Origin of the sequence: Streptomyces sp. NBC_00057 (genome assembly GCF_045041165.1) — a bacterium.
GTDB lineage: Bacteria > Actinomycetota > Actinomycetes > Streptomycetales > Streptomycetaceae > Streptomyces.
Genome location: NZ_CP108256.1, coordinates 2,927,868 through 2,985,538, shown reverse-complemented (window position 1 = coordinate 2,985,538; position 57,671 = coordinate 2,927,868). Strand labels below are relative to the sequence as shown.

Genomic DNA, 57,671 nt, shown 5'->3' with positions numbered 1-57,671 from the left:
GCAGTCGTCCGGCGACTGCGCGGGCATGGAGGGCTGGTGGACCCGGACCAGTAGATGGAGCAGCCCGGTCCGGGTGCGAGCGCCGACGGGATCGGTGTCCACCGGCAGTATCTCGGTCGCCGACACCAGCGAGAACGCGGTGATCGGCCGGCCCTTGCCCGCGAACCACCGCTGCCGGGGCAGCCATTCGTGCAACAGGGGGGCGAGAGACGGGAGCAGGGCTGTGCTGTCAGCCAGGGCGACCCGAGTGGATGCAGCCTCCGACATGGCATCGCGTCCTTTCCCCGGGCACACCACAGGATGCGAAGAGTGTCCCGGATTGCGGCAATAGCTGTCCGGCTGTGCGGGACGTGTCGGGTCAGGATGGTCCGTACGGACTCGACTCGAAGGGATCGAAACGCCAGAGGGGACCCGGAAGGGACCGGAAGTGTTCGATGCGGGGGAGAGTGCCCCGTGCGGGGCGGCGGAAACCGCCCCGCGGTTGGTGGTGCGAAGCGACGCCGGGTCAGCTCGGCGGTGCGTCCTTCCGCAGCCGGAACCAGTAGAACCCGTGTCCCGCGAGAGTCAGCAGATAGGGCCACTGACCGATGGCGGGGAAGCGCACCCCGCCGATCAACTCCACCGGATGACGCCCGTCGAACGACCGCAGATCGATCTCCGTCGGCTGCGCGAACCGCGAGAAGTTGTGCACGCAGAGCACGAGATCGTCCTTGTACTCACGGGTGAAGGCGAGCACTGCGGGGTTCGAGGACGGCAGTTCGTTGTACGACCCGAGACCGAAGGCCCGATTCTGCTTGCGGATCTCGATCATCCGTCGCGTCCAGTGCAGCAGCGACGACGGGGAGGCCATCGCCGCCTCGACATTGGTGACTTGGTAGCCGTAGACCGGGTCCATGATCGTGGGGAGGTAGAGCCGCCCGGGATCACTGGAGGAGAACCCTGCGTTCCGGTCGGGAGTCCACTGCATCGGAGTGCGTACGGCATCCCGGTCGCCCAGCCAGATGTTGTCGCCCATCCCGATCTCGTCCCCGTAGTAGAGGATCGGGGAGCCGGGCAGGGACAGCAGCAGCGCCGTGAACAGCTCGATCTGGTTGCGGTCGTTGTCCAGCAGGGGTGCCAGCCGCCGCCGGATACCGATGTTGGCCCGCATCCGGGGATCCTTGGCGTACTCCGCGTACATGTAGTCGCGTTCTTCGTCCGTGACCATTTCGAGGGTGAGCTCGTCATGGTTGCGCAGGAAGATTCCCCACTGACAGTTCTTCGGGATCGCCGGTGTCTTCGCCAGGATTTCGGAGACCGGGTAGCGGCTCTCGCGCCGGACGGCCATGAAGATCCGTGGCATCACAGGGAAGTGGAACGCCATGTGGCACTCGTCGCCGCCGGCCTGGAACTCGCCGAAGTAGTCGACGACGTCCTCCGGCCACTGATTGGCCTCGGCGAGCAGCACGGTGTCCGGATAGTTCGCGTCGATCTCCTTGCGGACCCGCTTCAGGAAGTCGTGCGTCTCCGGAAGGTTCTCGCAGTTGGTGCCCTCCCGTTGGTAGAGATACGGCACGGCGTCCACGCGGAATCCGTCGATGCCGAGGTCCAGCCAGAAGCGCAGCGCGGAGATGATCTCCTCCTGCACCGCCGGGTTCTCGTAGTTGAGATCGGGCTGGTGGGAGAAGAACCGGTGCCAGTAGTACTGCTTGCGCACCGGGTCGAAGGTCCAGTTGGACGTCTCCGTGTCGACGAAGATGATCCGGGCGTCCGGGAACTGCTTGTCGTCGTCGGCCCAGACGTAGTAGTCGCCGTAGGGCCCTTCCGGGTCGGTGCGCGACTGTTGGAACCACTCGTGCTGATCGCTCGTGTGGTTCATGACGAAGTCGATGATCACGCGCATCCCGCGCTGGTGCGCGGCGTCGACGAACTCCACGAAGTCGGCCAGATCGCCGAACTCCGGCAGCACGGCGGTGTAGTCGGACACGTCGTAGCCGCCGTCGCGCAGCGGCGACTTGAAGAACGGCGGCAGCCAGAGACAGTCGACGCCCAGCCACTGCAGATAGTCCAGCTTGGCGGTGATGCCCTTGAGGTCGCCGATGCCGTCTCCGTTGGAGTCCTGGAAGGACCGGACGAGGACCTCGTAGAAAACGGCGCGCTTGAACCAGTCGGGATCGCGGTCCTTGGCCGGGGTGTCCTCGAACAGGTCGTGGACGGGCTCATTGACGATCATGGTGTGGGTGACCCTCCGGTCGGCGGGGACGGTCGCAGGACGACGATGTGCGCGGGCGTGACGCCCGGCTCCAGACGCACATAGAAGGTCCTGCCCCAGTGATAGGTATCGCCGGTGAGCTCGTCGCGCACCGGCACGCTCTCGTGCCAGTCGAGGCCGAGTTGCGGCATGTCCAACGAGACCGTGGCCTCCTGGGTGTGGTGCGGGTCGAGGTTGACGACCACCAGAACGATGTTCGAACCCGAACGCTTGCTGTACGCGATCAACGCGTCGTTGTCCGCGGAGTGGAAGTGCACATCGCGCAGCTGCTGCAACGCCGGGTGGCGGCGCCTGATGCGGTTGAGTGAAGTGATGAGCGGAACCAGCGAACGGCCCTCGCGCTCGGCCGACTCCCAGTCCCTGGGCCGGATTTCGTACTTCTCCGAGTCGATGTACTCCTCGCTGCCGGGCCGGATCGGGGTGTTCTCGCACAGCTCGTACCCCGCGTACACGCCCCAGGTCGGGGAGAGCGTCGCGGCGAGAACGGCCCGCGCCTCGAAGGCCGGACGGCCCCCGTCCTGGAGGTAACCCGGCAGGATGTCCGGGGTGTTCACGAAGAAGTTGGGCCGCATGCAGGAGGCGGATTCGCCCGACAGCTCCGTGACGTACTCGGTGATTTCCTGCCGGGTGTTGCGCCAGGTGAAATACGTGTACGACTGCTGGAAGCCGATGGCGGCGAGCGTCTTCATCATTGCGGGCCGGGTGAATGCCTCGGCCAGGAAGATCACATCCGGGTCGGTCCGGTTGATACCGGTGATCACCTTCTCCCAGAAGATCACCGGTTTGGTGTGCGGATTGTCGACGCGGAAGATCCGTACCCCGTGATCCATCCAGAAGCGCAGAATGCGCAACGTCTCCGTGACCAGGCCGGGAAGATCCTTGTCGAAGGCGATCGGATAGATGTCCTGGTATTTCTTCGGCGGATTCTCGGCGTAGGCGATGGTGCCGTCGGCGCGATGGTGGAACCACTCGGGGTGTTTCTCCACCCAGGGATGGTCGGGAGAACACTGGAGTGCGAAATCCAGCGCGATCTCCATGCGCAGGGTGCGGGCGGTCTCGACGAAGTGATCGAAGTCGTCGAGGGTGCCCAGCTCGGGATGGACCGCGTCGTGACCGCCCTCGGCCGAGCCGATCGCCCAGGGCACGCCCACGTCGTGGGGAGCGGGGGACAGCGAGTTGTTGGGGCCCTTGCGGTGGGTGGTTCCGATGGGGTGGACGGGCGGGAGATAGACGACGTCGAAACCCATGGCGGCGACCGCGGGAAGCCGCTCGGCAGCCGTACGGAAGGTGCCGCTGATGATTCTCACCGGCTGTTCCGCCGCCCTTCCCGGCTTCCCCGCCCTGCCCTTCTTCTTCGCCCCGGCCGGTTCGGCCGGTTCGACCCTGGCGCCCTCCGAGCGGGGGAACAGCTCGTACCAGGAGCCGAACAGGGCCCGCCGGCGCTCGACCAGCAGAGGAAGCGGGCGGGATGCGGTGACCAGTTCGCGCAGCGGGTGACGGGCGAGCGCGGCCTGCGCCTCGGGGACCAGCGCCGCGGCGAGCCGGGCGGCGGCCGGGCGGGACCCGTCGCGCAGTGCGTCGGCCGCGTCCAGCACCGCCTCGCGCCCATCCCGCTTGGGTACGCCCGCGGCGGCCCGCTCGTACAGCTCGGCGCCCTCCGCCAGGACGAGAGCGGTGTCGATCCCCGCCGGGATCTTGATCAGGGCGTGCCGGCGCCAGGTGGTGACCGGGTCGCTCCAGGCCTCGACCGTATACGTCCAGCGGCCCTCGGAGACCGGGGTGACATCGGCGCCCCAGCGGTCGGTGCCAGGGGCGAGCTCGCGCATCGGCGTCCAGGGACCGGGGCGCCCGCTCGAATCCAGCAGGACCACATTGGCGGCGACGGCGTCATGGCCCTCGCGGAAGACGGTCGCGGTGACCTGGAAGGTCTCTTGGGCAACGGCCTTGGCGGGCCTTCTGCCGCAGTCGACGAGGGGACGGACGTCGAGGACGGGAATGCGACCGATCATGGAATCACCTGGGGACTGGACGGGGTGAACGGGGCGCGATGCGGCCGCGGAGGGCGAAATACGCGCACCGCGACCGATGGGGTCCGTCCTTTCTAGCTGCTCCGTTGACGGCTGATGGGGTGTGGGCATGGCCGCTCCTGTCCGCATTCACTCGAATGGCACTCGAACTGCTGGGGCGCGGATGTGTTGCGCGGATGTAAACCGGATGAAAACCGGTCCCGCAGGTGCCTCGCATTCGTGCTGCATTCGGGCGGCATTCGCGTGGTCCCGGGATGGACTCGGGCTGTGTACCGGAGAAGCCTTCCCATGCTTCTCGGGGGGCCAATCCGGTGGTGTGTCAACTACTCGGGCGTATCTGTGACGACCTGAATGCGCCGAGCGCCGCCCCGCGTGCTCGGGGCTCGCCGGCGCCCCTTCGGACGCCACTGGGCAGCTTTCCCCTCGGTGCGAAGTGCCACAAGACCGAACGAGGGGACGGAATCGGCCATTACCTATGTGGCGGATGTGCCTGGACCGGCCGTTCGGGGCCCCGGATGCGGATGCGGATGTGATGGGGGCGGGCGGGGAGGAGGTCGCCACGGGGCGGAGAAGGGGCGGGCGACCGGCCGATGGCACGCGCTGTGAGCCGGTCGCGCGCCGTGGCTGCGGCGAACGGCCCACCGTTGACGTCGAGGGTGACGGAGAGGCGCACACCGTGGTGCGTCCCCTCGGATCCGTACGTCCCCTGTAAAGGTGGAATACGTGAAGGCCATTCGTCGATTCACCGTGCGTCCCGTCCTCCCCGATCCCCTTCAACCACTCAGTGACCTCGCCCGCAATCTGCGCTGGTCCTGGCACACCGAGACCCGTGAGCTCTTCCAGGCCGTCGACCCGGAGATCCGGCGGACGGCGGAATGCGACCCCGTGCGGCTGCTCGGTGCCGTATCCGCCGGGCGACTTGCCGAGCTGGCCCTGGACCAGCAGTTCCTGCACCGGCTGACCCAGGTGTCCGCAGACCTCCGGGACTACCTGGACGGTCCCAGGTGGTACCAGGAGCAGCTGGCCCAGGGAGCAGAGCTGCCGGCCGCCGTTGCCTACTTCTCACCCGAGTTCGGCGTGACCGCCGCACTGCCCCAGTACTCCGGCGGGCTCGGCATCCTCGCCGGCGACCATCTCAAGGCCTCCAGCGATCTGGGCGTCCCCCTCATCGCGGTCGGCCTGCTCTACCGGCACGGCTACTTCCGCCAGAGCCTGTCCCGCGACGGCTGGCAGCAGGAGCACTATCCCGTACTCGATCCGAACGAGTTGCCGCTCACCCTGATCCGCGAAGCCGACGGAACCCCGAGCCGGGTGGTCCTCGCCCTTCCCGGTGGCCGTTCGCTGCACGCCCACATCTGGCAGGCCCAGGTGGGACGCGTGCCGCTGCTGATGCTCGACTCCGACGTGGAGGAGAACGCGCCGGGCGAACGCGAGGTGACCGACCGGCTGTACGGCGGCGGCAGCGAGCACCGGCTGCTGCAGGAGATGCTCCTCGGTATCGGCGGCGTACGGGCCGTGCGGACGTACTGCCGCCTCACAGGGCATCCGGCGCCCGAGGTGTTCCACACCAACGAGGGGCACGCCGGCTTCCTCGGACTCGAACGGATTCGTGAACTCTCCGGCACCGGGCTGGACTTCGACTCCGCGGTGGAGTCCGTGCGGGCCGGCACGGTCTTCACCACTCACACGCCCGTGCCCGCCGGGATCGACCGGTTCGACCGCGAACTCGTCGCCCGGCACTTCGGGGACGACGGCGAACTTCCGGGAGTGGGCGTCGAACGCATCCTGCAACTGGGCGTGGAGACCCACCCCGGCGGTGAGCCCGAGCTCTTCAACATGGCGGTGATGGGGCTGCGGCTCGCCCAGCGGGCCAACGGGGTCTCCACGCTCCACGGGTCGGTCAGCCGCGAGATGTTCGCCGGGCTGTGGCCGGGCTTCGACGCCGCGGAGGTGCCGATCACCTCGGTGACCAACGGGGTCCACGCACCCACCTGGGTCGCGCCCGAGATCCTCCGGCTGCGCAAGGGGTACGGCGGCACTCCCGGACGCTGGGACTCCGCCGCCGACGTCCCGGACCGGGAACTCTGGGACCTGCGGCGGGCCCTGCGCGGACAACTGGTCACCGAGGTGCGCGAGCGGCTCTACGCCTCATGGCGCACCCGGGGCGCGGAAGCGGCCGAACTCGGCTGGATCGACAGCGTGCTGGACCCGGACGTGCTGACGATCGGCTTCGCCAGGCGAGTGCCCTCGTACAAGCGGCTGACGCTGATGCTGCGCGACCGTGACCGGCTGAGGGAACTGCTGCTCCACCCGACCCGCCCGATCCAGATCGTCGTCGCCGGCAAGGCCCACCCCGCCGATGACAGCGGAAAGCGGCTGGTGCGGGAGCTGGTGCGGTTCTCCGACGATCCCCGGGTGCGCCATCGCATCGTGTTCCTGCCGGACTACGGGATGGCCATGGCGCAGAAGCTCTACCCGGGCTGCGACGTCTGGCTCAACAACCCGCTGCGCCCCCTGGAGGCCTGTGGTACGAGCGGCATGAAGGCCGCGCTCAACGGTTGCCTCAATCTCTCGGTCCTCGACGGCTGGTGGGACGAGTGGTTCGAGCCGGACTTCGGATGGGCGATCCCGACGGCCGACGGTCTGGTCATGGACGAGGACCGCCGTGACGATCTGGAGGCGGGCGCCCTCTACGAGCTGATCGAGGACCGGGTCGCGCCGCGCTTCTACGACCGGGGCGGCGAAGGGCTCCCCGAGCGCTGGATCGAGATGGTCCGCCGCACGCTGGGCACCCTCGGGCCCAAAGTTCTGGCAGGTCGCATGGTGTCCGAGTATGTGGAGCGGCTGTACGCGCCCGCCGCGATCGCCCAGCGTGCGCTGGATCCCGGCACGGCCCGGCAGCTCGCCGACTGGAAGGCCAGGGTCCGCGCCGCCTGGCCGCGCGTCGGCGTCGACCATGTGGAGGCCATGGCGCCCAATACGGCGGGCGGCTCGGCCGAGCTGGGGTCGACGCTGGTGCTGCGGGTCCGGATCGCCCTCGGGGTGCTGGAGCCGGCCGATGTGGAGGTCCAAGCGGTGGCCGGCCGGGTGGACGCCGCCGACGGGATCTCGGACGCCCAGGTCTTCCCGCTGAAGCCCGCCGGGGGCCAGGACCTGGAGGGCCGCTGGCTTTACGACGGTCCGCTGGCCCTCGATCGCACCGGGCCGTACGGCTACACGGTCCGGGTGCTTCCCGCCCATCCGCTGCTGGCGACCAGCGCGGAACTCGGCCTGGTGGCACTGCCCACGGATTCGATGGGTGACGGCGCGGGTCTGCTGATGCGCTGACGCACCGTCCGCCCGGCCCCGGTACCCGCCGCGGACGTGAAACCGCCCGGGAGGAAGCGAGAGCTCCTCCCGGGCGGTTCGTATCGCAGCCGGACCCGGCTCCGGGTTCAGAAGGCCGACGGGTTCGGAACGTCAGCTGGTTTCAGGACCCGCCGGCCGGTTCGGACGCCGATCCGGTTCAGACACCGACCCGGTTCAGAAGGTCAGCTTGAAGCTGTTGATCTTGCCGGTGTCGCCCGAGTAGACGTCCTGGACCTTCAGCTTCCAGGTGCCGTTGGCCACCTCGGACGACGCGTCGACCGTGTAGGTCGTCTGGACGTTGTCCGCCGAGTCGAAGCCCGAGTTCTTCAGCCGGTAGGCCGTGCCGTCCGGGGCGACGAGGTCGATGACCAGGTCACCGCGGTAGGTGTGGGTGATGTCCACGCCGACCTTGAGGGTGCTGGGCGCGTTGCCGGTGATACCGGTGACGTTGACCGAGCTGTAGACGGCCGCACCGCGGTCCGGGATGGCGACCGTGGTCTTGTTCTCGAAGACCTTGCCGCCCGGGTCCGGGTTGCCGCCGTCACGGGTGCCGACGTTGATGGCCGCCCAGGCGTCGCCGACCGCCTTGTACTCGGCGCTGGTCGTGCCGTACAGCTCACCGGCCACGGCGAGGGTGCCGGTGCGGGCCGCCGCGTAGTTCGTCGTGGAGGTGAACTTGGTGGTGAGCGCCTTGAACCAGATCTGCTCGGCCTTGGCGCGGCCGATGCCGGTCACCGGCAGGCCGTCGGAGGTCGGGGAGTCGTAGGAGACCCCGTTGACGACCTTGGCGCCGCTGCCCTCGGAGAGCAGGTAGAAGAAGTGGTTCGCCGGGCCCGAGGAGTAGTGGACGTCGATGTTGCCGATGCCCGAGTACCACGCGTCCTTGGACGCGCCGTCCTTGCTCGGCTTGTCCATGTAGCGCAGCGGAGTGCCGTCGCCGTTGATGTCGATCTTCTCGCCGACGAGGTAGTCGCCCGGGTCCGCGGTGGTGTTGGAGTAGAACTCCACGCCCGCGGCGAAGATGTCGCTGGTCGCCTCGTTCAGGCCACCGGACTCGCCGCTGTAGACCAGGTTGGCGGTGGCGGCGGTGACACCGTGCGACATCTCGTGCGCGGCCACGTCGAGCGAGGTCAGCGGCTTGACGTTGCCCTCGCCGTCGCCGTACGTCATGCAGAAGCAGCTGTCCTGCCAGAAGGCGTTGACGTAGGCGTTGCCGTAGTGGACGCGGGAGTACGCGCCGACACCGTCACCGCGGATACCGGTGCGGCCGTGCACGTTCTTGTAGTAGTCCCAGGTCTCGGCCGCGCCGTAGTGGGCGTCCGCGGCGGCGGTCTCGGCGTTCGACGGGTTGCCGTTGCCCCACACGTCCGTGGAGTTGGTGAACAGCGTCCCGGTGCCGGACGACCCGTGGTTCAGGTTGTAGGTCTTGTGGTTGCCGCGGCCCGTGTCGGTCAGCGTGTACGACGGGGCGGTGCCGAGGGTGACCTGGCCGTTGTACTGGGTGTTGCCGGTGCCGTTCTCGACACCCTGCCACTCGTACAGCTTCGCCCCGGTGGCCGCGTCCGTGATGACGTGCAGCTCGTTGGGGGTGCCGTCCTGCTGGAGGCCGCCGACGACGGTCTCGTAGGCGAGCTGCGGCTTGCCCTGCGCCATCCAGACCACCTTGCGGGGCGCCCGGTCGGCCTCGGTCCTCTTCGAACCGTCGGCCTTGGCGAGGCCGAGCGCCTGCTTCTCGGCCTTGGCGGGCGCGACGTCCGCCTTGAGGTCCACGGCCTTCAGCTGACCACTGGTCACCTTGGAGGCCTTGGTGACGCCCTGGGTCGCCCCGGACTTGGACTCCTGGACGATCAGGTCGCCGCCGAGCACCGGAAGTCCGGCGAAGGTGCGCTCGTAACGCGTGTGCGTGGTGCCGTCGTTGTCCTGGACGACATCCCGGACGACGAGCTTCTCCTGGGAGCCGAGACCGAGCTCCTTGGCCGTGGCCGCCTTGGTCGCGTCGGCCTCGCGGATCAGCTCGGCGCGCTTGGACGGGGTGAGCTGCTTGGCCAGGGCACCGTGGTCGGCGCCGGCGGCCGCCGGTACCGCTGCGGTGGCGCTGCCGGGAGTGGCAGTGGCCGTACCGGTCTGGACTCCGACGGCGAGGAGGGCTGCTGCGGCTATCAGAGCGCCGGTCGCGGTGGCGCGACGGCTGGGCGTGGATCTCACGCGGACTCCTTCTGCGAGGGGGGTACCGGCGGCAGGGTGAGCCGACGGGAAGAACGAGAAGTGCGCGGAACGGGGTGAAGAGTGTCAGCCGGAAGATGGTCCTGTCAGGACCGCGTCAACAAGTTGGCCGGAACTCGTTCGTTGCCGGAAAGGTCATGTTCGTTAAGCGGACGTTTCGCCGATCACCATCGCGATGCCGTAAGAGGTCCGCGCGGCCGGAATTCGGGGAGAGGGGCGGGGCAGGCCCGAATCGGCCGTATGTGAACAGCGGGTCCGGTGGCGGGTGGTTGCCGCTGGCCGAGATGGTGATGGGATGTGGCTGATTTCTCTCCCTGTGCTCGGGGTTGGACGGCTCGGCCCGGTGCCTTGTACCGCTCGGGGTTCGGTGCCGGGGGTTGTTGCGGTGCGCGTACGGCCCTTGGACGCGCGCGAGTGGTGCGTACGGGGCGCCGCGGGTGGTGCCTGTACACGACCGGAGTCACCGGACGGTGACTTCAGGCCCCACGTCCTGTGCCCGTCGGTCGCGGGGTGCGGTCATCCGGTGCGGTCCTCCGGCGCTACGGACGGAAGCAAGCAGAAAGCCCCGCTCCTCGACACACGTCGGGGGACGGGGCTTTCGCGGACGTGGCGGGTGTCAGCCCTGTGTCGCGTACGGGAGAAAGCTCTGCCAGGCGCCGGGGTTCACGGTGAGTTGGGGGCTCTGGCGCAGTGTGGAGTCCCGTACGTGGACGGTCGCGGTCGGCTCCGAGGCAGGCCCGGACATCGCCACCTCGACGCAGTCATCGCCTTGCGAGCCGCTGTAACTGCTTTTGAACCAGGTCAGTTCGGAGTGCACCCGTACGGATCCGGCCCACCCCCGCCCGTCCGGCGCCGAAGTACTACCAGACCCGCGCATACGCCCGCCGAACCCGGCCCGAGACGGATTGACGGGCCCGCCCAGGCCAGCTCCTTCTCGGGCGGGCTCGATGGTCGAGGCCCATCCCGCAGTCCCGGCCTCAGGCCCCTCGGGCGTTCCCCTCGTCGAGATGCGGAGCCTCGGCTCCCGCTCGTCCTCGTGTCACTGCGACCGGTGCGGACCGCCGTGTCGGGCGGGGAAATGGTGGCCGTGCACGTGATCGCCCGTCCCCGCCGACCGTTCGCGGCGGGGACGGGCATCCATGTCACGGGTCGACGAAGCGCCCTCATCGCTCAGCACGAGTGAGGTCGGGCCGCGTCACCAGCTGCGGCCGATGCCACTTTCGGTCCGTCCGGGCTCTCCGGGTACACCGCCTGCAGGAGGCCGCGGACGAAGCGGTCGGGGTTGTCCAGGCCGGCGGCGGCCAGGGTGTCGGAGCCGTCGGCCAGCAGGTGTGGGATGGCGGCGTGCATGGCGAGGGTGACGATGGCTGCCCGCTGCGGAGTGACGGGCAGTCCGGCGGCCCGCTGAGCCAGCTCGAAATCCTCGAAGTCGGAGGCCGCGATGGGATCGAGGATGGCTGACAACCAGGGCTTGCGGGCCGCCTCGACCTGCAGCTCCAGGTAGGCGAGCAGGCGGGGGCGACCGGGCCCTGCGACGTTCTCCACGAGCGCCCGGAACATGGCCACCAGGCCCTCGCGGTCAGGGGATCCCGGTCCAGCGGCGGCCATGTGTGCCGTGGTCTCGCGGTACCGCTCCAGGCAGCGCTCGGCCACTGCGCGCAGCAGGGCGTCCCTGGTCGGGAAGTAGTTCTTGGTGGTGCCGGGCGGCACCTCTGCGGTCGTGTCGACGGCGCGGTGCGTCAGGCCGCGTCCGCCCGCTTCGGCCAGCACCTCGACGGCCGCGTCGCGCAGCCGGTCTCGTCGATCCGGATTCACCGTCAGCTCTCCTTCGTCCGGGCCCCTTGCCCACGCTACCCCAGCCGTGGTACCACAGGTGTGGTGATCGGTCGAAGGGTCGGGCGGCGAGCCGGGGAGGGTGGCATGACGGGAATGGCGGTTGTCGTTGGGGCGGGAGTCGGTGGGCTGGCGACGGCGATCGGGCTGCGCCGCGCGGGTTGGGCGGTGTCGATCCTGGAGCGGCGGACGGAGCTGGAGCGGTACGGCACCGCGTTCGGCATTCACCCCACCGCGCAGGCCGCGCTCGACCGTCTCGGGGTGGGCGAGGCGTTCCGCGGCCGGGCGGTTCCCTACCGGGGCGCGCGTATCCGCACTCCAGAGGGGAAGGTGATGGCGAGCCTCCCGCTGGAGCGGATCGAGCGGAAGGCCGGCCGCCCCGAACTGCTGATCTCCCGGCCCTACCTGATCGATGCCCTCATGGCCGAGTTGGACGCCTTCGGGGATGTACCTCTCAAGTTCGGGGAGAACGTCTCCGAGGTGGATGCGCTGGTGGCCGGGCACGACCTGGTGGTCGGTGCCGACGGAATCCGCAGCGCCGTGCGCGCCGTGCGGTTCGACGAGCGCAGCGGCCCGCGGCATGTCGGAACCGTCGCCTGGATCGGCATCGCCGACTTCGAGAGCGGCGTCTACGGCGAGACCTGGGGCAAGGGCCGGTTCTTCGGGATGACCCCGGTCGAGCCGGGCCGCACCAACTGGTACGCCACCGTGCCCGAGGCCACCACGGCCGAGGAGCTGCGCGGGTACTTTGAGGACTGGCACGACCCCATCCCGCGTGTCCTCGCCGAGACCGACCCGTCCACCTGGATCCGTTACGAGATGCGACACCTGTTCCCCGCTCTGCCGACCTTTGTCAACGGCGGGAGGGTCGCGCTGGTCGGCGATGCGGCGCACGCCATGACGCCCAACCTGGGCCAGGGTGCGTGCACGGCGATCCTCGACGCGGAGGCCCTGACCCGGGCCGTCGCCGAGCACGGCCCGGTCGGCCTGCCCGCCGCCCTGCGCGCCTACGACTCGGAACGCCGTCGCAGCGCCCAGCGGGTCGCCTTCGGCTCCCGGAACCTGCACCGCTTCATGACCGCCGAGCGCACCCGCCTGCGCAACTCGATGTTTCGCATGATGCCGAGCTGATGGAGACTCACGACAGGGACGGGTGGCTTTCGCGGTCCAGCCGTGCCATTCCCGCGACTTGGCGATGACAGTCCGGAGTCGTTGCGCATCGAATCCCGGATGTGCGCGTCCACTGCGCTTGAGCGCCGACATTGTGCATCAAGCCTCGGACCCTGCAACCCGCCCCCGTCACGCCAGGCTCTCCCGCCACGCCCGGTGGAGTCCGGCGAAGCGGCCCGTGCCGCCGATGAGTTCGGACGGGGCACCGTCCTCCACGATGCGCCCGCGGGCAGCGGAGCCCGTACCGAGGAGAAACGACGGCCGCGGTGAAGACCGGAGCTCCTGTGCGGAGCCGCGTGCGTCAGCGGGTGGTGAGCACCATCCGGAAGCGGGCGGCACCGGACATCATCTTCCGGTACGCCTCGGTGGCCCCGTCCAGCGGCACGGTCTCCGTCATCGGGCGGATTCCTTGCAGGGCGCTGAACGCCAGGGTGTCCTGTACGTCCTGCGCGGTGCCTGACGGGTGGCCCCGGACGACCTTGCCGCTCATGAGCAACTGGGTCGGGCTGATTCCCAGCGGCTCGGGGTCCGCGCCGATGACCACCAGCTCACCGCGGGGGGCGAGCCCTTCCACGGTCGCCGTGATGGCCCCGGAGTTGGCGGCGGTGGCCAGGACGACCCTGGCGCCGCCGAGGGCCTGCAGCGCGTCCGCGACGGAGGTGTCCGCCGTGCTGTCGATGTAGTGGTGCGCGCCGAGCTCCTTGGCGAAGTCGGCCTTGGCGGCTCCGCGGGCGATGGCCACGGTCTCGAAGCCCATCGCGGCCGCGTACTGCACCCCCAGGTGGCCGAGCCCGCCGATGCCCAGCACGGCGACCAGGTCACCCGGCCGGGCGGAGCTGCGCCGCAGCCCGTTGTACGTGGTCACTCCCGCGCAGGCCATGGGCGCCGCATCGGTCGCCGCCAGTGCGTCGGGGATCCGGGCCAGGGCGTCCACCGGTGCGATCACCGTCTCGGCGTAGCCCCCGTCGTACGCCCATCCGGGGACCTTCAGGTTCCGGCACACGACGAAGTCGCCCTGCCTGCAGGGTGTGCAGTGGCCACAGCTGCCGCCGAACCAGCCCACCGCCACGCGGTCGCCCACCTGCCAGGCGTTCTGCGTTCCCTCACCCAGCTCCTCGATCCGCCCGGCGATCTCATGCCCGGGGACCAGCGGAAACCGTACGCCCGGAAGCGCGGCGTTCACGAAAAGGGCGTCGCTGTGGCAGATCCCGCAGGCATCCACGGCCACCCGTGCGTGGCAGGGGCCCGGCTGCGGCACCTCGCGCTCGACGATCTCGAACGGACCGGCGGCGGTGGTGACCTGCGCGGCTCGATAGACGCTCATCTGGATCTCTCCGGAATGCGGGTGGACGGCCCCCGGGATCAGGAGACCAGCTCCGGCCCGATCGCGCGCGCCGAGTGGAGCAGACGAGGGGCGGGCCCGGGTCATACCTGCCGGAATCGAGGCCCCACACCCTCCCCGTCACACCCTTGCGGGTTCCTCGTGATCGTTGGCACTGAGTCCTGCGGATGGGGCGCGCGGATGCCGTTTCGGCGGGCGTCGTGGCCCCGGGGCCTCTGCGGTGTTCCGCTATGGCGTGGGTGGTGTCACCGACGTCAGGTAGGTCGCCGCTTCTCTTCCGTTGTTCGTGTAGCGGTGAGGCCGTGTGGCGTCGAAGGTCAGTGCCTCACCCGCCTGCACTTCGAAACGCTGGTCGGCAACGTGCACCGTGACCGTGCCGGTGATGACGTAGGCGCACTCGACCGCGACATGGCCCCACTGTTCGTCGCCGGATGCCTGGCCCGGTTCGAGCGTGCCGAGCAGAACTTCGAGTTGGCCGTTGCTCGGGGTCAGGCGCTCGTACTGCACGAGGCCCTTCGGCATGAGCAGGCGGGAGCGTTCGCCGGGGCGGCTGTGGTGCGCTGTGAGCGGGGCTTGCTCATGGAACAGCGAGGCGGTCGATGGGCCGAAGACCGTGCTCAAGGCACGGAGAGTCTTGAGGCTCGGCTCGCGGGCGCCTCGCTCGACCTGGCTGAGCAGGGTCGCCGACAGGCCGGTCTGCGCTGCGAGGTCGCGCAGGCTGAGCCCTGCCTCCGTGCGCAGCGTGCGTAGTTGGTCTCCCATCACGGCGTTCAGCCTAGCTGAGCCGTGCGCGCCATTGTGCACGCTTGTGTACGTGAGCCCTGTGGGTGCTAGCACGTTCTACCTGGAGAGTCAACGGTTGACAGTCGAAGCGTTGTGCACTTTTGTGTACACACGTAAATAAGTGCACGCCTGCTGTGCTGTCCCCAATGTTGTGGAGAGGTTCACCGCCATGAGCGCCGACAAGCATCTGGCCTTCCGCGGAGGAAGGGCACTGGCGTTCTTGCCGGTCGTCGTGTTCCTCGCGTTCTGCGTCCTCTTCTTCGGCGTGTTCAAGACGTTCGACATGACCGCGCTCGCCGCGGGAGGTGTTGTCGCGCTGCTCGTCGGCGCGCTGCTCGCCAAGTCGTATGCGGCGTACTGGTCCGCCGTGACGAAGGGGATCGGATCGTCCACCGCGGTCACGATCGTGATGATCCTTTTCTGCGTGGGGCTGATGTCCGCCCTGATCAAGGAGACCAACGTCTCCGGCGGGTTCGTGTGGCTCGCCGAGATCCTCGGCGTCGACGGCGGCACCTTCACACTGTTCGCGTTCGTCGCGGTGTGCATCATCTCGATGGCGACGGCGTCGTCCATCGGGACGATGTTCACGGCGTTCCCGATCTTCTATCCGGCCGGCGTGCTCCTCGGCGCCGAGCCGGCGTTCCTCGCCGCCGCGATCATCTCCGGCGCGATCTTCGGAGACAATGTCGCCCCGATCTCCGACACGACGGTCATCTCCTCGTCGACGCAGACGTTCCGTCGCAAGGCCGGCACGGCCGATATCGCCGGAGTCGTCCGCAATCGCGCTCGCTTCGCCTTCACCGCGGCAGGCTTCGCGGCCGTCGGATTCTTTCTGCTGGGGTCGTCGGGCCGGTCGAGCGACCTCGCCCACTCGCAGGAGCTGCTGGAGCAGGCCGCCGATCCGCTCGCCCTCGTGATGCTCATCCCCGTCGCGCTCATGCTCACCGTGGCGCTGCTCACCCGCGACATCTTCAAGGCGGTCACGGTCGGGCTGGCATCAGGGATCGTCACCGGCCTCGCCTCGGGCCTGCTGACCCCTGAGGGCATCATCGGCGTCACCGACGGGGCGCCGACCGGATTCCTGGTCTCCGGCATCGGCGACATGCTCGGCGTGATCGCTCTGGTGGTGACCGTGTTCGGCATCATGGGCGTACTCACCGAGGCGGGCATCCTCGACTGGCTCGTGAGCGCCCTCACCAACAGCCGCCTGTCCAGCACCCCGCGTGGTGCGGAGTTCGCGATCGGCATCGGGATCTCGTTCACCACGCTGCTGTTCGGCGGCGTGAACTCGGCCGCGATGCTCACGTTCGGCCCGGTCGCCAGTGAGATCGGCGACCGCGTCGGCCTGCACCCCTACCGCCGAGCGGTCGTCATGGACTGCTTCGCGATGGGGATCGCCTCCATCGTCCCCGTCCTCAGCGCCTATCTGTTCATCGGCGCGCAGCTCACGACCGGGATCAAGGGCGTTCCTGCCTTGGCCACGACGGAGATCTTCGTCGCGATGCTCTACCCGCTCGTCCTCACCGTCGTCATGGTCGTGGCGGCCGCAACCGGTTGGGGCCGCCGTTTCGAGGGCCCGGACGGTGTCGAACTGAAGCGACCCGAGCCCGTGCCGGCCGCGGTCTGAGAAGCACACCCCAGGAAGAACACAGCCGGACGACCGGCGATTGGAGCAGACATGGATCGCAACACCGTCAACTGGCGCGGCTACATCCCCGCCATCACCACACCGTTCACCCGCGAGGGCGCGCTCGACATCGACGCCTTGCACCGGCAGATGGCCTGGCTCGTCAACGAGGGCATCCAGGGCGCGATCCTGGCCGGCACCAGCGGCGAGTGGTTCTCCCTGTCCACGAAGGAGCGCGCGGAGCTGTTCGCGGCGGGCGCCGAACACCGGAGCGGCGCCTTCCCGGTCCTCGGCGCCTGCAACGCTTTCACTCCACACGAGGCGATCACCCACGCCCGCGCGGCACAGGCGGCGGGCCTCGACGGCATCCTCCTTACCCCGCCCCCCTACATCGTGCCCAACAGGAAGGAGATCGTTGCGTTCTACCGGGCGGTGAGCGATGCCACCGACATCCCGATGACCGTGTACAACTGGCCGCGCGGCTGCGTCGTGGACATGGACGTGGAACTGCTGGCCGAACTCGCGCAGATCGAGAATGTCGTCGCCATCAAGAACTCGACGGGAGACTTCGCGAGCTTCCTCGCCGGGATGTACGCGCTGGAGAGCGAGGTACGGTACTTCGGTCTGCCCACCAACGCGCTCGGCGCCGACCTTGCGATGCTCGGCCACGGCGACGGCCTGATGGGAACGGGCGGCATCCTCGGCCGTGACCAGGCCGACTTCTGGAACGCCGTCGACGCCGGGGACCGAGAGCGCGCGGTCCAGCTGGGCAGGAGGGACCGCGTGTACATGGACGCGTGGTTCCGTCCCGACTACGGCGTGCAGTTCGGCAACCAGCAGGCGATCATCAAGACCGCACTGCGGCTGCGCGGCATCCCCGCGGGATTCGTGCGGGCGCCGCTCCTCGATCTCACGCCGGACGAGGTCGCCCGCGTCGAGGCGACCCTGCACGAGCTCGGTATCGAGACGGTCTCCCTCGCCGATGACTGAGCAGTACGACGTCGTAGTCGTCGGCGGCGGCCTGCTCGGCTGCCTCACGGCGTGGATGGCTGCCCGCGACGGGGCGGACGTGCTCCTGGTCGACAAGGACCAGGTGAACCAGCACGCCTCGGGCCAGAACGCGGGGAGCCTGCACTTCCAGCTCGAATACCGGATGGTCGAGGCGGGCCGGGAGGCCGCGCGCGTCGCGGCGGAGGCGATGCCGCTGCACCTCGACGCTGCCGGGATGTGGGCGCGTATGGAGGACGAGATCGGAGAGCCGCTCGGCGTGCGCCAGACGGGCGGGCTCATGGTCGCCGAGAACTCCGGCCAGGTCGGGATGCTCGAGTTCAAGGCGGAGCTGGAACGCTCCTGGGGCCTCGACGTGCGCACGCTCGATCGCACCGAGCTCGACGACGTCGCACCGTACCTCTCACGGGACATCGTCGCAGCCAACCTCAGCACACTGGAAGGAAAGGCGGACGCCCGTATCGCCGCTCCCGCGGTCGGACGCGCGGCCATCGCGGCCGGCGCGACCGTGCGTGCACGCTCCCGCCTCGTCGGCGCGCATCGCGCGGCGACCGGATGGGAAGTCACCCTCCGGGAGACGGACCGCGCGGGAGGCGAACGGGACCGCACCGTCCGGACCGCAGCAGTCGTGCTCGCCGCCGGCGTATGGACGACCGAGCTCGGCCGGGTTTTCGACGCCCAGCTCCCCACCGTCCCCCTCGCCCTCACGATGACCGTCACCTCGAAGGTCCCCAAGTTCATCCCCCACCTCGTCCAGCACGCAGGCGCGCGCCTGTCGCTCAAGCAGTCGCTCGACAACACGGTCCTCATCGGCGGCGGGTGGCCGGCACGACTGATGAGGGACGTGCACGGCGTCCCGGAATTCGACCGCAAGCACCAGTTGATCCCGCAGTCGATCGCCGGCAACGCGCGCGCGGCCGTGAACACCGTTCCCGCGCTGGAACGGGTCCCCGCCCTGCGCAGTTGGGTCGGCGCGACCACGGTGGCCCCCGACCAACTGCCTCTCGTCGGCGCGGTCAAGGGCGCGCCGGGGGTGTTCGTCGCCACCGGCGGATCGGCCTTCACCCTCGGGCCGAGCTTCGCGCGGGTGCTGACCGGCCTCATCGCCGGGCGCTCGCCCGATATCGACCTCGCACCCTACGACCCGGCCCGCTTTGCGGAAGGGAGCGCCCCATGACCACAGACGGATCCTGGCGTCACACCGCGCAAGAACGCGGCGACGCCGTGACAATCTCCGTGGACGGCGAGCCGGTTCGCGCGCGTACGGGCGACACGGTGGCTGCGGCGATGCTCGCCGCAGGGGCCGCGTTCGAACGAGACCGCATCGGAGCTCCGCGGGCGCCGCTGTGCAACATGGGGACGTGCTTCGAGTGCGCCGCCACGGTCGACGGTCGGCTGCTGACTCGCACCTGCCTCACCCCGGCGCGCGAGGGCATGGTCATCAAGACGTCAGGGAGGCTGTGATGTTTGATCTCGCGATCATAGGCGCGGGTCCGGCGGGCATGTCGGCGGCTCTCACCGCCGCCGATCACGGCCTGACAGTGGTCGTCATCGACGAGCAGCAGCGAGCGGGCGGACAGATCTTCCGTCAGCCGCCCGAGACCTTCACCGGAAGCGTCCTGCACCCCACCGCCGGCTACGGCTGGGCCACCGAGCTCATTCGGCGCTTCGAGGCGGACCCGCGGCTGACGACGGAGTTCGGCTGGTCGGCGATCGGCGTGCTGCACGACGACGCAGAGCCGGATGGGCTGTGCGTGGCGATCAATCACCCGGAACACGGCACTCGCGTGATCGGCGTGCGTCGGTTGCTGATCGCCACCGGCGCCTACGACCTTCCCGTCGCCTTCCCCGGCTGGATGCTGCCCGGCGTCATGACCGCCGGCGGTGTCCAGACCCTCGTCAAGGCGCAGAAGATCGCACCCGTCGGCGACGTCGTGCTGGCCGGGGCGCATCCGCTGCTGCTGCTCGTGGCCGACCTGCTCATCCGCGACGGCGTTTCCGTGCGCGAGGTCGCGTTCGCCCAGAGCATCCCGACGCCGGTGGACATGCTCCGCGCCCTCGGCGCCGTACCCGGTCATCTACGGATGCTCGCAGAGACGGGCGCGATCCTGGCGCGGCTGGTGCGCAAGGGCGTTCGGGTCTCGTCCCGGACCATCGTGACGGCCGCCCAAGGCACGGAACACGTGTCCCGGATCGAGCTTGCCAGGGTCGACCGGCGGTGGAAGGTGACAGGCGCACCCCGCGAGGTCGCTGCATCGCACCTCGTGCTCGGGTACGGCTTCTCCGCATCGACGGAGCTCGCCCGTCAGATCGGATGCGAACTCGTGTTTGATTCGCCGCGGGGTGGCTGGGTGGTTGCACACGACGAACGACTGCAGACATCCGTCCCCGGGGTGTTCGTCGCCGGCGAGCCCACGGGCGTCGCAGGCGCCGACCAGTCCCGCGCCGAGGGCACGCTCGCGGGTCTCGGGATCGCCGCGAGCCTCGGACGTGCCGTGTCGGCCGCGGCCTTCGCCGAAGCAGAACGTGGCATCCACGCATCGACACGATTCTCCACTGTTGTGCAAAACATGTTCGAACCGGTCCGTGGCGCGCTCGGAGACCTGGCGACGCGAGAAACCACCGTCTGCCGATGCGAACTGGTCACACGCGGCGAACTCGACGACTTCCTCGAATCGTCACCGTTCGTCAGCAACGTCAACGCCGTCAAGCTCTCCTGCCGGACGGGCATGGGCCCCTGTCAGGGACGCTACTGTGAGAGCAGCGTCGGCACGGTCCTCGCATCGGCACGCGAGCAGACGATTGGGCTCGGCGGACGCTTCTCCGCCCACCTGCCGATCAAACCTGTGCCCGTCGGAGACCTCCGGGACCTCGACGCGGTCACCGAGCAGCCCGCATCGGACGACTCGGATACAGGTCGCTCGGCGTTGTGACGGCCGGTGGACGCCCGGACCGGCCGGGCCGGTCCCGCGACTTGACGATGACGGCCCGGAGTCGTCGCGCGTCGAATCCCGGATGTGCGCATCCACTGCGCGTGGAGCGCCGACAGTGCGCATCAAGTCCTGGGCCCTGCACCGCTGTAGGGAGCGCGACTTCGTGAGCACTGGCTTCTGCGGATACGTCGGAATCCGCGGGTGATGAGCAGCGCTCGTGTCGGCTGATCCTGAGCAGAACTCCGTGTCCGGACGTTTTTGGCAGTCACCGTGAGTAGCGACCCTTGGGATCTGAGAGCCGGCGGGAACGGACGACTCGACCTCGGCGGCTTGGCGATGGACGGGTTACCCACTGAGGACGCTGCCTTGCTCGCTCGGGTTGGCGGTGTGAGCTGCCCCGAGCGCTGACAGCACCGGCATCGCCGAACTCCGCGGCAAGTGGCGCCCAGCCCTGCCGCATGGTGGCGCGGATCGACGGCAAGGTACGCATCGGCGCTGGTCGCGAGATCCATTGCGCACTCGGACCGGGATGTGCGCATCGAGTGCGCATCCTCAGCCGACATTGCGCGTCGACTCGCGGATCCTGGACTCAGCTCCCCGTCACGCCAGGCTCTCCCGCCACGCCCGGTGGAGCCCGGCGAAGCGGCCCGTGCCGCCGATGAGTTCGGACGGGGCGCCGTCCTCCACGATGCGCCCGTGCTCCATCACCAGGACCCGGTCCGCGATCTCCACGGTCGACAGGCGGTGCGCGATCACGACCGCGGTGCGGCCGTGCAGCACCGTGTCCATGGCCCGCTGCACCGCCCGCTCGCCGGGGATGTCCAGGGAGCTCGTCGCCTCGTCGAGGATCAGCACCGCCGGGTTCGCCAGCAGGGCCCGTGCGAACGCCACCAACTGGCGCTGACCGGCCGAGATCCGGCCGCCCCTCTTGCGTACGTCCGTGTCGTATCCCTCGGGCAGTTGGGCGATGAAATCGTGTGCGCCGATCGCCTTGGCGGCCTGCTCGATCTCCTCACGGGTCGCGTCAGGGCTGCCGATCGCGATGTTCTCGGCGACGGTCCCGGAGAACAGGAACGCCTCCTGGGTCACCATCACCACACCCCGCCGCAGCTCGGGCACGGCCAGATCCCGCAGATCGGTCCCGTCCAGCAGCACCCGGCCGTCGGTCGGGTCGTAGAAGCGGGCCAGCAGCTTGGCGAGCGTCGACTTGCCGGCGCCCGTCGAACCGACCACGGCCACGGTCTGGCCGGCCGGGACCGTCAGATCGAAGCGGGGCAGCACCTCGCCGCCCGTCCGGTAGGCGAACCGCACCGAGTCGAAGACGACCTCGCGGCCCGGGTGATCACCCGTGAGGGCGGGCAGCTCCCGCGGATCCGACGTCTCGGGGACGGAAGGGGTCTGGTCGAGCAGCCCCGCGATCTTCTCCAGCGAAGCCGCGGCCGACTGGTAGGAGTTGAGGAACATGCCGAGCCGGTCGATCGGGTCGTACAGCCGGCGCAGATAGAGCACGGCCGCAGCCAGCACACCGAGTGCCAGGGTGCCCGAAGCCACGCGGTACGCACCCCACAGCACGATCCCGGCGACCGCCGTGTTGGCGACCAGCCGGGATCCGACGACATAGCGTGCCATCTCCAGCATCGCGCCGCCGTTCTTCCAGGCGTGTGCGCTGTTGAGGTCCTCGAAGTGCTTGTCGTTGATGCGCTCGCGGCGGAAGGCCTGGACGGGACGGATGCCGTTCATCGACTCGGCGAACTTCACGATGACCGCGGCGATCGCCGTCGACCGCGCCGCGTAGAGCACCCTGGCCCGCTGCTGGTAGAGCCGTACCAACAGATACAGGGGCACGAAGGAGAGCACCGCGACCGCGCCGAGACCGAAGTCCAGCCAGAGCAGCACCAGCGAGATGGACACGAAGGACAGGACGATGCCGATCAGCTCCTGGAGCCCCTCGCTGAGCAGTTCCCGCAGCGACTCCACATCCGTGGTGGAACGGGAGATCAGCCGGCCCGAGGTGTAGCGCTCATGGAAGTCCACGCTCAGCGCCTGTGCATGGCGAAAGATCCGCCCGCGCAGATCGAGCAGCACGTCCTGGTTGATCCGGGCGGAGGCCCGGATGAACGCGTACTGCATGCCCCCTGCGGCCGCCGAGCACAGCGCGTATCCCACGGCCACCGCGATCAGCGGCCCGTAGTCCTTGTCCCGGAAGGCGGGCACACCGCTGTCGATGGCGTAGGCGACGAGCAGCGGGCCCGCCTGCACCGCCGCCTGCTGGATCAGCAGCAACAGCGCGGACACCATCACCCGGCCCCGGTGCGGCCGGAGCAGCGACATCAGCAGTGTGCGGGTCGCACCACGGGGCGTGGGCAGATCGTCCCGGTCGAACTGATCACCGGCGCCGTCGGAGGGGGACGGGCCCTCGGGCTTCTTCCGCGCATCGCGCCGGTCGGCGGGCCCGGTCGTCGTCGTACTCGTCATCGGGTGCGGCCCTTCTCGGCAGGGACGTCCGGCACAAGGCGGTCCTCGTCGGACGGGTCGGGGAAGGCGTCTTCGGCAATGGCACCTTCCTGTGCGCTTGTGGCGCCGGACATCAGCCAGGCGTACTCCGCGCTGCCGCGCAGCAGTTCCTGATGGGTGCCGACAGCGGTGATCCGGCCCTCCGACAGCAGCGCCACCCGGTCCGCCAGCATCACGGTGGACGGACGGTGCGCGACGACGATCGCCGTCGTCTCCTCGAGCACTTGCCGCAGGGCGGCCTCCACCAGCGCCTCCGTGTGCACATCCAGGGCGGAGAGCGGATCGTCGAGCACCAGGAATCGTGGCCGGCCGACCACGGCGCGGGCCAGCGCGAGCCGCTGCCGCTGTCCGCCGGAGAGACTGAGCCCCTGCTCGCCGACCTGGGTGTCGATGCCCTCGGGCAGGTCGTACACGAAGTCGGCCTGCGCGACCGCGAGTGCCCGCCGCAGCTCTTCCTCCCCGGCGCCTTCGGCGCCCATCAGCACGTTCTCCCCGACGCTCGCCGAGAAGAGCGTCGGCTCCTCGAACGCCACGGACACCAGTTCGCGTAGCTCCTGCCGGGGCATGGCGGTGATGTCCCTGCCGTCCAGCGTGATCCGCCCCGCGGTCGCCTCGTGCAGCCGCGGCACGAGCGCGGTGAGCGTCGTCTTCCCGGAACCCGTGGCCCCGACCAGGGCCATCGTCTCGCCGGGGCGGATGCGCAGATCGATCCGGGACAGTACGGGTACGGAGCCGGCCTCGGCGTCGGGGTAGCGGAACTCCACACCCTCGAAGACCATTTCGCCCTGACCGGCCGTGTCCTTCGGCGCGCGGCCGTCGGCGGCGGCCGTGTCGTCCTCCTCGGCCACATCCATCACTTCGAAGAACCGCTCGGTCGCCGTCGCCGACTCCTGGCTCATCGCCAGCAGGAAGCCGATCGACTCGATCGGCCACCGCAGCGCGAGCGCCGTGGAGAGGAAGGCGACCAGCGTGCCCGCCGAGAGCCCGCCGTCCGCGACCTGGACCGTGCCGAGGACCAGCGCCGCCCCGATGGCCAGCTCGGGGATCGTGGTGATGGCGGCCCAGATGCCCGCGAGCAGGCGGGCCTTGCCCAGCTCCGTGCTTCGAAGCCGCTGCGAGAGGGCACGGAACGCGAGGGCCTGGCTGCGGTGCCGGCCGAAGCCCTTGATGATGCGGATGCCGAGCACGCTCTCCTCGACGACCGTCGTCAGATCGCCGACCTGATCCTGCGCCTTGCGCGCCACGAGCGAGTACTTCGTCTCGAAGACCGAGCAGAGAATCACCAACGGGACCACCGGGGCGAGCAGCACCAGTCCCAGCGTCCACTGCTGCATCAGCAGAATGATGAAACCGATCAGGATCGTCGTTCCGTTGACCAGCAGGAAGGTCAGCGGAAAAGCCAGGAACATGCGCACCAGCATCAGGTCCGTGGTCCCGCGCGAGAGCAACTGCCCCGACGGCCAACGGTCGTGGAACGCCACCGGCAGCCGCTGCAGATGCCGGTACAGGTCGGCCCGCATCGCCGCCTCGACCCCCGCCAGCGGCCGGGCCACCATCCACCGCCGCACCCCGAAGAGCGCGGCCTCGGCGAGGCCCAGCACCAGCAGATACAGCGCGCCGAGCCAGACGCCACCCGGGTCGCGGCCCGCCACCGGACCGTCGACGATCCACTTCAGTACGAGAGGGATCACCAGACCGATACAGGAAGCGACTACCGCGACCAGAGCTGCGCCGAACAGGCGCTTTCGTACCGGCTTCACATAGGGCCACAACCGCAGCAGAGAGCGCACGGTGGACCGGTCCTTGGGCTCTACATGTTCTTCGGGCATCACAGGCGAGCCTACGGTTCACCACTGACATCGCTCATGTGGTTTTTCGGCCGTCCGGCGGTGACGGAGCCTCATGACCGGCCCTGCGAACCGCTGGTCGTACCCCGTATCAACCGATCGGCCGATGCTGCTTCGAGCGCGATGGACGATGGCGCGCCGGTCCCCGCGACACGATTCTCGTAGGCATGGCAATCATCGAAGTGAACGGGGTGCACAAGGCCTACGCCGGGCGCCCCGTCGTGGACGGAGTGAGTTTCGCCGTCGACGAGGGGGAGATCTTCGGGATCCTCGGACCCAACGGTGCGGGCAAGACCACCACCGTCGAGTGCGTCGAGGGACTGCGGGTTCCCGACGCCGGCACGGTCCGCGTGGCCGGTCTCGACCCCGTCGCCGACCACGACCGGGTGACCCGGCTGCTCGGCGCCCAGCTCCAGGAGAGCGAGCTGCAGCCCAAGCTCACCGTGGCCGAGGCGCTGGAGCTGTACAGCGCCTTCTACCCGGACCCGGCCGACTGGCGTGCGCTGGCCGAACGGCTCGGTCTGCACACCAAGTACGACACCAGGTTCGCCAAACTGTCCGGCGGCCAGAAGCAGCGGCTGTCCATCGCGCTCGCCCTGGTCGGCAACCCGCGGGTCGTGGTCCTCGACGAGCTGACCACGGGTCTGGACCCGCGGGCCCGCCGGGACACCTGGAAGCTGATCGAGGACGTACGCGACAGCGGCGTGACGGTCCTTCTGGTCACCCACTTCATGGAAGAGGCCAGCCGGCTCTGCGACCGTGTCGCCGTGATCGACAAGGGAAAGGTCGTCGCCCTCGACACCCCGTCCGGCCTGATCAGCGGGGCCGGCAGCGCCACGGTCATCTCCTTCACGCCTTCACAGCCGCTCGACGACACCGAACTGGGCCTGCTGCCCGGGGCGGTCTCCGTCGAACAGAACGACGGCCGGATCGTCATCAACGGCACCGACGAGACGGTCAACGCGGTGATCTCGCTGCTGGCCCGCCACCGCATCACCGCACACCAGCTCCGCGTCACCGAGGCAACGCTGGACGATGCCTTCCTCGACCTCACAGAACAGGCGGCCTGAGATATGACCACCGCGAACCCGGCCAAGGCGATGGACGCACCCACCCCATGGGCAGCGGTACTCAGGACCGAGACACGGCTCTTCCTCCGCGAGCCCGGCAGCCTGTTCTGGATCCTCGTCTTCCCGACCGCGCTGCTGACGATCCTCGGCCTGATCCCGTCCTTCCGGGACCCCGACGACGCACTCGGTGGCCGCCGCGTCGTCGATCTGTACGTACCGGTGTCGGTGCTGCTCGCCATGATCATGGCCGGACTGCAGGCCATGCCGCCCGTCCTCACCGGCTACCGCGAGCGCGGGATCCTGCGTCGCATGTCGACCACTCCGGTACGGCCGGCCGCCCTGCTCACCGCGCAGATCGCGCTGCACGGCGCCGCGGCCCTGGGCTCCGCCGCGCTGGTGATGGCCGTCGGCCGGACCGTCTTCGACGTCACGCTGCCCGGACAGCCCTTCGGTTATGTCCTGGCGCTGCTCCTGGCGACGGCGAGCGTCCTCGCACTCGGCGCACTGCTCTGTGCGCTCTCGCGCACCACCAAGGCCTCCGCCGCCATCGGCTCGGTCGTCTACCTCGTGATGATGTTCACCGCCGGGGTCTGGATCCCGGTGCAGACCATGCCCGACACTCTCCGGCGCATCGTCGAGGTCACCCCGTTCGGCGCGGCCTCCCAGGCGCTGGACCGGGCGGCGTCCGGCGGCTGGCCCGGCTGGGCCCAGTTGGGCGTGATGGCGCTGTGGGCGGCCCTGGCGACCCTGCTCGCGACCCGACTGTTCCGATGGGAGTGACCGTTCCGGGGGAGACTTCACCCATGGATACGGGGGACATGACAAAGGCGAGCACCACCGGACCGACGACGGTCGTGCAGTTGGGGGAACGGTTCTTCCGGTACGGGCCGTACGGTCTGCTCGGCCTGGGCACCGCGGTCTCGGCCGTGAGCGCCGACCTCATCATGTCCCGCACGGACGTGTACGTCACCGCGGTGCTGGTCCCGGTGGCGCTCGTCCTCCAGCTCTGGTGGGGGCGGGTCCGGCCGAGTGTTCCCCCGAAGTCGCGGGCGGCGCAGTTCTACTTCGTCGCCCGCATGTTGCTCGCCTTCGCACTGACCTGGTGCAACTCGTTCTTCTCCATATTCGCGGTTCTCGGCTACTTCGACGCCGGCCGACTGCTTCCGCACCGGGCCGTCAGAGCCGGGCTGCTGGCCACCGCCGTCATCATGGCGGGCTCGCAGTGCGGCAGCGGCCTGCCGCCGGTCTCCCTCATGAACTGGATCGCCTTCGGCATCCTCCTCGCCCTGCACGCCACCCTCACCATGGTGTTCGCCCAGATCGGCGACCGGGAGGCCGAGCACGCCCGCACCCAGGTCGACACCATCGCCGAACTGGAGTCCGCCAACGCCCGCCTCGAACAGGCCCTCGCAGAAAACGCCGGCCTGCACGCCCAACTCCTCGTCCAGGCCCGCGAAGCGGGCGTCGCCGACGAGCGGCGCCGACTGGCCGCCGAGATCCACGACACTCTCGCGCAAGGTCTGACCGGCATCATCGCCCAGCTCCAGGTGGTGACCTCGATCGCCGACACCGACCCGGCGCTGGCCCGGCAGCACCTTGATCGCGCCGCCGCCCTCGCCCGGCACAGCCTGGGGGAGGCGCGCCGCTCGGTACACGATCTGGTCCCCGCCGCACTGGAGCACGACGACCTTCCCGGCGCGCTGAAGAAGACGGTCGCCGGCTGGGCCGAACGCCACGGGGTCCGGGCCGAGTTCACCGTTACCGGTACCGTCGAGCCGCTCCACGACGAGATAGCCGCCACCTTGCTCCGTATCGCCGAGGAGGCCCTCGCCAACGCCGGCCGCCATGCCGGGGCGTCGCGGGTCGGCATCACCCTGTCCTTCATGGGCGACGAACTGACCCTGGACGTACGGGACGACGGCCGCGGCTTCGACCCGGCCGCCCTGCCGCCGTACAGCGGCGCGGGCGGTTTCGGGCTCGGCGGCATGCGGGCCCGCGCCGAACGCATCGCGGGCACCGTAGAGGTGGAGACGGAGCCGGGCCGCGGCACGGCGGTCTGCGCCCGGGTGCCACTGGTTCAGGACGGCCGATGACCAGTACGGTTGGCCTGCCATGGTTGAGGATTCCGCACGCGTCATCACGCTCGTCGTCGTCGACGACCACCCCGTCGTACGGGACGGTCTGCGCGGCATGTTCGATTCGGCCCCCGACTTCCGGGTCCTCGGGGAGGCGTCGAACGGGGTGGAGGGCGTCGACCTCGTGGCCCGGCTCGACCCCGATGTCGTCCTGATGGATCTGCGGATGCCGGGCGGCGGCGGAGTCGCCGCCATCGCCGAACTGACCGGGCGCGGCGCCCGGTCCAAGGTGCTCGTCCTGACCACGTACGACACCGACTCCGACACTCTCCCCGCGATCGAGGCCGGCGCGACCGGCTATCTGCTCAAGGACGCGCCCCGCGACGAGCTGTTCAGCGCCGTCCGCGCCGCCGCCGACGGCCGCACCGTGCTTTCGCCCGCCGTCGCCTCCCGCCTGATCTCACGAGTGCGCACCCCGGCGGCGCAGGGTAACGAGTCGCTGTCGGGCCGTGAGCGCGAGGTGCTCGAACTCGTCGCGAAGGGCACCTCGAACCGTGAGATAGCCGCCGAGCTGTTCATCAGCGAGGCCACGGTGAAGACCCACCTCACCCATATCTTCGCCAAGCTGGGCGCCAAGGACCGGGCCGCCGCCGTCGCGGTCGGCTACGACCGGGGCATCCTCGGCTGACCCTCACTCCCTGACCCTCACTCCCTTAGACCGACCGGCAAATGGGGGGCGGCGTCGCAGGGCTGGGCACGCACATCTGCGGCGTTGTCGTCAATCACCAACGCTCCGCGTTGGCTCAATCCTCCGCCTTGCAGCTGCACGCACCCAGCCCCGCTCCTTCTCCCACCCCCCATTTGCCGGTCGGTCTTACCCGCAGCAGCAGCACCGACCTGGCCGGTACGGTCAGCAGCCCGCCGCTCCGGTGGACGGTGCCGGGTGCCACGGCCTGGTCCTCCCGCGAGGTGTCCAGGACCAGTTCGTAACTCTGCGCCCACGGCGGCCCGGGAAGCCGGAAGTCGCTCGGCCGGTGGTCCGCGTGCAGGATCGCCAGAAAGCTGTCGTCCGTGACCTGTTCGCCGCGCGCGTCCCGGCCGGGGATGTCGCGTCCGGAGAGATAGAGCCCGACCGTCGCCGCCGGTGCGTACCAGTCCTCCTCCGTCATCTCCTCCCCCTGCCGGGTGAACCACGCCAGGTCCCGCAGCCCGTCCGCCGCCTGCGCCCGTCCGGAGAAGAAGGCGCGGCGGCGCAGCACCGGGTGGGTGCGGCGCAGGGTGAGCACCCGGGAGGTCAGCTCGGTCAGCGCCCGCCATCCGGGCTGGTCGAGCAGGGACCAGTCCAGCCAGCTGACGTCGTTGTCCTGGCAGTACGCGTTGTTGTTGCCGCCCTGCGTACGGCCCATCTCGTCGCCCGCGACCAGCATCGGCACACCCGTCGACAGCAGCAGTGTGGTGAGCAGATTGCGCAGCTGACGGCGGCGCAGCGCGTTGACCGCGGGGTCGTCGCTCTCGCCCTCGGCGCCGCAGTTCCAGGCCCGGTTGTCCGAGGTGCCGTCCCGGTTGCCTTCGCCGTTGGCCTCGTTGTGCTTCTGCTCGTAACTGACCAGATCGCGCAGGGTGAAGCCGTCGTGCGCGGTGACGAAGTTGACCGAGGCGTACGGGCGCCGGCCGCCCCACGCGTACAGATCGCTGGATCCGGTCAGCCGGTAGCCGAGATCCCGTACGTCGGGCAGGGTGCCGCGCCAGAAGTCCCGTACGGCGTCCCGGTAGCGGTCGTTCCACTCGGTCCACAGCGGGGGGAAGGCGCCCACCTGGTAGCCGCCGTTGCCGACGTCCCACGGCTCGGCGATCAGCTTCACCCGGCGCAGCACCGGGTCCTGGGCGATCACCGCGAGGAAGGGGGAGAGCATGTCGACGTCGTGCATCGAGCGGGCCAGAGCGGCCGCCAGATCGAAGCGGAAGCCGTCGACGCCCATCTCCGTGACCCAGTAGCGCAGCGAGTCCGTGATCAGCCGCAGGACGTGCGGCTGGACGACATGCAGGGTGTTGCCGCAGCCGGTGTAGTCCGCGTACCTGCGGGCGTCGGACTGGAGGCGGTAGTAGCCCCGGTTGTCGATGCCGCGCAGCGACAGCATGGGACCCAGCTCGCTCGCCTCCGCCGTGTGGTTGTAGACCACATCGAGGATCACCTCGATCCCGGCGTCGTGCAGGGCCCGCACCATCCGTTTGAACTCGCCGACCTGCTGGCCCGCGGTCCCGCTCGCCGAGTAGTCGGCGTGCGGGGCGAAGTAGCCGATGGAGTTGTAGCCCCAGTAGTTGTGCAGGCCGCGCCGGAGCAGATGGTCCTCGTGGGCGAACTGATGCACCGGCAGCAGTTCCACCGCCGTAACCCCGAGCCGCTGCAGATGGCCGATGGCCGCCGGGTGGGCGAGACCGGCGTACGTGCCCCGCAGCTCCTCGGGGATTTCGGGGTGCAGCTTGGTGAAGCCGCGTACATGCAGCTCGTAGATGACGGAGTCCGCCCACGGGGTCTTGGGCCGGCGGTCCTGCGCCCAGTCGTCGTCGTCATGGACCACGACACCCTTCGGTACGTACGGAGCGGAGTCCCGTTCGTCGCGCACGGTGTCGGCGACCTGCTGGTGCGGCCAGTCCCTCACATGGCCGTACACCTCGGCCGGGAGGGTGAACGAGCCGTCCACGGCCCGTGCGTACGGATCGAGGAGCAGCTTCGCCGCGTTCCAGCGGGCACCGGTCCAGGGGTCCCAGCGGCCGTGCACCCGGTAGCCATACCGCTGACCCGGCCGCACGCCCGGCACGAAGCCGTGCCAGACCTCATGGGTCAGCTCGGTCAGCACAAGGCGTGTCTCGCTCCCGTCCTCGTCGAAGAGGCAGAGCTCGACGGCCTCCGCGCCGCCCGCCCAGAGCGCGAAATTGGTGCCCGCCACCCCGTCGGGGCCCACCCGGAAGCGGGCCCCGAGCGGCATCGGGGCGCCGGGCCACACGGCGGGCGGCCGCCTCGGCACGGCCTCCCGCGTACTCTCCGGCACGGTCTTCGCCCCTGTCTCCGGCACTGCCTCCTGCTCTGCTGCGCTCGACACCTGCTCGCCTCCCGCGGCTCGTGGGGACCGGCACCGAAAGGGAGCGCGCGGCGTCCCGGCCGCGGCTCCCCGAGTGTGGTCCTCCCCTCTGTTCTGCCCACGCGGGGGCCCGCACTCACGTTTCCCCCGACCGGCCTCCGTCGTTGGGGGGACGTGAACCACGTAGCGAAGAGGGTGGTGGCGAGCTCGGTCACCGTGCTGACATGGGCAGGACTGCTCGCCGTGCCGGCCGTAGTGAGTGGCTGCACCGATGCCGGATCCATCTTCAGCGGGAAGGCACGCTCCCCACAGGAAGCGATCCTGATCACCCCGTTGGACGGGGCGAAGAACATCGGCCCGGACGGCCGGACGGAGGTGAAGGTCCCCGACGGGCGGCTGGAGGGCGTCAAGGTGACGCGGATCGAGGACGCGCGGCGGCAGGAGGTGCCGGGCCGGATCGCGCATGACGGTCTCTCCTGGACGCCCCGGGAGAAGACGGGCCGGCTCGGGCTCGCCTCCGAGTACAGCGTCGACGCGGTCGCCCTGGACGGCGCCGGGAACCGCTCGGCCCGTCACACCGCCTTCACCACGGCGGTCCCCGAACACCGCTTCTGGCAGCAGCGACACCCCGGCCGCCCGGTTCTTCGACCGGACACTCATCGGCGATGTGATCGAGGTCGTCAACTCCAAGGACAAGCAGGTGGCACCGGACAACGGGCTCGGAGGCCGGAATGTGAACCGGACCCGGTGGAAGGCCGGCTCGGCCCTCCGCTGAGGCCCCGTCGGATCCCCCAGGGCCTGTCCGGCGGATCAGGACACGGACAGGCCGGCCGGCCCCGCCGCACCCGTACCGCGTGTCACCTGGTGAAGTCCCGGGACAAGTTGCGACTGAACGGTGACATCCGCGGGGTCATCTTCCCGGGATCGGTGTGATTATCTTTCGCTGAGCGCGCATGTGCAGCGCGCGGGGGCGGGGGCCTGCGGGCTCCCAGGGTCTTGGCGGGGCCAGGCCGTGTGAGGGGAGACGAGCACATTGAACGGGCAGCCGATATCGGGGACATCGGCCGGGGCGAACAGCGGGCGGCGCGGGCGAGGTGCCACCGGACTGCTGGCTCTGGTACTGGGTGCGCTGCTGTTGCTGGTGACGGCGTGCGGCGGGGGAGGCGACGCCGGGAGCGCAGGCAAGGACCGCAAGGGCGGGTCGAAGGTCGGCGACACCACCGCCTCGCAGGCCGTGGTGACCATTGCGCCGAAGGACGGAGCGGACTCCGTCGCCACCAGCGGGGCACTGAAGATCTCCGCCGAGCAGGGGAAGCTGACCACGGTGAAGGTCGCCGACCCCAAGGGCACCGAGGTCGAGGGGAAGATCGCGGCGGACGGCACGAGCTGGACACCGGACCAGCATCTGGCCGCGGCGACCAAGTACAAGGTCCACGCGGTCGCCAAGGACGCGAAGGGCCGTGAGTCGGCGAAGGACACCAGCTTCACGACGCTGGTCCCGCAGAACACCTTCATCGGGCAGTACACCCCGGAGGACGGTTCCACGGTCGGTGTCGGCATGCCCGTCTCGATCCACTTCACCCGTGGCATCACCGACCCGGCAGCGGTCGAGAACGCCATCGAGGTGACGGCCGAGCCTGCCGTACCGATCGAGGGCCACTGGTTCGGCAACGACCGCCTCGACTTCCGCCCCGAGGAGTACTGGGCCGCCGGAACCAAGGTGACCGTGAAGCTCAACCTCGACGGCGTCGAGGGGCGACCGGGCGTCTACGGCAAGCAGGCCAAGACGATCTCCTTCACCATCGGCCGCCGACAGATCAGCACCGTCGACGCGAGCACGCACCGGATGAAGGTCGTCCGCGACGGCAAGCAGATCAAGGACATTCCGATCTCGGCGGGTGCCCCGGCGACCACCACGTACAACGGCCAGATGGTCATCAGCGAGAAGCTCAAGGTGACCCGGATGAACGGTGACACCGTCGGCTTCGGCGGCGAGTACGACATCAAGGACGTGCCGCACGCGATGCGCCTGTCCACCTCGGGCACCTTCATCCACGGCAACTACTGGGGCGCCTCCGGCGTCTTCGGTACGACCAACACCAGCCATGGCTGCGTCGGTCTCCAGGACGTGCGTGGTGCCTGGAGCAAGAAGACCTCGGCGGCCTGGTTCTTCGACAACTCGCTCATCGGCGACGTTGTGGTCGTGAAGAAGTCGCAGGACAGGACGATCCAGCCGGACAACGGCCTCAACGGCTGGAACATGTCCTGGTCGGAGTGGACCAAGTAGCTCGCGTCGTACGGAAAGCGAGTGGGCCCGGTGCTGTGACCAACAGCACCGGGCCCACTCGCGTCAGCCCCGGTTAACCTGCCTCTCATGACCGCAACCCTCGAAGCAAGTGACGGCGTCGGCACGATCCTGCTGGACCGTCCGCCCATGAACGCCCTGGATGTCGCCACCCAGGACCGGCTGCGTGAACTCGCCGAAGAGGCGACCCGGCGCGACGATGTGCGTGCCGTGGTCCTCTACGGCGGCGAGAAGGTGTTCGCGGCGGGCGCGGACATCAAGGAGATGCAGGCGATGGACCACACGGCGATGGTCGTACGGTCCAAGGCGCTGCAGGACTCCTTCACCGCGGTGGCCCGGATCCCCAAGCCCGTCGTCGCCGCAGTCACCGGGTACGCGCTGGGCGGCGGCTGCGAGCTGGCGCTCTGTGCCGACTTCCGGATCGCCGCCGACAACGCCAGGCTGGGCCAGCCCGAGATCCTGCTCGGACTGATCCCCGGAGCGGGCGGCACCCAGCGCCTCGCCCGGCTGATCGGCCCCTCCCGGGCCAAGGACCTGATCTTCACCGGCCGCCATGTGAAGGCCGAGGAGGCCCTGACGATCGGTCTGGTGGACCGCGTGGTGCCCGCCGCCGAGGTGTACGAGCAGGCGCACGCCTGGGCTGCCGAGCTGGCGAAGGGGCCGGCCCTCGCGCTGCGCGCCGCCAAGGAATCCGTCGACGCCGGCCTGGAGACGGACATCGACACCGGGCTCACGATCGAACGGAACTGGTTCGCCGGTCTGTTCGCCACCGAGGACCGGGAGCGCGGTATGCGCAGCTTTGTGGAAGAGGGTCCGGGCAAGGCCAAGTTCCTCTGACCGAACGCAAGTTGGGCACAGAGTGGCGCGGGTTCATCCGTGCGGGCGGATTGGCTGGGCCTTGAGAGAACCTTGAGGCCCAGTTGCCCGAAGGGGCTGGCGACCTCGCTCGGAGGCGTTATCTGTGCAGGTCAGAGTGGGTGTGTCGGGCTGCATTCTGCCAATGGCATATGCCTACCGACTTCCCCGGAATGATGTATTCCGGGGTGCGGATTCCTTTGGAACGGCCCCGGAGCGCTCGCCCAGCGGCCATGATGGTGTGCATGGCGGGCCTGGAGGGTGTGGAACAGCCGCGACCGCGCAGCGGCGCGACAGCGGCACGCTGGATGCCGACAGTCGATGACGAACGGGCGTTCAAAGCGCTGGAGTTGTTCGGGAACCCGGCGGAGGATGAAGTCCGGCTGCCGTCCCGCCCGGAGTCCGCTGCCACCGCCCGAAGGCTCACCTCGTGTGTGGTGCTGCGCCAGTGGGCGCTCTCCCCGCATGTCGCCGAATACGCCGTGCTGCTCGTCTCGGAGCTCGTCGGCAATGCGGTACGGCATACCGGCGCCCGGGTTTTCGGGCTGAGGATGCTGCGCCGTCGCGGCTGGATCCGGATCGAGGTGCGCGACCCCTCGCGTGGGCTGCCGTGCCTGATGCCCGTCCAGGAGATGGACATCAGCGGCCGGGGGCTTTTCCTCGTCGACAAGCTCTCCGACCGGTGGGGCGTGGATCTGCTGCCGCGCGGCAAGACCACCTGGTTCGAGATGCGGATCTCCGACCGCTGATCCCCGGCGGGCTCGTGCCCGGATGCACAGAAGCCCCCGGTCTGCCGTGGTGCGGCGCTTCGGGGGCTTCTGTGTGGGGGCCGTGAACTGGGGGGGGGGTGTGTTCACGGCCGCTTGCGACGACCGAGCTCGGGTCAATGCGGTCGTGTCACCGACTATGGCAGACGGGCGACCTTGCCGCCAAAGGTGCAAACAGGGCATTAGTGTCCATAGTGCGACATTCTTCAGGTGAATCGCAGGTGTGATGGGTCACTTGCCTGGAAAAGCATGAATATTTATGAGATTCAGCGATTGATTCATTCGCGTCACCCGGATATCCAAATATCGCCATTCTTTGCGCATTTTGCCCCTACTGTTCTTCGCATGAACGCCTCCGACACACCGGTGCACCGCCGCAGCGCTCTGCGTGCGGGAGCAGGGGCCGCCATCGCCGGTGCCCTCATCGCCGGATGCGCGGACCGCGGCGACGCCGCCGGTACGTCGGCCAGGACCGTCCCGACCGCAGTGAGCCCGAAGAACCCCGTCACCGCGACCACCCGGCCCGCGGCCCCGCACCCCGCGCCCGCCCCGCACCGCTTCCCCGGGCAGCCGGTCCAGATCGACCACGGCCCCCGCGACCGCGCCCGCGTCGCCCTCACCTTCCACGGCCAGGGCGACCCCGCCATCGCCCGGACCGTACTCGCCGAGGCCGAACGGGCCCACGCCCGGATCACCGTCCTCGCCGTCGGCAGCTGGCTCGACGAACACCCCGAGATGGCCCGACGCATCCTCGACGGCGGCCACGACCTCGGCAACCACACCCAGCGCCACATCGACATCTCCTCGATGGGCGAGGCCGAGGCGTACGCGGAGATCACCGGCTGCGCCCAGCGGCTGCGCCGGCTCACCGGCTCCATCGGCACCTGGTTCAGGCCCTCCCGCACCCGGTACGCCACCCCGCTCGTCCAGCGGCTCGCCGCCAGGGCGGGCTACCCGCACGTCCTCTCGTACGACGTGGACTCCCTCGACTTCACCTCGCCCGGCGCCGCGGCCGTCACCCGCAAGGTGGCCGGGGAGATCCGCAACGGATCGGTGGTGAGCCTGCATTTCGGCTACGCGGACACGGTCGCCGCCCTGCCTGTCCTCCTCACCGAAATCGACCGCCGCCGACTGCGCGCGGTGACGACCACGGAGCTGCTGACCTGATGCCTCACCCCACCAAGCTCACCGCGGCCCTGCTCGGGGGCGTCCTGCTGGCGGTCCTCACCGGCTGCGGCACTTCCGCCGAGAAGCGGAACGCCGAGGCCGCCACGCCGTCCGGCAGAGCGAAGCCCGCGCTGCCCGGCATGCCACCGGTGCTCGACGCCAAGGACGTCTACGCGGCCGACCGGCCGGGGAAGCTCTCCCCGGTCGTCAAGGACTTCCCGTCCCGGGTGTACGTCCCCAACACCAACTCCGACACGGTGTCGGTGATCGATCCCGCGACGTACAAGGTCATCAAGACCATCAAGGTCGGCCGCCAGCCGCAGCACGTCGTCCCGTCCTGGGACCTGAAGACCCTCTGGGTCAACAACGACATCGGTGACAGCCTCACGGCCATCGATGCGGCCACCGGGAAGGTGAGCCGCACGGTGCCCGTCTCCGACCCGTACAACCTCTACTTCACACCGGACGGCAAGTACGCCGTGGTGATGGCCTCGATGGACCGCCAATTGGTCTTCCGTGACGCCCACACCATGAAGACGGCCAAGGCCGTCCCGGTCAGCTGCGCGGGTGTCAACCATGCCGACTTCTCCATGGACGGCCGGTACTTCATCGTCTCCTGCGAGTTCTCCGGCGAACTCCTCAAGGTCGACACGGCGCAGATGAAGGTCGTCGGCCGGCAGAAGCTGCCGTTCAAAGGCGCGATGCCGCAGGACGTGAAGCTGTCACCCGACGGCGGTACGTTCTACATCGCGGACATGATCGCCAACGGGGTGTGGGTGCTGGACGGGAAGAAGTTCACCACCCCGAAGCTGCTGCCCACCGGCAAGGGTGCCCACGGCCTCTACATCAGCCGCGACTCCAAGGAGATGTACATCTCCAACCGGGGCGAGGGCTCCATCTCCGTCTTCGACTTCGCACAGCGCAAACTGGCGAAGAAATGGCGCCTGCCGAACGGCGGCAGCCCCGACATGGGCGGAGTCTCGGCAAACGGCAAGGTCCTCTGGTTGAGCGGGCGTTACAACTCCGAGGTGTACGCGATCGACACCGCCAGCGGCAAACAGCTCGCCCGGATCCCGGTGGGCAGCGGCCCGCACGGACTCGCCGTCTACCCGCAGCCGGGCCGCTACTCACTCGGCCACACCGGCGTCTTCCGCTGACGGTCCGGCGTCAGCCACGAGCCGTGACCCAGCTCACCCGCTGAACACTCACCCCGCGACCAACAGGGCCTCCGAGCCCACCGGCCGGTAGCCCGCCGCCTGGAACGTCCGCACACTGCGGGCGTTCCCCGGCGACTGCTGCGCCCACACCACCGCGTCCGGCACCAGATGCCGGGCCGCCCGCGCCAGCCGTTCCCCCAGCCGCCGGCCGCGCGCCTCCTCGGCCACCTCGACCGCGGTCTCCCAGCGCCCCGCGACTCCCCGGCCGAGGATCACCACACCGCCGTCGGCGGACCAGACCCGCACCTCGTCGCGGTACTTCATCGCCCGCGCCACCCGAGGGTGCTCCGGGTCCTCGATCTCCCGCAGCGCGATCTCCGGCTCGCCCGGCAGCGCGTCCGCGACCGTCAGCAGATCGATGGTGTTCATGTGCCGGCCGCTCCGGGCCAGCAGCGCGCTCAGGAAGTACGGATTCATCGTCGCGGCGAGCTCGTCACCGGGGGTGGCGGCCAGCACGGCCCGCACCCACCGCGGATCCTCGTCGGTGAACACCACCGAGTGCGCGGTGAACGCCAGCACTCCCGCGTCCCGGGCGCCCGGCTGCCCCACCACCGTCGTGGACCCGTCCGGCGGGGGAAACCGTCCGTGCGCCGCAGCCGCCAGGATCTTTGCCAGTGTGTCGTCCATCAGCGTGCCGCTCCCCGGTCCCGAACGCGGTCCGCCGGGCGGCGGACACCCCATCCATGATCGACTACCGGCCGCTGCGACCGCCATCCGTCGCGCCCGTTAATCTGAGCCCCGTCAGTCAGACATTTGGTCGGGCATCGGTCAGGCATTACGAAGGGGCGAAACTGTGGCGGACATCGAGTCGGCACGCAAGGCGTTCGAACGGTTCGATATGAACGGCGACGGGCTGATATCGGCTGCCGAGTACAAGAGCGCAATGGCTCAGCTCGGCGACCACTACGTCACCGAGCTGGTGGCCCAGGCCGTCATCAACTCGCACGACGCCAATGGCGACGGGCTGCTCACGTTCGACGAGTTCTGGGCGGCGCAGAACAAGGCCTGATGGCCGGGAGGACCCCCGGCCTACGGGCCGGGGGCCGCCGACCGCGCCGCTGTCCGCGGCGGACCGAGCCGGTCTCAGCTGTTCCTCCGGTACGGTGCCCAGCCGCGCAGCTCCTCGTCGCGCGGGGCGCTCACCACGGCGGGCACTCCGGGGCCGAAGCCCATCACCGGGCGGGACGCGTCCCAGGCGGGCCAGCCGGGGTCACCGGAAGTGGCGAACCGCACCCACGCAGCGTGCATGGCGTCGGCCAGCTCCTGCGGGGCGTCCTCGCCCGTCAGAGCCACCGCGTCGGGCTGGTCCAGTGTGTCGAAGACGAAGGCGATCTCCAGCGCGTGACAGGCACCGAGCCGCAGCACGGGGGACGGCCAGCCGAACTCATAGAGATGGGTGCTCCCCGAGGCACCGGCGCGTGCATCGGCCACCCGGTTCAGCGGGACGCGCAGCAGCAGATCGGTGGCCAGCGCCCCGAGCAGCTCACCCGGAGTGGCACCGGGCCGGTTCGCGCGGTACGTACGCGCCGTGGCGCCCGGCACCTTGAACTTCAGCAGGGCCAGCCGCAGCTTGATCCTGGACAGCCGCTCCGTCAGACCGCTCGGTACGAACCAGAGCCGGTACTCCTCGCTGTTCGTGCCCATCAGCAGATCGACGTCGTTCGCGGCGCCGTCCAGCAGCGCTTCGAGCGGATCTCGGGGCAGCAGATCGCCGTCCACCACGATCTGGAAGGAATTCCCGCCGGTCAGCGGGGAGCCGCCGGACGTCACCTCGGTCTGAGCCGCCAGGAGCTGCGCCGGGTCCACCGCAGCCAGCGCCCCGGCCGTCGCCGCGACCCCCAGCCGCTTGGCGATCAGCTCCGTGGTGCGGCGGGCGGCGGCGCCCAGGGGCAGCGCGGTCGGCGCACCGCTCTGCAGCACCGCACGCCGGAACAGGCCCTTGGCACGCGGGGCGGCCAGCAGGGCGGCGATGCTGATGGCCCCCGCCGATTCACCGCACACCGTGACCAGGTCCGGATCGCCGCCGAACGCCGCGATGTTGTCCCGCACCCAGGCCAGCGCCGCGAGCTGATCGAGCAGCCCCCGGTTGGCGGGCGCGTCCGGGAACACCCCGAACCCCTCAATGCCGAGGCGGTAGTTGACCGACACGAGGACGACGCCGTCACGGGCGAACGCCGCCCCGTCGTACAACGGCACGGCCGACGAGCCGTGCAGCAGCGAACCGCCGTGGATCCAGACGAGGACGGGCAGCCCGGTACGGGCCGGTGACGGCGTCCACACATTGAGGTTGAGGCAGTCGTCGCCCGGCACGTCGGGATCGGGCAGCAGCCGGTCCAGCGGCGGGGAGTACGGCCGCTTGGGCGCGGTCGGCCCGAACACCACCGCTTCCCGTACCTCTTCCCAGGGCTCGGGCGGCTCCGGCGCCCGGAAGCGGCGGGCGCCGACCGGCGCAGCCGCGTACGGGATACCGCGGAAGACGGCGACGTCCTGCTCCAGCGTGCCGCGCACCGCCCCGTGGACCGTGCTGACCTGCGGTGACGTCTTGGATATGGGAGGGGGTACGGCAGTCATGAGGTGGTTTCAGCCCTTCTGCGTCCGCGATCGCGGACGGTGCGGTTGTGGAGAGTGCGACGGACGACGAGCCGACGGATGGTGGGGGAGGGAGCCGCCGGGGTGCAGCACCTCCACCGGCACCGGTGACTCGATACGTACCCGGTCCGGGGCCGCGTCGACCCGGACCGCTCGGTGTCCCAGTCGGGCCCGTTTCGGTCCGTCACGGGCGCCGAGCCGGTGGGCCCGCCGGTTTCGCTGCCCCGGTGCTGCATCGGCGAGCGGGTGAACATCGACGCCCGGTCCAGCAGCAACTCCCCTACCACAGGCTCAACTTCTCGGCGCGGAGCGGGTGTTGGGTGGACCGCCCGCTGTCCGCTGTCCGCGGTCGGGGCGAGGGGACGTGCGGGGGCGGTCATGGCGGACGTGGCTCCGGTCGTTGTCGGTCGGGGCGTCGGCGTCGGCCGGATGGATCAGGAGGAGGCGGCCGGCAGCGCCCGTTTGAGGACCTTGCCGGTCGGGCCGAGCGGCAGCGTCTCGGTGAATCGCACGATCCGCGGATACTTGTGCCGCCCGAGCCGGTCCCGGGACCAGGCGATCACGTCCTCCTCCGTCACCGCACCCGCATCCGCACGCAGCACGACGACCGCGCAGACCTCCTCGCCGCGCGCCTCGTCCGGCACGCCGATCACCGCGACCTCGGAGATCGCCGGATGGCGCACGAGCACCTCTTCGACCTCACGCGGATAGATGTTGAAGCCGCCCCGGATGACCAGGTCCTTCTTCCGGTCGACGATGCTCAGGAAGCCGCCCTCGTCCCGCACCCCGAGATCCCCGGTGCGGAACCAGCCGTCGACCACGGCGGCGGCCGTCGCCTCCGGATCGTCGAGATACCCCGCGAAGACGTTGTGACCGCGCACCACGACCTCGCCGACCTCGCCGTCCGGCAGCAGCAGCACGGCGTCCTCGACCGCCGCGTCCGCAACGCCGATCTCCACACCCCAGACCGGGTGGCCGACCGTGCCGGGGCGCCGGCCGAGCTCCGGCTGGTTGAAGGTGGCGACGGGGGAGGTCTCGGTCAGCCCGTAACCCTCCAGGACCTGCGTCGCGAAGGTCTCCTCGAAGCGTTCGAGCACGGCGACGGGGAGCGCGGCGCCGCCCGAGACGGCCGCGCGCAGAGTGAGACGGTGCGTCGTGTCGTCCTTCGCCGCCGCCTCGACCATCGCGTGATACATCGTCGGTACGCCCATGAAGACGCTCACGCCCTCGGCGGCCAGCAGTTCGAGTGCGCCCGCGCCGCTGAAGCGCGGCATGAGGACGAGCGTGGCCCCTGCCCGTAGCGTCGCGTTCATCGCACAGGTCTGCCCGTAGCTGTGGAACAGCGGCAGACAGCCCAGGACCACGTCGTCGATGTCCAGCCCCAGCAGGTCGTGGGCGATCACGGACGCGTTCATCACCATGTTGAGGTGGGTGAGAAGCGCACCTTTCGGCCGCCCGGTCGTGCCGCTCGTGTAGAGGATCACCGCGGTGTCGTCCGGCGCCGCGGGCTCCGGCGCGGGCAGCGGGTCACCGTCCGTCGGTACGCCGCGCACGGCCCGCACCCCCGCGGCACGCGCCCCCTCCTCGGCCACCGGCCACAGCGGACCACCGCTGATCAGCGCAACGGCACCGCTGTGCCGCAGTACATACGCCACCTCGTCGGCCACCAGCAGCCCGTGCACCGGTACGACCGTCGCCCCGGCGGCGAGCGCCCCGTAGTACGCGTACAGGAAGTCCGCCGAATTGGGCAGCAGCACCGCCACCCGGTCCCCCGGACACACCCCGGACGCCCGCAGCGCGCCCGCGCAGTGCAGCGCCCGGACCCACAGCTCCCGGTAGGTGAGCCGTGTGTCCGAATCGACCACGGCGACGCGGTCGGGATACCTGCGGGCCGACTCACCGAGGACAGTGGCGACGCTGAGAAACATGACACGCTCCAGGAAACATGGCGTTTACACGGCTGCTGCTGCTCAGAATCAGCCGTCGGCCCGTCTCCACACAATGTGCAGGTGCCCACCATGCGCATCGTCGACGTGGGCAGCAGCCCCTCAGAGATGTGTGCGACAAGGCATCCGCCTATCGGGAGGGCGGCGCTAACCTTCCGGCATGGCGGACAATCCCGGAGCCCGGACTCCTCGCAGCGACGACCACGGCAGCGGCGGCGCCGACGGCGAGCCGCGCCGCGCCCTGGCCGTCGCTCTGGTGTCGCAGATCGACGAACTGACCCGGCGGGTCGTCGCCGACATCCACGCGCACAGCGGCACGTACGCCTCCGGCGCGCCCGTCAGCCGGGACGATCTGTGGGAGATCTGCCGTGACAATCTGCTGCGGGCACTGGAGGACTTCGGCGGACTTCCCTCCAGCGGGGGTGACTTCGAGTACGCGGCGCGCGAGACGGGACGGCGGCGCGCGGAGCAGAACGTACCGCTGGACACCGTGCTGCAGGCCTACCGGCGCGGGGGCCGGGTGATGTGGCAGGTGATGGCGGAGCACCTGCGGGCGACACGGGCCGGACGGGCCGGTGGAACCGGGCGGGGGCAGGACCCCGGGGTCGCGGGCGACCGGGACACCGAGCTCGACATGGCGGGTGCCGTGTGGGAGACCATCGACCGCAACTCGCTCGTGATGGCCGAGTCGTACCGGCTGACCCAGCTGGAGATGCAGGGCCGCCAGGACACCCGCCGCGTCGCCCTCTTCGAGGCCCTGCTCGACGGGCGCGGGGACGATCCGGCGGTCGCCGCTGCAGCCTCCGCCGCGCTCGGAGTGCCGGTCCACGACCGGTACGTCATCGTCGTCGCCGCCCAGGACCCGGCCGCGCCGCCCAACCCGGCGCCCGTCCTCGACGACCACGGCATCTGGTCCTTCTGGCGGCCGAGATCGGGCCGGTACGCGGGAATCGTGCGGCTGGCCGCGGGAGAGTCCGGCGTACTGCTCGACCTGCTGCGCCACCGGACCGGTGCCACCGCGGGCGTATCACCGGAGTTCGACCGGCTCGCCCAGGCGGGCCGGGCCCTGCGGCTGGCCGAGCAGGCCCTGCGTACGCTGCCCGCCGGAAGTGGCGAGGCGGCGGCGTTCGACGACCGGCTGGCGGAGGTCCTCCTGGTCGGCCGGCCCGAGATCGCCGAGCGCATCGTCACCACGCAACTGGGCGCCGTCCTGGACACGGCGGCCGAACGCGACGCGCTGCTCAGCACGCTGCGGGTCTGGCTCGACAGCGGCTGCTCGGCGGCGCGTGCCGCCGAGCTCCTCTACTGCCACCGCAACACGGTCCTCAACCGGATCGGCCGGATCGCCGAACTCACCGGCCGTTCCGCGGAGTCGGGTGAGGCGCGGCTGGGGTGGGCGCTGGCCCTCAGGGCGTTGCCGCTGAGGGGAGCAGACGATGAACCGGCGCCGACAGGCGACTACTTGGGCTGGACGGGCACCCCGGACGGCAGGGGGCCCTGACGGCGACCGGAGGCGGCACGGGGATGCGGAGACCTTCCGTCAGGCCTTCGGAGGCCCGTCGTCGGGCGTCCGATCCCGGCCCCCTGCGCCATGCTGCCGACCGATCAGGCGGCGAAGTGCCGTGACAGCGACTCCCGTTCGTCGACCTCCACCAGATCGGGACGGGTGTACCGCTCCGCGCGGGCGTGGTAGTCGAAGTCGCCCCGGACCAGCCCGCGGTAGTCCTGTACACACCGCTCCAGCGCGGCCCGGGTGCGGCCGTGGATCCCGGCCGCCTCTATTTCCTCGATCAGTTCCCTCTCGGCACGCCGAACCCGTTCCGCTATCTTCGCGAGCTGCACCCCGGCCTCGTCGACGGCCTCCTGGAGGCTGAATCCCCGGTCGCGCTGAATGAGCCGTACCGCATTGTGCTCGTAACCGAGCAGTGCCTCCTTCTCGAAGGAGCAGATGTCGTTGCAGAGCCCCGAGTGATCGGTTACGGCATGGCAGCAGGACCTGGGCGAGATCGGCCAGGGCGGGGGCAAAGCCCAGGACCGGTGTGGCCGCGGCCCAAGCCGACTGGAGCGCCTTGGGTCGATGCCTGGTTCCGCCACTTCGTCGGCGCGTTTGCGCCATGGCGTTTTTGCGCCTTTGGCAGCTCTTGATTCGCCTTATGCCTCAGTCGAGACTCCGAAGGCCCGATCGACAAGGCAGGTGGCGCGGGTGGTGATCCGCACCGCGTTTTCTACATCCCACGGCGGGCGGTCCTCGCCGTTTTTCGGAAGGGTACATTGTGGCAAGACAGAGCAGATTGCTGCGTTTGGCCTTGGCGGCCTTGGTCTTACCTTTGCTGGTGCCGCTCGCCGGCGGAACCTCGTTCGCCCAGCCGGTCACGGACGCGCCTGCGGCCGAGCGGAAGGTGGAGCCCGAGCTGCTCGGACAGCTCCAGAAGGAGCGGAAGGTCACCTTCTGGGTCGAGTTCGACCGGGACGCCGACCTGCAGGCGGCGGCGAAGGCCCGGACGAAGACCGAGAGGGCGGCGGCCGTCCTGGCGGCGAAGCAGAAGCAGGCCAAGACGTCCCAGGCCAACGCGATGAAGCTGCTGAAGTCGGCGGGAGTCGACCACACCTCTTTCTGGATCAACAACTCCATCCAGGTTGTCGGCGGTCAGGAACTTGTCGAGAAGCTGGCTGCCCTGCCCGAGGTCGCGCAGATCAACTCGGACGAGGAGATCAAGCTCGACACGCCGGTCGCGGGCGAGGCCGAGCCCACGGTCGACGCGGTCGAGTGGAACATCGACCGGATCGAGGCTCCGAGGGTCTGGAACGAACTCGAGGTGCGCGGTGAGGGCATCGTGGTCGCCAACATCGACTCCGGCGTCCGGTACGACCACCCGGCCCTCAAGAACCAGTACCGCGGTCTCAACGCCGACGGCACCTACGACCACAACTACAACTGGTTCGACCCGACCCAGGATTGCGACACTGCCGCGCCGTGCGACAAGAACGGCCACGGCACGCACACCATGGGCACCATGGTCGGCGACGACGGCGGCACCAATACGATCGGTGTCGCGCCGGGTGCCAAGTGGATCGCCGTCAAGGGTTGCGCAACCGTCTGCACCGAGGAATCACTGCTTGCCGCGGGGCAGTGGATCATCGCGCCCACTGATCTGACCGGCGGCAGCCCGCGCCCGGATCTGGCGCCCGACGTGGTGAACAACTCCTGGGGTGGGGACGGCTTCGATCCCTTCTATCAGGAAATTGTGACCGCATGGCGGGCCGCCGGCATCTTCCCGGCGTTCTCCAATGGCAACTCCGGACCGAGCTGCAACACCAGCGGTTCGCCCGGTTCGTACCTGAGCAGCTACAGCTCCGGCGCGTTCGACATCAACAACGATATCGCGAGCTTCTCCTCCCGGGGCACCGGCGAGAACGGGACGATCAAGCCGAACCTCGCCGCGCCGGGCGTCAATGTGCGTTCCAGCTGGATGGACGGCAGCTACAACACGATCTCCGGCACCTCGATGGCCTCCCCGCACACTGCGGCCACGGTCGCACTGATGTGGTCGGCGTCCCCCGCCCTCCAGGGCGACGTGGCACAGACCGAAGCGCTCCTCAACCAGACCGCCATCGACGCCGACAACACCACCTGCGGCGGCACCGCGGCCAACAACAACGTCTTCGGTGAAGGCAGGCTCAACGCCTATGACGCAGTCTCTGCCACACCGCACGGGCCGACCGGCGCACTGAGTGGCACAGTCACCTCGGGCGGCGCGCCGGTCGCCGGGGCGAAGCTGAACGTGGACGGCCCGACGGACCGCACCCTCAACACCGCAGCCGACGGCACGTTCACGCTGCCCAAGCTGCTTGTCGGCGACTACACGCTCACGGTCGACAAGTTCGGCTACTCCACGGGCACCGGTGCGGTCACGATCACGCAGGGGCAGACCACCACCCGGAACTTCACGCTGGAGCAGGCGCCGTCGGTCAAGGTCTCGGGAACGGTCACCTACAAAGCCGGACCCGCGGCGGGCGCGGCGATCACCGTCAAGAACACCCCCGTCACCGCCACCACGAACGCCCAGGGCCACTACGAGGTGACCCTGCCGCTCGGCACGTACGACCTGACGGCCTTGCCCTCCATCCGCTGCGCCGCTGCGGGCACCGCGCACGTGGAGGTCACGGCCGACACCACCGCGGACATCGCCCTGTCGGACCGCACGGACACCTTCGGGTACGCCTGCCAGGGCGCCAACAACAACGAGTACGTCGCGGGCACGGACAAGACGACCCTCACCGGCGACTCGGCGCTCCTGCCGATCACCCTGCCCTTCCAGGTCCCGTTGTACGGCAGGACCTACTCCTCCGGTTGGATATCCGCGGACGGTGCGCTGGCCTTCACCTCCCCCTCGGCGAGCAGCAACACCACCATCCCCCGCACCACCGGACCCAACGCGGCGCTCTACCCGTTCTGGGACGACCTGGTCGTGCCGAGCTCTGGGGGCGTCTACACCGGCGTCATCGGCACCGCCCCGCACCGCTCGTTCGTCGTCGAGTGGCGCAACGTCGTCCACCGGTCGGCCGGGCTGGAGAAATTCTCGTTCTCCGCAGTCATCGGCGAGGACGGCAAGATCTCCTACCACTACAAGGACATCACCGGCATCGGCTTCGAATCGGGCTCCAGCGCCACCATCGGCGTGGAGAACGCCTCGGGCACCGATGCGTTCCAGTATTCCTACGAGACCCCCGGTGTGCTCTCCGACGGCTTGAGCATCGACTTCCGGACCAGCAAGTCCGGCGTGGTGCTGGGCAGGGTGCTCGACGCCAACGACGGCGAGGCCCTCGCGGGAGCGACGGTCACCCTGGGCACGGGTGACACGGTGATGACCGGCAAGACCCGAGCGGACGGCTCCTACCTGTTCCAGGCGCCGTCCGGTGCAACCTCGATCAGGTTCACCGCCCCGAACTACCAGCCGTTGGAGCAGACGGTGACGCCCGATGCGGGCGGTGTCGTGGAGATGTCCGAGGCGCTCAAGACCGCCAAGGTGACGGCCGCCACGAAGGCGTACGACATCGTCGTCCCCGCCGGCCAGCAGCGTGCCCGCGCCTTCGAGCTGACCAACTCGGGCCTCCCGTCGGCATACACCGTCGTCGAGGACGCCCCGTGGCTGACGGTCAGCCTGACCGGCGGCGATCTGGCCACGGGCGAGAAGGCCACCGGCACACTCTCGGTCGACCCGGCCGGGTATGCGGCGGGCGAGGTGCTCACCACCACCGTGCGGGTGAACTCCGACAGCGGCCGGACACCGGTGTTCACCATTCCGGTGAAGGTCGTCGTGCCCCGCTACCAGGCAGCACTCCAATCCGGTGCCTCCAGCGCCGCCGTGGACACACTCGGCGACACCTGGAAGCCGGACCAGAAATACCTGGCGGGCTCCTTCGGCTACGAGGGCACATCAAGCGTCAGGTCCACGACGAAGGTCATCGCCGGCACCGATGATCCGAAGCTGTTCCAGGACGCGCGCGAGGGCATGGTCGGATACCGCTTCGACAACGTCCCCGACGGCGTCTACACGGTGGAACTGGACTTCGCCGAGGTGTCGGGCAGCAAACCGGGTCAGCGGATCTTCGACGTCTTCGCCGAGGACATCGAGGTACTGCCGTCCCTCGACATCGCCTACCAGGCCGGCTCCTACGCCGCGGTCACCCGGACCTACACGGTCACCGTGACCGACGGTGTGCTCAACGTGCGGTTCCCGGCGACCAGCGGCAAGGCGCTGGTCAACGCCATCCGCGTCACCGAACGGCCCGACAAGGCCTGACAGACCGACCACAAGGGGCCCGTCCCGCCGCCCAGCGGGGCGGGCCCTTCGCTGTCGTTCGCCTTGGGTCGACGCCTGGTTCCGCCACTTCATCGGCGCGTTTGCGCCATGGCGTTTTTGCGCCTTTGGCAGCTCTTGATTCGCCTTATGCCTCAGTCGAGACTCCGAAGGCCCAATCGACAAGGCAGGTGGCGCGGGTGGTGATCCGCACCGCGTTTTCTACATCCCACGGCGGGCGGTCCTCGCCGTTTTTCGGAAGGGTACATTGTGGCAAGACAGAGCAGATTGCTGCGTTTGGCCTTGGCGGCCTTGGTCTTACCTTTGCTGGTGCCGCTCGCCGGCGGAACCTCGTTCGCCCAGCCGGTCACGGACGCGCCTGCGGCCGAGCGGAAGGTGGAGCCCGAGCTGCTCGGACAGCTCCAGAAGGAGCGGAAGGTCACCTTCTGGGTCGAGTTCGACCGGGACGCCGACCTGCAGGCGGCGGCGAAGGCCCGGACGAAGACCGAGAAGGCGGCGGCCGTCCTGGCGGCGAAGCAGCAGCAGGCCAAGACGTCTCAGGCCAACGCGATGAAGCTGCTGAAGTCGGCGGGAGTCGACCACACCTCCTTCTGGATCAACAACTCCATCCAGGTTGTCGGCGGTCAGGAACTTGTCGAGAAGCTGGCTGCGCTGCCCGAGGTCGCGCAGATCAACTCGGACGAGGAGATCAAGCTCGACACGCCGGTCGCGGGCGAGGCCGAGCCCACGGTCGACGCGGTCGAGTGGAACATCGACCGGATCGAGGCTCCGAAGGTCTGGAACGAACTCAAGGTGCGCGGTGAGGGCATCGTGGTCGCCAACATCGACACCGGCGTCCAGTACGACCACCCGGCCCTCAAGAACCAGTACCGCGGTCTCAACGCCGACGGCACCTACGACCACAACTACAACTGGTTCGACCCGACCCAGGAATGCGACGTTGCCGCGCCGTGCGACACCAGCGGCCACGGCACGCACACCATGGGCACCATGGTCGGCGACGACGGCGGCACCAACAAGGTCGGCGTCGCGCCGGGTGCCAAGTGGATCGCCGTCAAGGCTTGCACATTCAAGCTCTGCAACACCGCCCCGCTGCTCGCCGCGGGGCAGTGGATGATCGCGCCCACGGATCTGAGGGGCGGCAGCCCGCGCCCGGACCTGGCGCCCGACGTGGTGAACAACTCCTGGGGTGGGGACGGCTTCAACCCCATGTATCAGGAAATTGTGGCCGCCTGGCGGGCCGCCGGCATCTTCCCGGCGTTCTCCAATGGCAACTCCGGACCGATCTGCAACTCCAGCGGTTATCCCGGTTCGTACGTGAACACCTACAGCTCCGGCGCGTTCGACATCAACAACGACATCTTCTTGTACTCCTCCCGGGGCTCCGGCGAGAACGGGACGATCAAGCCGAACCTCGCCGCACCGGGCGTCAACGTGCGTTCCAGCGCGCTGGGCGGCGGCTACAGAACGGCCTCCGGCACCTCGATGGCCTCCCCACACACTGCGGCCACGGTCGCACTGATGTGGTCGGCGTCACCCGCCCTCCAGGGCGACGTGGCACAGACCGAAGCGCTCCTCAACCAGACCGCCATCGACACCGACAACACCACCTGCGGCGGCACCGCGGCCAAGAACAACGTCTTCGGTGAGGGCCGGCTCAACGCCTATGCGGCAGTCTCTGCCACACCGCACGGGCCGACCGGCGCACTGAGTGGCACAGTCACCTCGGGCGGCGCGCCGGTCGCCGGGGCGGAGTTGAACGTGGACGGCCCGATGGACCGCACCCTCAACACCGCAGCCGACGGCACGTTCACGCTGCCCAGGCTGCCCGTCGGCGACTACACGCTCACGGCCGGCAAGTTCGGCTACTCCACGGGCACCGGTGCGGTCACGATCACGGAGGGGCAGACCACCACCCGGAACTTCACGCTGGAGCAGGCGCCGTCGGTCAAGGTCTCGGGAACGGTCACCTCCGAAGCCGGACCCGCGGCGGGCGCGGCGATCACCGTCAAGGACACCCCCGTCACCGCCACCGCGAACGCCCAGGGCCACTACGAGGTGACCCTGCCGCTCGGCACGTACGACCTGACGGCCTCGCCCCAGATCCGCTGCGCCGCGGCGGGCACCGCGCACGTGGAGGTCACGGCCGACACCACCGCGGACATCGCCCTGTCGGACCGCACGGACGCCTTCGGGTACGCCTGCCAGGGCGCCAGCAACACCGAGTACGTCGCGGGCACGGACAAGACGACCCTCACCGGCGACTCGGAGTACCTGCCGGTCACCCTGCCCTTCCCGGTCCCGTTGTACGGCGCGACCTACAACTCCGGTTGGATATCCACGAACGGTGCGCTGTCCTTCGACGCCCCCTCGTCGGCCACCAACGTCAACAAGGCCATCCCCCACCCCTACAGACTCAACGCGGCGCTCTACCCGTTCTGGGACGACCTGATCGTGGATGCGAGCTCCGGGGGCGTCTACACCGGCGTCATCGGCACCGCCCCGCACCGCTCGTTCGTCGTCGAGTGGCGCAACGTCACCCAATGGTCGGCCCAGTTCGAGAGGTTCTCGTTCTCCGCAGTCATCGGCGAGGACGGCAAGATCTCCTACCACTACAAGGACATCACCGGCATCGGCTTCGAATCGGGCTCCAGCGCCACCATCGGCGTGGAGAACGCCTCGGGCACCGAGGCGTTCCAGTATTCCTACGACACCCCCGGTGTGCTCTCCGACGGCTTCAGCCTCGACTTCCGGACCAGCAAGTCCGGCGTGGTGCGGGGCAGGGTGCTCGACGCCAACGACGGCGAGGCCCTCGCGGGAGCGACGGTCACCGTGGGCACGGGTGACACGGTGATGACCGGCACGACCGAAGCGGACGGCTCATACCTGCTCCAGGCGCCGTCCGGTGCAACCTCGATCAGGCTCACCGCCCCGGACTACCAGCCGTTCGAACAGGCGGTGACGCTCGATGCGGGCGGTGTTGTGACGACGTCCGAGGCACTCAAGACCGGCAAGGTGACGGCCGCCACGAAGGCGTACGAGTTCGTCCTCCCCGCCGGCCAGCAGCGTGCCCGCGCCTTCGAGCTGACCAACTCGGGCTCCCCGGCGGCATACACCGTCGTCGAGGACGCCCCGTGGCTGACGGTCAGCCTGACCGGCGGCGATCTGGCCACGGGCGAGAAGGCCACCGGAACGCTCTCGGTCGACCCGGCCGGGCACGCGGGCGAGGTGCTCACCACCACCGTGCGGGTGAACTCCGCAAGCGGCCGGGCACCGGTGATCACCATTCCGGTGAAGGTCGTCGTGCCCCGCTACCAGGCCGCGCTCGACGCCGGCGCCTCCAGCGCCGCCGTGGACACACTCGGCGACACCTGGAAGCCGGACCAGAAATACCTGGCGGGCTCCTTCGGCTATGAGGGCACATCAAGCGTCAAGTCCACGACGAAGGCCATCGCCGGCACCGACGATCCGAAGCTGTTCCAGGACGCGCGCGAGGGCATGTACGGATACCGCTTCGACAACGTCCCCGACGGCGTCTACACGGTGGAACTGGACTTCGCCGAGGTGTCGAGCAGCAAACCGGGCCAGCGGATCTTCGACGTCCTCGCCGAGGACATCAAGGTACTGCCGTCCCTCGACATCGCCCACGAGGCCGGCTCCTATGCCGCGGTCACCCGGACCTACACGGTCACCGTGACCGACGGTGTGCTCAACGTGCGGTTCGTGGCGGCCAGCGGTAAGTCGCTGGTCAACGCCATCCGCGTCACCGAACGGCCCGACAAGGCCTGACAGAACGATCAGAAAGGGGCCCGTCCCGCCTCCAGCGGGGCGGGCCCTTGCAAAGAGATGAACGTGTCCCTGGACCACGAGGAGGAGCATCATGCTGTCAGACGTGCTGGGACTGACCCCCGAACAGTCGGACACTTACCGCGCGCTGATCTCGGTAGCCTCCGCCACCCCCGCCGAGCTCGCCGAGTCCGTCGGCTGTGGCGCAAGCCAGGTGGTTCGTATCCTCGGTACGCTCGAAGGCCGGGGGCTCGCCGCGCGCAGCCACGGCGATACCACCCGGTTCATGGCTTCTCCACCGGCAGCGGCGTTGCGGGCGCTCCTGGTCCAGCGACAGAACGAGCTCAAGTTGGCGGAACTCGAACTCGGCTCCCTCGACGAAATCTACCGCGCGGCCGCCCTCGGGCGCGGCGTCGGGGGCGTCGTCGGCGTGATCCACGGCACCGAGGCCGTCCGCAAGCGCGTCGGTCACATGCAACTCGGCGCGCGGGAAGAGGTCATGAACTTCGTCAAGGCGCCAGTCATTTCAGCCGGTAACCTGACCGACGGTGCGGTCATCGCGCGCGGCGTTCGTTACCGGGTGATGCTCGAACGCGCGATACTCACCGAGGGAGCCACGTCGTTCGACGAGATCGTCCGGGCGCGGGCCGCAGGAGAGGAGGTCCGAATCGCTGAGACGCTGCCGCTGAAACTTTTTGTCGTGGACCGCGAGTTCGCCATTGTTCCGCTCCTCGGTCCGGCCAAGGCCGCAAAGGAGGGAGCCCTGCTCGTGCACGAGGGTGGCCTGCTCGATGCGCTGATAGCGCTGTTCGAGTCCGAATGGGGGAAAGCGACGCAGTTTGTCAGCTCCGCCGATGCCATGCAGAACGCGCCCGCAATCGAAGATCTGGATGCACAGATCCTCAGCCTGATGCTGGCCGGCCTCACCGACCGCGAGATCGCCGCCCAGCTGCGCACATCCCTGCGGACGGTGACGCGCCGGGTCCGGCACCTGATGGATATCACGAAGGTGCAGACTCGTATGCAGCTGGGCTTCCAAGTGGCACGGCTGGGCTGGCTCGAAGCCGAGCGAGACGGCAGCCGGACCGTATGAGGCCGTGGGCGATGGGACGCGACGCGCATCATTGCCCGAGCACGTCGCGCAGAACACGCCGGCGCTGAGCGCGCCGGACGTGCCTGCGGGCGCGGACTTTCACGCCTGTCCCAGGGAGATTCCAGGGACTTTCCGCCGCGTAGGCAGGGAAGGCCCTGACAGCGCTGAAAGAAGTAAACGCGCTGGTCAGGGCCTGTTCTCTCAGCACTCGATGATGTTCACCGCGAGCCCGCCCCGCGCCGTCTCCTTGTACTTCACGCTCATGTCCGCGCCCGTCTCCTTCATGGTCTTGATGACCTTGTCGAGGGAGACCTTGTGGCTGCCGTCGCCGCGCAACGCCATCTTCGCCGCCGTGACGGCCTTGACCGCGGCCATGCCGTTGCGCTCGATGCACGGGATCTGGACGAGACCGCCGACCGGGTCGCAGGTCAGGCCGAGGTTGTGTTCCATGCCGATCTCGGCGGCGTTCTCGACCTGCTCGGGGGTGCCGCCGAGGACCTCTGCGAGGGCGCCCGCTGCCATGGAGCAGGCGGAGCCGACCTCGCCCTGGCAGCCGACCTCGGCACCGGAGATGGAGGCGTTCTCCTTGAACAGCATGCCGATGGCTCCGGCGGCGAGGAGGAAGCGGACGACGCTGTCCTCCTTCTCCGCCTCGGTGGCGCCACCGGCCGCGAAGTTCATGTAGTAGTGCAGCACGGCCGGGATGATGCCCGCGGCGCCGTTGGTGGGTGCGGTGACGACGCGGCCGCCCGCCGCGTTCTCCTCGTTGACCGCCATCGCGTAGAGGGTGATCCACTCCATCGCGAGGGTCTGTGGGTCGCCCTCGGCGCGCAGCTGGCGGGCGGTGTTCGCGGCGCGGCGGCGGACCTTGAGGCCGCCGGGCAGGATGCCCTCGCGGGACATGCCGCGCGCGACGCAGGCCTGCATGACGCGCCAGATGTCGAGCAGGCCCGAGCGGATCTCGTCCTCGGTGCGCCAGGCCTTCTCGTTCTCCAGCATCAGCGAGGAGATGGACAGACCGGTGTCCTTCGAGAGCCGCAGCAGTTCGTCGCCGGTGCGGAAGGGGTGCTTCAGCACGGTGTCGTCGAGGACGATCCGGTCCTCGCCCACTGCGTCCTCGTCGACGACGAAGCCGCCGCCGACGGAGTAGTAGGTCTTCTCCAGGAGTGGGGCGCCCTCGTGGTCGAAGGCGAAGATCGTCATACCGTTGGCGTGGTACGGAAGCGCCTTGCGACGGTGCAGGATCAGCTGCTCGTCGGCGTCGAAGTCGATCTCGTGCATGCCGAGGAGGTTGATCCGGCCGGTGGTACGGATCCGCTCCACCCGGTCGTCGGCGGACTCCACGTCGACGGTACGGGGCGACTCGCCCTCCAGACCGAGCAGGACGGCCTTGGGGGTGCCGTGGCCGTGACCGGTCGCCCCGAGCGAGCCGTACAGCTCGGCGCGTATGGAGGCGGTGTGGGCGATGAGGCCCTCGTTCTTCAGTCGGCGCGCGAACATATGGGCGGCGCGCATCGGACCGACCGTATGGGAGCTGGACGGGCCGATGCCGATCGAGAACAGGTCGAAGACCGAGATGGCCACGGGGGGACTCCTAAGGGTTGGTAGACGCCGTTGTCTGCCGGGTGATGCGGTACGGGCCGGCCGGCCCGAAGAGCAGCGGGGACAAGGGATGGGGCACCGCGCCCACTGTCCAGTGTGCGCGGTGCCCCGCCCGAAACGTGACGAACTGTGTCCCGGATTACTTCGGGACAACCTGTGACCCGGACTACTTCAGGCCGGGATACAGCGGGAACTTCTCGGCCAGCGCGACGACGCGGGCCTTCAGGGCATCCGCGTCGTAGGACGGCTTGAGCGCCGACGCGATGATCTCCGCGACCTCGGTGAAGTCCTCGGCCTGGAAACCGCGGGTGGCCAGGGCCGGCGTACCGATCCGCAGACCCGAGGTGACCATCGGCGGCCGCGGGTCGTTCGGGATGGCGTTCCGGTTGACCGTGATGCCCAGCTCGTGCAGCCGGTCCTCGGCCTGCTGGCCGTCCAGCTCGGAGTTGCGCAGGTCGACGAGGACCAGGTGGACGTCGGTACCGCCGGACAGCACGGAGACGCCGACCTCGGTGACGTCCGGCTGGACCAGGCGCTCGGCGAGGATGCGGGCGCCGTCCAGGGTGCGCTGCTGGCGCTCCTTGAACTCCTCGGTCGCCGCGACCTTGAACGAGACCGCCTTGGCCGCGATCACGTGCTCCAGCGGACCACCCTGCTGGCCCGGGAAGACCGCGGAGTTGATCTTCTTGGCGAGCTCCTGCGTCGACAGGATGACGCCACCGCGCGGACCGCCGAGGGTCTTGTGCGTGGTGGTCGTGACGACATGGGCGTGCGGCACCGGGTTGGGGTGCAGACCCGCGGCAACCAGGCCGGCGAAGTGCGCCATGTCGACCATCAGGTACGCGCCGACCTCGTCCGCGATGCGGCGGAAGGCGGCGAAGTCCAGCTGACGGGGGTACGCGGACCAGCCGGCGACGATCAGCTTCGGCTTGGACTCCTTGGCCAGACGCTCGACCTCGGCCATGTCCACGACGCCGGTCTCGTCGACGTGGTACGGGACCACGTTGTAGAGCTTGCCGGAGAAGTTGATCTTCATGCCGTGGGTCAGGTGGCCGCCGTGGGCCAGGCTCAGGCCCATGATCGTGTCGCCCGGCTTCAGCAGCGCGAACATCGCGGCGGCGTTGGCCTGCGCACCGGAGTGCGGCTGGACGTTCGCGGCCTCGGCGCCGAACAGCGCCTTGATGCGATCGATGGCGATCTGCTCGACGACGTCGACGTGCTCGCAGCCGCCGTAGTAGCGGCGGCCGGGGTAGCCCTCGGCGTACTTGTTGGTGAGGACGGAGCCCTGGGCCTCCATGACCGCGACCGGAGCGAAGTTCTCCGAGGCGATCATCTCGAGGGTGGACTGCTGACGGTGGAGCTCGGCGTCGACAGCGGCGGCGACGTCCGGGTCCAGCTCGTGGAGGGAGGAGTTGAGAAGCGACATCAGGTGGTCCCTTTGGGTCTCAGTTGCCGGAGAACTCGGTGTACTCGTCGGCGGAGAGCAGGTCCTTCGGCTCCTCCGCCATACGTACCTTGAACAGCCAGCCGCCCTCGAAGGGAGCGGAGTTCACCAGCGACGGGTCGTCCACGACGTCCTGGTTCGCGGCGGTGACCTCACCGGTCACCGGCGAGTACAGGTCGCTCACCGACTTGGTCGACTCCAGCTCACCGCAGGTCTCGCCCGCGGTCACCGTGTCACCGACCTCGGGGAGCTGGGCGTAGACGACATCGCCGAGCGCGTTGGCGGCGAACTCGGTGATACCGATCGTGGCCACACCGTCCTCGACGGCCGACAGCCACTCGTGCTCCTTGCTGTAACGCAGCTGCTGGGGGTTGCTCATGACCTGAATTCTCCTGTACGCGGGGGAGTGCTGATGAACGGTGGTCTTACGGTGTGAGACGCGACTGCGTCACTTCCGATGTGCGCGGACGTCACTTCTGGCGCTTGTAGAAGGGCAGCGCCACGACCTCGTACGGCTCGTGGCTGCCCCGGATGTCCACTCCGACGCCCGCGGCACCGGGCGTGGCGTGCGCGGCGTCCACGTACGCGATGGCGATCGGCTTGCCCAGGGTGGGCGACGGGGCACCCGAGGTGACCTCGCCGACGACCTCGCCCCCGGCGACCACGGAAAAACCGGCGCGCGGCACCCGGCGGCCCTCGGCGATCAGCCCGACCAGCTTGCGGGGCGGAGCGGTCTCGGCGCGCTCGGCGGCGGCCTGGAGGGCCTTGCGGCCGACGAAGTCGCCCTCCTTCTCGAACTTCACGACCCGGCCCAGGCCGGCGTCGAAGGGGGTCAGCTCGGTGGTCAGCTCGTGCCCGTAGAGCGGCATGCCGGCCTCCAGGCGCAGCGTGTCGCGGCAGGAGAGCCCGCACGGGATCAGGCCGTGGGACGCGCCCGCCTCGGTGAGGGCCTTCCACAGGTGCTCGGCGTGCTCGGGGGCGACGAACAGCTCGAAGCCGTCCTCGCCGGTGTAGCCGGTACGGGCGATCAGGGCGGGGACACCGGCGACCGTGCCGGGCAGACCGGCGTAGTACTTCAGACCGTCCAGGTCGGCATCGGTGACGGAGGCCAGGATGGCGGGGGACTCGGGGCCCTGGACGGCGAGCAGCGCGTACGCGTCGCGGTCGTCGCGCACCTCGGCGTCGAAGCCGTCGGCCCGCGCGGTCAGCGCGTCCAGCACGATCTGGGCGTTCCCGGCGTTGGCGACGACCATGTATTCGGTGTCACCCAAGCGGTAGACGATGAGGTCGTCCAGGATCCCGCCGTCCTCGGCACAGATCATCGTGTAGCGGGCGCGGCCCACGGCGACGGTGCCGATGTTGCCGACCAGCGCGAAGTTCAGGAAGGCCGCGGCCGCGGGGCCGGTGACGGTGATCTCGCCCATGTGCGACAGGTCGAAGAGACCGGCCCTGGTGCGCACCGCGTTGTGCTCGTCGCGCTCGCTGGCGTACCGCAGGGGCATGTCCCAGCCCGCGAAGTCGGTCATGGTCGCGCCCAGCGAACGGTGCAGGGCATCGAGGGCGGTGAGGCGGGGGGCGGTGCTCATGGATATGGCTCCCAGGGCATGACGACGAGGACAATCCCTCCCCATCTGTCATCGGAACCTGAGAGGTTCGCCGAGAGCCCCTGAAGGGTTCGGCTTGCACCTTGGGTGGAGCCGCAGAGCGGCCCGCTTTTCAGATCTGCCTCATCCACGCGGTACGGGGCCTGAGAGATTCAAGGGAGGAACTTGCTCCTTCGGCGCCCGGCACATGCAGTGACCGGAACTCTCCCGCGCGGATTCAAGCGGCCTTTATGCAGTTGGCCGGGTCATCATCGCACGCATCGCGCCGGAGTGGGCCCCCGGTCCCGCATGGGAATTCAGCGGCGTGGACGGTTGTGCCGCATTACCTTTTCTTTACACTTCA

38 protein-coding genes, 3 pseudogenes and 1 riboswitch (1 of these 42 only partly in view) are annotated in these 57,671 nt (G+C 69.4%); of the genes and pseudogenes, 22 read left to right on the top strand and 19 right to left on the bottom strand.

Going from position 1 to position 57,671, the window contains the following annotated elements:
* The 3 genes from OG953_RS13705 to OG953_RS13695 all read right to left on the bottom strand — a co-directional run.
* Positions 1 to 267 carry the start of a maltokinase N-terminal cap-like domain-containing protein gene (locus tag OG953_RS13705; RefSeq protein ID WP_405684437.1) on the bottom strand. 1,134 nt of this gene lie to the left of the window's left edge, so 267 of the gene's 1,401 nt are visible here — the first part of the coding sequence; its start codon is at positions 265 to 267; the stop codon falls past the left edge of the window.
* Positions 268 to 505: 238 nt separating this feature from the next.
* Positions 506 to 2,212, bottom strand: coding sequence for a maltose alpha-D-glucosyltransferase (gene treS, locus OG953_RS13700; RefSeq protein ID WP_405684436.1), 1,707 nt, complete (start codon positions 2,210 to 2,212; stop codon positions 506 to 508).
* Positions 2,209 to 4,260: an alpha-1,4-glucan--maltose-1-phosphate maltosyltransferase gene (locus OG953_RS13695; RefSeq protein WP_405684435.1), complete on the bottom strand. Its 2,052-nt coding sequence runs from the start codon at positions 4,258 to 4,260 to the stop codon at positions 2,209 to 2,211. The genes treS and OG953_RS13695 overlap by 4 nt, the downstream gene beginning before the upstream one ends.
* A 741-nt stretch (positions 4,261 to 5,001) precedes the next feature.
* Here OG953_RS13695 and glgP point away from each other — a divergent pair.
* The gene (gene glgP / locus OG953_RS13690) at positions 5,002 to 7,605 is read left to right on the top strand and encodes an alpha-glucan family phosphorylase (protein WP_405684434.1); all 2,604 of its coding nucleotides are present in this window, start codon (positions 5,002 to 5,004) and stop codon (positions 7,603 to 7,605) included.
* A 195-nt stretch (positions 7,606 to 7,800) separates the two neighbouring features.
* Here glgP and OG953_RS13685 read toward each other — a convergent pair whose 3' ends face one another.
* The 3 genes from OG953_RS13685 to OG953_RS13675 all read right to left on the bottom strand — a co-directional run bounded on the left by OG953_RS13685 (position 7,801) and on the right by OG953_RS13675 (position 11,664).
* A complete protein-coding gene (locus tag OG953_RS13685) occupies positions 7,801 to 9,831 on the bottom strand; it encodes a M4 family metallopeptidase (protein WP_405684432.1) in 2,031 nt (676 codons plus the stop codon).
* Positions 9,832 to 10,465: 634 nt separating this feature from the next.
* Complete coding sequence (locus OG953_RS13680; protein WP_405684431.1) at positions 10,466 to 10,666, bottom strand: DUF397 domain-containing protein; 201 nt, start codon at positions 10,664 to 10,666, stop codon at positions 10,466 to 10,468.
* 353 nt (positions 10,667 to 11,019) lie between these two features.
* Positions 11,020 to 11,664 (bottom strand): TetR/AcrR family transcriptional regulator, encoded by a 645-nt coding sequence (locus OG953_RS13675; protein ID WP_405684430.1) that lies wholly within the window; start codon positions 11,662 to 11,664, stop codon positions 11,020 to 11,022.
* A gap of 105 nt (positions 11,665 to 11,769) precedes the next feature.
* Here OG953_RS13675 and OG953_RS13670 point away from each other — a divergent pair, with 105 nt between their 5' ends.
* Positions 11,770 to 12,813: an FAD-dependent oxidoreductase gene (locus OG953_RS13670; protein ID WP_405684429.1), complete on the top strand. Its 1,044-nt coding sequence runs from the start codon at positions 11,770 to 11,772 to the stop codon at positions 12,811 to 12,813.
* Between the two features lie 340 nt (positions 12,814 to 13,153).
* Here OG953_RS13670 and OG953_RS13665 read toward each other — a convergent pair whose 3' ends face one another.
* Both OG953_RS13665 and OG953_RS13660 read right to left on the bottom strand, forming a co-directional pair.
* Positions 13,154 to 14,176, bottom strand: coding sequence for an alcohol dehydrogenase (locus OG953_RS13665; RefSeq protein ID WP_405684427.1), 1,023 nt, complete (start codon positions 14,174 to 14,176; stop codon positions 13,154 to 13,156).
* Between the two features lie 246 nt (positions 14,177 to 14,422).
* Positions 14,423 to 14,956, bottom strand: a complete 534-nt coding sequence (locus OG953_RS13660) for a helix-turn-helix domain-containing protein (RefSeq protein WP_405691807.1) — start codon at positions 14,954 to 14,956, stop codon at positions 14,423 to 14,425.
* Positions 14,957 to 15,146: 190 nt separating this feature from the next.
* Between OG953_RS13660 and OG953_RS13655 the strand changes: the two genes are divergently transcribed.
* The 5 genes from OG953_RS13655 to OG953_RS13635 are packed head-to-tail and all read left to right on the top strand — an operon-like array spanning position 15,147 to position 20,545.
* Positions 15,147 to 16,604, top strand: coding sequence for a Na+/H+ antiporter NhaC family protein (locus OG953_RS13655; RefSeq protein ID WP_405684426.1), 1,458 nt, complete (start codon positions 15,147 to 15,149; stop codon positions 16,602 to 16,604).
* Positions 16,605 to 16,655: 51 nt separating this feature from the next.
* Positions 16,656 to 17,594, top strand: a complete 939-nt coding sequence (locus OG953_RS13650; protein ID WP_405684425.1) for a dihydrodipicolinate synthase family protein — start codon at positions 16,656 to 16,658, stop codon at positions 17,592 to 17,594.
* On the top strand, positions 17,587 to 18,789 hold the full coding sequence (locus tag OG953_RS13645) for an NAD(P)/FAD-dependent oxidoreductase (RefSeq protein WP_405684424.1): 1,203 nt from the start codon (positions 17,587 to 17,589) through the stop codon (positions 18,787 to 18,789). Before OG953_RS13650 ends, OG953_RS13645 begins: the two co-directional genes overlap by 8 nt.
* Positions 18,786 to 19,076, top strand: coding sequence for a (2Fe-2S)-binding protein (locus tag OG953_RS13640; protein WP_405684422.1), 291 nt, complete (start codon positions 18,786 to 18,788; stop codon positions 19,074 to 19,076). The genes OG953_RS13645 and OG953_RS13640 overlap by 4 nt, the downstream gene beginning before the upstream one ends.
* Positions 19,076 to 20,545 carry an FAD-dependent oxidoreductase gene (locus tag OG953_RS13635; protein ID WP_405684421.1) on the top strand — a complete coding sequence of 490 codons (1,470 nt, stop codon included), beginning with the start codon at positions 19,076 to 19,078 and terminating at the stop codon, positions 20,543 to 20,545. The genes OG953_RS13640 and OG953_RS13635 overlap by 1 nt, the downstream gene beginning before the upstream one ends.
* Before the next feature lie 600 nt (positions 20,546 to 21,145).
* Here OG953_RS13635 and OG953_RS13630 read toward each other — a convergent pair.
* Both OG953_RS13630 and OG953_RS13625 read right to left on the bottom strand, forming a co-directional pair.
* Positions 21,146 to 23,020 (bottom strand): ABC transporter ATP-binding protein, encoded by a 1,875-nt coding sequence (locus tag OG953_RS13630; RefSeq protein WP_405684420.1) that lies wholly within the window; start codon positions 23,018 to 23,020, stop codon positions 21,146 to 21,148.
* Entirely contained in the window at positions 23,017 to 24,888 is a 1,872-nt protein-coding gene (locus OG953_RS13625; RefSeq protein ID WP_405684419.1) for an ABC transporter ATP-binding protein, read from the bottom strand. Before OG953_RS13625 ends, OG953_RS13630 begins: the two co-directional genes overlap by 4 nt.
* A 185-nt stretch (positions 24,889 to 25,073) precedes the next feature.
* Here OG953_RS13625 and OG953_RS13620 point away from each other — a divergent pair, with 185 nt between their 5' ends.
* From OG953_RS13620 to OG953_RS13605, 4 genes are read left to right on the top strand one after another with little or no spacing between them, the layout of a single operon-like run.
* Positions 25,074 to 25,976, top strand: coding sequence for an ABC transporter ATP-binding protein (locus OG953_RS13620; RefSeq protein WP_405684418.1), 903 nt, complete (start codon positions 25,074 to 25,076; stop codon positions 25,974 to 25,976).
* 3 nt (positions 25,977 to 25,979) lie between these two features.
* A complete protein-coding gene (locus OG953_RS13615; RefSeq protein ID WP_405684417.1) occupies positions 25,980 to 26,756 on the top strand; it encodes an ABC transporter permease in 777 nt (258 codons plus the stop codon).
* A 38-nt stretch (positions 26,757 to 26,794) separates the two neighbouring features.
* Positions 26,795 to 28,069 carry a sensor histidine kinase gene (locus tag OG953_RS13610; protein ID WP_405684416.1) on the top strand — a complete coding sequence of 425 codons (1,275 nt, stop codon included), beginning with the start codon at positions 26,795 to 26,797 and terminating at the stop codon, positions 28,067 to 28,069.
* A 19-nt stretch (positions 28,070 to 28,088) separates the two neighbouring features.
* The gene (locus OG953_RS13605; RefSeq protein ID WP_405684415.1) at positions 28,089 to 28,739 is read left to right on the top strand and encodes a response regulator; all 651 of its coding nucleotides are present in this window, start codon (positions 28,089 to 28,091) and stop codon (positions 28,737 to 28,739) included.
* Positions 28,740 to 28,926: 187 nt separating this feature from the next.
* Here OG953_RS13605 and glgX read toward each other — a convergent pair.
* Positions 28,927 to 31,152, bottom strand: a pseudogene (gene glgX, locus OG953_RS13600) (glycogen debranching protein GlgX); the annotation flags it as partial.
* Positions 31,153 to 31,305: 153 nt separating this feature from the next.
* On the opposite strand from glgX, the pseudogene OG953_RS13595 reads away from it, so the two are divergent.
* The 6 genes and pseudogenes from OG953_RS13595 to OG953_RS13570 all read left to right on the top strand — a co-directional run.
* A pseudogene (locus tag OG953_RS13595) lies at positions 31,306 to 31,743 on the top strand (Ig-like domain-containing protein); the annotation flags it as partial.
* Between the two features lie 421 nt (positions 31,744 to 32,164).
* Positions 32,165 to 33,418: an Ig-like domain-containing protein gene (locus OG953_RS13590; protein WP_405684413.1), complete on the top strand. Its 1,254-nt coding sequence runs from the start codon at positions 32,165 to 32,167 to the stop codon at positions 33,416 to 33,418.
* A gap of 87 nt (positions 33,419 to 33,505) precedes the next feature.
* Positions 33,506 to 34,273: an enoyl-CoA hydratase/isomerase family protein gene (locus OG953_RS13585; protein WP_405684412.1), complete on the top strand. Its 768-nt coding sequence runs from the start codon at positions 33,506 to 33,508 to the stop codon at positions 34,271 to 34,273.
* A gap of 251 nt (positions 34,274 to 34,524) precedes the next feature.
* Positions 34,525 to 35,040, top strand: coding sequence for an ATP-binding protein (locus OG953_RS13580; protein WP_405684411.1), 516 nt, complete (start codon positions 34,525 to 34,527; stop codon positions 35,038 to 35,040).
* A 363-nt stretch (positions 35,041 to 35,403) separates the two neighbouring features.
* Positions 35,404 to 36,225: a polysaccharide deacetylase family protein gene (locus OG953_RS13575; RefSeq protein WP_405684410.1), complete on the top strand. Its 822-nt coding sequence runs from the start codon at positions 35,404 to 35,406 to the stop codon at positions 36,223 to 36,225.
* On the top strand, positions 36,225 to 37,382 hold the full coding sequence (locus OG953_RS13570) for a beta-propeller fold lactonase family protein (protein WP_405684409.1): 1,158 nt from the start codon (positions 36,225 to 36,227) through the stop codon (positions 37,380 to 37,382). Before OG953_RS13575 ends, OG953_RS13570 begins: the two co-directional genes overlap by 1 nt.
* Before the next feature lie 48 nt (positions 37,383 to 37,430).
* Here OG953_RS13570 and OG953_RS13565 read toward each other — a convergent pair whose 3' ends face one another.
* Complete coding sequence (locus OG953_RS13565; protein WP_405684408.1) at positions 37,431 to 38,069, bottom strand: GNAT family N-acetyltransferase; 639 nt, start codon at positions 38,067 to 38,069, stop codon at positions 37,431 to 37,433.
* Positions 38,070 to 38,235: 166 nt separating this feature from the next.
* Here OG953_RS13565 and OG953_RS13560 point away from each other — a divergent pair, with 166 nt between their 5' ends.
* Positions 38,236 to 38,451 (top strand): EF-hand domain-containing protein, encoded by a 216-nt coding sequence (locus tag OG953_RS13560; RefSeq protein ID WP_405684407.1) that lies wholly within the window; start codon positions 38,236 to 38,238, stop codon positions 38,449 to 38,451.
* 74 nt (positions 38,452 to 38,525) lie between these two features.
* Here the strand turns inward: OG953_RS13560 and OG953_RS13555 are convergent, their stop codons facing one another.
* Together OG953_RS13555 and OG953_RS13550 are read right to left on the bottom strand one after the other, a co-directional pair.
* The gene (locus OG953_RS13555; protein WP_405684405.1) at positions 38,526 to 40,013 is read right to left on the bottom strand and encodes a carboxylesterase/lipase family protein; all 1,488 of its coding nucleotides are present in this window, start codon (positions 40,011 to 40,013) and stop codon (positions 38,526 to 38,528) included.
* A 452-nt stretch (positions 40,014 to 40,465) separates the two neighbouring features.
* On the bottom strand, positions 40,466 to 41,959 hold the full coding sequence (locus tag OG953_RS13550; protein WP_405684404.1) for a long-chain-fatty-acid--CoA ligase: 1,494 nt from the start codon (positions 41,957 to 41,959) through the stop codon (positions 40,466 to 40,468).
* 178 nt (positions 41,960 to 42,137) lie between these two features.
* On the opposite strand from OG953_RS13550, the gene OG953_RS13545 reads away from it, so the two are divergent.
* Positions 42,138 to 43,478 (top strand): PucR family transcriptional regulator, encoded by a 1,341-nt coding sequence (locus OG953_RS13545; RefSeq protein ID WP_405684403.1) that lies wholly within the window; start codon positions 42,138 to 42,140, stop codon positions 43,476 to 43,478.
* A 104-nt stretch (positions 43,479 to 43,582) separates the two neighbouring features.
* On the opposite strand, the pseudogene OG953_RS13540 reads toward OG953_RS13545, so the two are convergent.
* Positions 43,583 to 43,963: pseudogene (locus OG953_RS13540) on the bottom strand (terpene synthase family protein); the annotation flags it as partial.
* Positions 43,964 to 44,310: 347 nt separating this feature from the next.
* Between OG953_RS13540 and OG953_RS13535 the strand changes: the two are divergent.
* The 3 genes from OG953_RS13535 (at position 44,311) to OG953_RS13525 (ending at position 52,678) form a co-directional block, all read left to right on the top strand.
* A complete protein-coding gene (locus tag OG953_RS13535; protein WP_405684401.1) occupies positions 44,311 to 47,781 on the top strand; it encodes a S8 family serine peptidase in 3,471 nt (1,156 codons plus the stop codon).
* A gap of 327 nt (positions 47,782 to 48,108) precedes the next feature.
* Positions 48,109 to 51,588, top strand: a complete 3,480-nt coding sequence (locus OG953_RS13530) for a S8 family serine peptidase (RefSeq protein WP_405684400.1) — start codon at positions 48,109 to 48,111, stop codon at positions 51,586 to 51,588.
* 91 nt (positions 51,589 to 51,679) lie between these two features.
* Complete coding sequence (locus OG953_RS13525) at positions 51,680 to 52,678, top strand: helix-turn-helix domain-containing protein (RefSeq protein ID WP_405684399.1); 999 nt, start codon at positions 51,680 to 51,682, stop codon at positions 52,676 to 52,678.
* Between the two features lie 201 nt (positions 52,679 to 52,879).
* Here OG953_RS13525 and OG953_RS13520 read toward each other — a convergent pair whose 3' ends face one another.
* From OG953_RS13520 to gcvT, 4 genes are all read right to left on the bottom strand, one after another.
* Complete coding sequence (locus tag OG953_RS13520) at positions 52,880 to 54,262, bottom strand: L-serine ammonia-lyase (RefSeq protein WP_405684398.1); 1,383 nt, start codon at positions 54,260 to 54,262, stop codon at positions 52,880 to 52,882.
* A 184-nt stretch (positions 54,263 to 54,446) separates the two neighbouring features.
* Positions 54,447 to 55,706, bottom strand: coding sequence for a serine hydroxymethyltransferase (gene glyA, locus OG953_RS13515; protein WP_266357742.1), 1,260 nt, complete (start codon positions 55,704 to 55,706; stop codon positions 54,447 to 54,449).
* Positions 55,707 to 55,725: 19 nt separating this feature from the next.
* Positions 55,726 to 56,103 (bottom strand): glycine cleavage system protein GcvH, encoded by a 378-nt coding sequence (gene gcvH / locus OG953_RS13510; protein WP_327272806.1) that lies wholly within the window; start codon positions 56,101 to 56,103, stop codon positions 55,726 to 55,728.
* Between the two features lie 91 nt (positions 56,104 to 56,194).
* Positions 56,195 to 57,310 (bottom strand): glycine cleavage system aminomethyltransferase GcvT, encoded by a 1,116-nt coding sequence (gene gcvT / locus OG953_RS13505; protein WP_405684396.1) that lies wholly within the window; start codon positions 57,308 to 57,310, stop codon positions 56,195 to 56,197.
* Positions 57,311 to 57,450: 140 nt separating this feature from the next.
* Positions 57,451 to 57,548, bottom strand: a riboswitch (glycine riboswitch).
* Positions 57,549 to 57,671 lie beyond the last annotated feature (123 nt).

What these genes read in the sequence shown, in the direction of transcription:
- treS (WP_405684436.1), bottom strand. Translation starts at nt 2,212, where the DNA reads ATGATCGTCAATGAGCCCGTCCACGACCTGTTCGAGGACACCCCGGCC.
- OG953_RS13695 (WP_405684435.1), bottom strand. Translation starts at nt 4,260, where the DNA reads ATGATCGGTCGCATTCCCGTCCTCGACGTCCGTCCCCTCGTCGACTGC.
- OG953_RS13670 (WP_405684429.1), top strand. Translation starts at nt 11,770, where the DNA reads ATGACGGGAATGGCGGTTGTCGTTGGGGCGGGAGTCGGTGGGCTGGCG.
- OG953_RS13665 (WP_405684427.1), bottom strand. Translation starts at nt 14,176, where the DNA reads ATGAGCGTCTATCGAGCCGCGCAGGTCACCACCGCCGCCGGTCCGTTC.
- OG953_RS13660 (WP_405691807.1), bottom strand. Translation starts at nt 14,956, where the DNA reads ATGGGAGACCAACTACGCACGCTGCGCACGGAGGCAGGGCTCAGCCTG.
- OG953_RS13655 (WP_405684426.1), top strand. Translation starts at nt 15,147, where the DNA reads ATGAGCGCCGACAAGCATCTGGCCTTCCGCGGAGGAAGGGCACTGGCG.
- OG953_RS13650 (WP_405684425.1), top strand. Translation starts at nt 16,656, where the DNA reads ATGGATCGCAACACCGTCAACTGGCGCGGCTACATCCCCGCCATCACC.
- OG953_RS13645 (WP_405684424.1), top strand. Translation starts at nt 17,587, where the DNA reads ATGACTGAGCAGTACGACGTCGTAGTCGTCGGCGGCGGCCTGCTCGGC.
- OG953_RS13640 (WP_405684422.1), top strand. Translation starts at nt 18,786, where the DNA reads ATGACCACAGACGGATCCTGGCGTCACACCGCGCAAGAACGCGGCGAC.
- OG953_RS13635 (WP_405684421.1), top strand. Translation starts at nt 19,076, where the DNA reads ATGTTTGATCTCGCGATCATAGGCGCGGGTCCGGCGGGCATGTCGGCG.
- OG953_RS13630 (WP_405684420.1), bottom strand. Translation starts at nt 23,020, where the DNA reads ATGACGAGTACGACGACGACCGGGCCCGCCGACCGGCGCGATGCGCGG.
- OG953_RS13625 (WP_405684419.1), bottom strand. Translation starts at nt 24,888, where the DNA reads ATGCCCGAAGAACATGTAGAGCCCAAGGACCGGTCCACCGTGCGCTCT.
- OG953_RS13620 (WP_405684418.1), top strand. Translation starts at nt 25,074, where the DNA reads ATGGCAATCATCGAAGTGAACGGGGTGCACAAGGCCTACGCCGGGCGC.
- OG953_RS13615 (WP_405684417.1), top strand. Translation starts at nt 25,980, where the DNA reads ATGACCACCGCGAACCCGGCCAAGGCGATGGACGCACCCACCCCATGG.
- OG953_RS13610 (WP_405684416.1), top strand. Translation starts at nt 26,795, where the DNA reads ATGACAAAGGCGAGCACCACCGGACCGACGACGGTCGTGCAGTTGGGG.
- OG953_RS13605 (WP_405684415.1), top strand. Translation starts at nt 28,089, where the DNA reads ATGGTTGAGGATTCCGCACGCGTCATCACGCTCGTCGTCGTCGACGAC.
- OG953_RS13585 (WP_405684412.1), top strand. Translation starts at nt 33,506, where the DNA reads ATGACCGCAACCCTCGAAGCAAGTGACGGCGTCGGCACGATCCTGCTG.
- OG953_RS13580 (WP_405684411.1), top strand. Translation starts at nt 34,525, where the DNA reads ATGATGGTGTGCATGGCGGGCCTGGAGGGTGTGGAACAGCCGCGACCG.
- OG953_RS13575 (WP_405684410.1), top strand. Translation starts at nt 35,404, where the DNA reads ATGAACGCCTCCGACACACCGGTGCACCGCCGCAGCGCTCTGCGTGCG.
- OG953_RS13570 (WP_405684409.1), top strand. Translation starts at nt 36,225, where the DNA reads ATGCCTCACCCCACCAAGCTCACCGCGGCCCTGCTCGGGGGCGTCCTG.
- OG953_RS13565 (WP_405684408.1), bottom strand. Translation starts at nt 38,069, where the DNA reads ATGGACGACACACTGGCAAAGATCCTGGCGGCTGCGGCGCACGGACGG.
- OG953_RS13555 (WP_405684405.1), bottom strand. Translation starts at nt 40,013, where the DNA reads ATGACTGCCGTACCCCCTCCCATATCCAAGACGTCACCGCAGGTCAGC.
- OG953_RS13550 (WP_405684404.1), bottom strand. Translation starts at nt 41,959, where the DNA reads ATGTTTCTCAGCGTCGCCACTGTCCTCGGTGAGTCGGCCCGCAGGTAT.
- OG953_RS13545 (WP_405684403.1), top strand. Translation starts at nt 42,138, where the DNA reads ATGGCGGACAATCCCGGAGCCCGGACTCCTCGCAGCGACGACCACGGC.
- OG953_RS13525 (WP_405684399.1), top strand. Translation starts at nt 51,680, where the DNA reads ATGCTGTCAGACGTGCTGGGACTGACCCCCGAACAGTCGGACACTTAC.
- glyA (WP_266357742.1), bottom strand. Translation starts at nt 55,706, where the DNA reads ATGTCGCTTCTCAACTCCTCCCTCCACGAGCTGGACCCGGACGTCGCC.
- gcvH (WP_327272806.1), bottom strand. Translation starts at nt 56,103, where the DNA reads ATGAGCAACCCCCAGCAGCTGCGTTACAGCAAGGAGCACGAGTGGCTG.
- gcvT (WP_405684396.1), bottom strand. Translation starts at nt 57,310, where the DNA reads ATGAGCACCGCCCCCCGCCTCACCGCCCTCGATGCCCTGCACCGTTCG.